This is a genomic window from Pandoraea vervacti (genome assembly GCF_000934605.2).
Lineage (GTDB): Bacteria > Pseudomonadota > Gammaproteobacteria > Burkholderiales > Burkholderiaceae > Pandoraea > Pandoraea vervacti.
Genome location: NZ_CP010897.2, coordinates 575,550 through 632,305, shown reverse-complemented (window position 1 = coordinate 632,305; position 56,756 = coordinate 575,550). Strand labels below are relative to the sequence as shown.

The window sequence follows — 56,756 nt, the reverse complement described above, 5'->3', positions numbered from 1 at the left end:
TTCACGGGCAACGTGACGATGACCAAGGGGACGATTCTCCTCAAGGCCGACCGCGTCGAAGTGACCCAGGACCCGGAGGGCTACCAGTACGCAACGGCGTATTACAAGCCGGGCGGCCCGCTCGCCTACATGCGTCAGAAGCGCGATGGCGTCGACGAGTACATCGATGGCTGGGGCCAGACCATCTACTACAACGGCAAGACCGAAGTGGCCACGCTCACGACGCAGGCCACGCTCAAGCGTCTGGCCGGTGGCACGAAGGTGCTCGACGAGATTCACGGCAGCGTGATCACGTACGACACCTACAATGAGGTCTACACGGCCAACAGCGGGGCCGATCAGGTCAACCCCAACAATCCGAACGGGCGCGTGCGCGCAACGCTCGCCCCGCGCAATGCCACCGGCGCGCAGGCAACGCCGCCCGGCGCGAGCAAGCCGGCCGCCCCCAAGGGTGATCTGCCGCCGCTGTCGCCTTCCAAGAACATCGGGAATCCGCGTGAGTAATTCTGCCAACAGCAATACCTCGACCCTCAACCCCGGCGCCATCCATTCGGGCAAGCCGAGTGCGCTCGTGGTTCGCTCGCTCAAGAAGCAGTACGGCGCACGCACCGTCGTCAAGGATGTCTCGCTCGATGTGAAAAGCGGCGAGGTCGTTGGGCTGCTCGGGCCGAACGGCGCCGGCAAGACAACGTCGTTCTACATGATCGTGGGGCTGGTGCCCGCCGATGACGGCGAAATCCAGCTCGACGGCAACCTGATCAGCGAATTGCCGATTCACGAGCGCGCCCGTATGGGGGTCTCGTATCTACCGCAGGAAGCGTCGGTGTTTCGCAAGCTCACGGTCGAGGACAACATTCGCGCCGTGCTCGAATTGCAGCTCGATGCGCAAGGCAAACCGCTCAAGCGCGAAGAAATCGAGCGCCGCATCGAGTCACTGCTCGACGAGCTCCAGGTCAGCCATCTGCGTGAGAATCCTGCGATGTCGCTCTCCGGGGGCGAGCGGCGCCGCGTGGAAATCGCCCGCGCGCTCGCCACGCAACCGCGTTTTATTTTGCTCGACGAACCGTTCGCGGGCGTGGACCCGATCGCCGTGCTGGAAATCCAGCGGATCGTGCGCTTCCTGAAGGACCGTGGCATCGGTGTCCTGATTACCGACCACAACGTGCGCGAGACGCTCGGTATCTGCGATCACGCCTACATCATCAGCGAAGGCTCGGTGCTCGCCGCCGGCACGCCTGACCAGATCGTCGCCGACGAAAGCGTCCGTCGCGTGTATCTGGGCGAAAATTTCCGGATGTAAAGCAAATTTTACGCATGTAAACCCTGCCACCGATAGGAGGCAGGGCCGGTTCCGTTGGCGTGACAAAGCCTCTACAATGAAGGCGAGACACGCTATGAAACCCACTCTTCAACTCCGCACCTCGCAGCACCTGACCCTCACGCCTCAGTTGCAGCAATCGATCCGGTTGCTGCAACTGTCTACGCTCGAACTCCAACAGGAAGTCGAACACGCGCTCACCCAGAACCCGATGCTCGAACGCGAGGACGATTGGCTCGCTGGCTCGGTTCGGGTCGGCACCGACGGGTCGCTGCGCAACGAACGGAGCACGTCGTCCAGCAGTTCGAACGATAGCGGCGAGTCGACCAACGGCCGCGACGAGGCCCGCGAACTCGATGGCGAAGCCCGCTTCGACGACAACGCCCAGGACACCGGCGGCGACTGGAGCCTGAACGACTTCGCCCGCTCGGGCAGTGCGTCGGATGACGACGACAACGCCCGCCCCCAGTTGCACGTCGATCACCCCAACCTGCGTGAACACCTGCTCGCGCAATTACGCCTGACCAAAGCCAGCCCGCGCGATCGTGCGCTGGTGGAATTCCTGATCGAATCGCTCGACGAAGACGGCTACCTCGGCTCCCTGCTCGACGAGATTCAGGCGGAGATGCCTGAGGAACTGGCGCTGGAGACCGAAGAGATCAACGCGGCGCTCGCGTTGCTGCAAAGCTTCGACCCCGCAGGCGTGGGTGCCCGCAGCCCGGCCGAATGCCTTCGTCTGCAACTGCAGCGTCTGCCGGCCAGCAATGTGCGCACGTTGTCGCTGCGTATCGTCACCGATCACCTGGAATTGCTCGCCGCACGCGATTACACGCGTCTGCGCCGCCTGCTGGGGGTGAGCGAAGACGCGCTGCGTGCCGCGCACCAGTTGATCCGCTCCCTTGACCCATTCCCGGGCGCCGCCTACGGCTCGCCGCAGGCCGACTACGTCGTGCCCGACGTGCTCGTACGCAAGCAGGGGACCGGCTGGACGGCCGAGCTCAATCCGGAGGTCATGCCGCGCCTGCGCATCAACGAAATGTATGCGCGAATCCTCCGAAACAACCGGAACGATCCGGGCACCGGCAACCTCCAACAGCAATTGCAGGAAGCCCGCTGGCTGATCAAGAACATTCAGCAGCGCTTCGACACGATCCTGCGGGTCGCGCAGGCGATTGTCGAGCGTCAAAAGAACTTCTTCACGCATGGTGAAATCGGCATGCGGCCCTTGGTTTTACGCGAGATTGCTGATACGCTGGGTTTACATGAATCCACGATTTCACGGGTGACGACGAGTAAGTACATGCTCACTCCATTTGGAACCTTCGAGCTCAAGTACTTCTTCGGATCGCACGTGGCAACGGAAGCCGGAGGCGCTGCGTCATCGACCGCTATCCGCGCACTCATCAAGCAACTCATAGGAGCAGAAGACCCGCAGAGCCCCCTTTCCGATAGCCGTATCGCGGAACTGCTGGCAGAGCAAGGTTTTGTGGTGGCGCGGCGAACGGTCGCGAAGTACCGCGAGGCCATGCGAATCCCCGCAGTGAACTTGCGCAAATCTTTGTAGGACAGTCCTGGTGCGCCATGTTGGCCGCTGGGGCATCACGCCGCAGTGCGACATTGCGTCACGTCAATGGCTCGCGCTCCTGCCAGCCAGCGTCAACGTCGACGCGGCCTGCACTTCGGCATTTCAGCAAGGAGAGCAGCTATGAATCTTCAGATCAGTGGACATCATCTCGAAGTCACCGCATCACTGAAAGAATATGTCGTCAACAAGCTCGAACGCGTGTTGCGCCATTTCGATCAGGTCATCAGCGTCGAGGTGATCCTTTCTGTCGACAAGTCCAAGGAGAAGGCGGGACGCCAGAACGCGAGCGTCACGGTCAATCTCAAGGGCAAGGAGATTTTCGTCGAGAAGTGTGACGAAAATATGTATGCCGCCATCGACAAGCTGATCGACATGCTCGACCGCAAGGTAATGCAATACAAGGATAAGGTTCAGGATCACGGTCGCGAGGCGATCAAGCACCACCAGCCTCCTCCTGAGGCGGAGCCGCTGCAATAAGGCTGTTCCGGCGTGGTAGTCGCATCGACTGACACTGACGAAAAGCCGTAAGGAACCACCCGAGCGTTTATCCGTCTTTCGTAAGTCTGGCATCACCCACCGCGGGGCCGTTGAACGGCCCCTTTTGTATGGTTCGGCCCAGTTCCGTGTCTCGCCGCGAGCACGGCGGCGGGTGGTCTATAATGCGAGGTCAATCGGGGGTTGGAGGGCGACTAAGCGTTCGCCCGCATTACAAGATGAATCGTTTATTCAAACTCTTACCTGAGTCCAACATCCTGCTTGGACTGTCCGTCACCAGCAAGAAGCGCGTCTTCGAGCAAGCCGGCCTTCTCTTCGAGAACAATGCCGCGCTCTCCCGCGCTACGGTCACCGACAACCTGTTCGCCCGCGAGCGTCTGGGTTCGACCGGACTCGGCGAAGGGGTGGCGATTCCGCACGGGCGTATCAAGGGCCTGAAACACCCGATGGCTGCGTTCATTCGCCTCGAAGACGCCATTCCCTTCGAGGCCCCTGACGGCCAGCCCGTCTCCCTGCTGTTTTTCCTACTGGTGCCCGAACAGGCGACCCAGCAACATCTCGAGATCCTGTCCGAAATTGCGCAGTTGCTCTCCGACCGTACGATGCGCGAGACATTGATCAATGCGCCGAGCGCCGCCGAGATCCATACCGCGCTCGCGAACTGGCAGCCCTGAGCGGCCCGGGCGGCCCGGGCGACCCCGATGGGACCGCCATCCGTCACGAACCACCGCGAACCCAGACGAATCCAGTAGCTCCCATACCCAACCGAACGAGGCGACGCGGTGGAACTGACCGGCATCAACGCGCAAAGCATTTTCGACGACAACGCCGCGACGCTGCGTCTGTCGTGGCTCACGGGCCATGAGGGTTGGGAGCGCGGCTTCACGCCCGAGAGCGTCGCCACCGCGACCTCCAGCGCCGACCTCGTAGGCCACCTGAACCTCATTCACCCGAACCGTATCCAGGTGCTCGGCGAGGCGGAACTGCGCTACTACCAGCGTCTGACGGACGAAAACCGCAAACGTCACATGGGCGAAGTCATCGCGCTGGAGCCGCCATTCCTCGTGGTGGCGGATGGCCTCGAAGCGCCGCCCGATCTCGTATTGCGCTGTACCCGCTCGTCCACCCCGCTGTTCACCACGCCAATGTCGACGGCATCGGTCATCGACAGTCTGCGTCTGTACATCTCGCGCGTGTTCGCACCGCGATGCACGATGCACGGCGTTTTCATCGACATTCTGGGCATGGGCGTGCTGCTGACCGGCGATTCGGGCCTCGGCAAGAGCGAACTCGGCCTCGAACTGATCAGCCGTGGCCACGGGCTGGTCGCCGACGACGCGGTCGATTTCGTGCGTCTCGGGCCGGATTTCGTGGAAGGCCGCTGCCCGCCGCTGCTGCAAAACCTGCTGGAAGTCCGCGGTCTGGGGTTGCTCGACATCAAGACGATCTTCGGCGAGACGGCCGTGCGCCGGAAGATGAAGCTCAAGCTCATCGTGCAACTGGTGCGTCGCCCCGATGGGGAATTCCAACGACTGCCGCTCGAAGCGCAGACGGTGGACGTGCTGGGCCTGCCCATCAACAAGGTGATTCTGCAAGTGGCGGCCGGGCGAAACCTCGCCGTGCTCGTCGAAGCCGCCGTTCGAAACACGATCCTGCAACTGCGCGGCATCGATACGCTCAAGGACTTCATGGAGCGCCAGCGTCAGGCCATGCAGGACCCGGATGGCATGCAGGGCAAATTGCTCTGAGCGCGCAGCGCCGCTTCCGGTCTCGCCGGGCCCGCCCTACGCGCCCTGAACCTCCGGGTATACCGCAGCTTTTGCGTTTTTCTGTCAACGCCGCGCGATTGCGGCGCGTTTTCTATCATGTTGTAATCGCAACGCGGTCCATCCCCGTGCCCGTGCGTGACGACCTTATGGAGAGACGATCATGAAAAAAGCACTCGCTGCATTGCTTCTGGTATCCCCGCTGCTCGCATCGCCCGTGTTCGCCCAGACGGCCGCCGCACCGGCATCCGCGCCCAAGGCGACCAACGCCCAGCAAGACAAGATGAAGGCGTGCAACGCGCAAGCCTCCGGCAAGACGGGCGACGATCGGAAGGCGTTCATGAAGCAATGTCTGTCGGCTGGCGGCGCCCCGGCCGCCAAGCAGACGCAGCAGGAAAAGATGAAGACCTGCAACACGCAAGCGTCCGGCAAGAAGGGCGACGACCGCAAGGCATTCATGAAGCAATGTCTGTCGAACCAGCCGGCTGCCTGAGGTAACCCTCCCGGCACCTGCCTGACGGCGCCCCTTGCGGGCGCCGTTTTCGTTTGACGTTTCGTCTGAGGCGCGTGAATTCTCGCAAATGCAGGGAAAACGCACGGAACATTCTCGTTTCTTCCCGTTCGACACCCGTACGACACAATCGCTTACCATGATGGCTGTATTCGGGATATGTCATGAAGATCGTACTGATTACCGGCGTCTCCGGATCGGGCAAGTCGCTCGCTCTGAACGTCCTCGAGGATGCGGGTTACTACTGCGTCGACAATCTGCCGTCACGCTTTTTGCCTGAACTCGCCGTCTACCTCGGCACACAGAACTACACCCGCCTCGCGGTCGCCATCGACGCGCGCAGCGGTGGTTCGCTCGCCGAATTGCCGCCCATCATCGGCGGTCTGCGCCGTTTCGGCCATGACGTTCGCGTGCTGTTCCTGAATGCCACCACGCAGACGCTGGTGCAACGATTCTCCGAGACACGCCGCCGCCATCCGCTGTCCGTGACGAGCGACGACATGGTCTCCCCGACCGGCTCGCTTGTCGAAGCCATCGAAAAAGAACGCGAGATGTTGAGCAGCGTGACCGAACTCGGCCACCAGATCGACACCAGCAATTTGCGCGCGAGTGCGCTGCGCCGATGGATTCGCGAGTTCGTTCAGCACGATCAGACAGGCCTCACGCTGATGTTCGAGTCGTTCGGCTTCAAGCACGGCGTGCCGCTCGATGCCGATCTGGTGTTCGACGTTCGTTCGCTGCCCAATCCGTATTACGACGTTCAGTTGCGTCCGCTAACGGGACGCGATCAGCCGGTGATCGATTTTCTCTCGGCGATTCCGGAAGTCGAGGAGATGATCAACGACATCGGCGCCTACTTGCAGAAGTGGCTGCCGAGCTACATGCGCGACAACCGCAGTTATCTGACGGTCGCCATCGGGTGCACAGGCGGCCAGCACCGCTCCGTCTTCATCTCCGAGACGCTGGGCGCCCGTTTTCGTCACGAGGCCGCCGTGCTGGTGCGCCACCGCGAGCTCGCCCCTGTCGAAGCGAAGTAGGCCGCGCGGCACAGGAGTGCGGGCGGGCGGCGCGTGACGGCATGCTCGCCTGATGGCAGCGTCAGTCGGGCAAGGTCAGTCGGGCAAGGTCAGCCCGGCAACCGCAGGTAGACAACGTCAGGTCGATAACATCAGGTCGACAACGACAGCTGTCCCTGATCCGACGCACGAAGCGACAGCGCGTCGGCGATCTTCCGGATCGGAGACGGCAAGCCCGCCGCCACGACCCCCGCCCCATCCAGCCACGCGCGGCTCGCGTCGCCCAACGCCGTCGATGCCGTCGATGCCGTCGACTCGCCATTGGCGGATAACGTCACCAGCCACGGCCGCAAGTGCAGCTTGAAGTGCGTAAAGACGTGCGTTAGCCCTTGCAATGGCACGAGCGATTGCACCGGGCCGAGTCGCGCGCCGAGCGCCGTTGCATGCCCCGTCAGACGCGCTCGCAGCGAGGCGTCGTCCGCCTCGCGCGTATCGGTTGGCGGCGTCAGTTCGGGCAGGCTCCACAACCCGCCCCAGATGCCGCTGTCCGGCCGACGCTCGAAGAGCACGCGATCCCCCGCGCGAATCACCAGTACATCGACATATCGTTCAGGCTGCGCCTTCTTCGGCTTCGACGTCGGCAATGTTCGCTCACGTCCCGTTGCATGGGCCACGCAATCGCTGTCGAACGGGCATTCGCCGCAACGCGGTTTGCCGCGCCCGCATAGCGTCGCGCCCAGGTCCATCATCCCTTGCGTGTACGCCGGCAAATCGCGCTGCGGCAGCAACGATTCGGCCAATGTCCACATTTCTCGCTCGATCTTCGGCGTGCCGGGAAACCCTTCGATGCCGAACACGCGCGCGAGCACCCGCTTGACGTTGCCGTCGAGAATGGCGGCATGGGCGTCGTAGGCGAAGGCAGCAATCGCCGCCGCCGTCGAACGGCCGATGCCGGGCAGCGTCGCCAGGGTCTCGGGGTCGGCGGGAAAGCGTCCGCCGTGCTCGGCGACGACGACCTGCGCGCACCGGTGCAAGTTGCGCGCGCGCGAGTAGTAGCCCAGGCCGCTCCACAGGGCCATGACGTCGTCCTGCGGTGCGCTCGCCAGCGCGGCGACATCGGGAAAGCGCTCGAGAAAGCGCCCGTAGTAGGGAATGACGGTGGCCACCTGTGTCTGCTGGAGCATGATCTCCGAGAGCCAGATGCGATAGGCGTCGCGCGTGTTTTGCCAGGGCAGATCGTGGCGGCCGTGTTCGGCCTGCCATGCGATCAGACGCTCGGCGAACGTATCAGCCAAGGTACCGGCCAATGTATCGGCGGACGTGCCGAGCGAGGTGTCGCTGGAGGAATCTTTCATTTGGGCTTCGGGGGGCAACATGTGCGGCGCTCGACCGGATGTGAGGGCGTATGACGTCGGCACAATGCCGGACGAACGCACGCGTTATTTCTGACAATGCGGGCAGAAGAAGGTGGATCGCTGCCCCTGCACGATCTGCCGGATCGGCGTGCCGCATACGCGACATGGCTGGCCGGTCCGATCGTAGACGAAATACTCCTGCTGGAAATAGCCGCTCTGACCGTCGCTGCCGACAAAATCGCGCAACGTGCTGCCACCTTTCTCGATGGCGGCGGCAAGCACGACCTTCACGGCCTGGGCCAGCTTCTCGGCCCGCGCTTTGGAGAGCTTGCCCGCCGGCATACGCGGGTGGATACCCGCGCGGAACAGACTCTCCGATGCGTAAATATTGCCGACTCCGACGACGATCGTGCCGGCCAGCAGTGCCTGCTTGATGGAAACGGTTCGCCCGCGCGTACCGGCATATAGCCACGCGCCGTCGAAATCGTCCGTGAGCGGCTCGACACCCAGGCTCGCGAGCAGCGGGTGAGCCAGCACGTCGCCGGCCGAGCGCGCGTGGAACAGCACGGCGCCGAAACGGCGCGGATCGCGATAACGCAGCGCGCACCGCTCGAACACCAGATCGATGTGATCGTGCACGCCGGCGGCCGGCAACGACTGCGGCTCCTGCATGACACGCAACGTCCCGGTCATGCCCAGATGCACGAGCAGCCAGCCCGGCGCGTATTCGAGCAGCAGATACTTGCCGCGACGGGTCACACCGATGAGCGTTTCGCCGCGCAGCAGCGTGTCGAGCCCGTCGGGCACAGGCCAGCGCAATGCGCCGTTGCGCACGTCGATACGCGCGATACGCGTGCCCGCCACGTGCGGCGCAATACCGCGGCGGGTCACTTCGACTTCCGGGAGTTCAGGCATGCCTGCGAACGTTTGCTGAGGATTTAGACTCTATTGTATCGGGCGCGCTACAATCGCTCGAAACCTGCCGTGGATCCCTATGCCGAACACCCGATTCCAGTCCATCCCCGCCGCCGACCCGAGTGCGGCAATCGTGGCACCTGTGGTTTTGCGCCTGCGCGGCGCACTGGCTCGCGGGGCGTGGGCCGGTGCGACGGTGCTTGGCGTGACCTGCGCGAGCGCCATCATGGCATTCATGCCGTCGTCGAGCGCTTTCGCCCAGACGGCGCAGAAGGCGCCCGCCCCGGCAAGTGCACCGGCAGCGGCGCCGGCGGCCCCGGGCGCGGCAAAGGCAGCAAGCGCGGATGTCGATAGCGAAGCCGTCGCACCGAATGCGAACGTCCCCGGCGAAAAGCTGCCGAATGTGGCGCTCTCGAGCGAGGTCGTCTTCGAGGTGCTGGCGGCCGAACTGAGTCTGCAACAAGGCAACCTCGCCCCCGCCTTCAACACCTACATTGCGCTGGCCAACCGAACGAAAGATCCGCGCATGGCCCGCCGCTCCGTCGAGATCGCGCTCGGCGCGCGGCAGCTCGGCGACGCACTCGTCGCGGCCAAGCTGTGGCATCAGCTCGATCCGTCGTGGCGCCCGGCCTCGCAGTTGCTCGCCAGCCTCGAAGTCGGCACCGGTCATCTGGCTGAAGCCGAACCTCTGCTCGTCGAGGAACTGAACAAGGTGCCGGAAGCGCGCCGTGGGCAGGCCATCCTCGAATTGCAGCAGATGATCGCGCGCAGTCCGGAACGCGCCACCGGCATCGATTCACTCAAGCGCATGCTGGCGAACGACATGCAGCGCCCCGAAGCGCAACTGGCCATCGCACGCTCGCAACTCGACGCCGGTGACACTGCCGGCGCACGCGCGTCGCTCGAGTCCGCACTCAAGCTCAAGCCCGATTACGAAGCTGCCGCGTTGCTTTACGGACAGATGGGGCCGGGCGAGCGCACCAGCGCCATTGCGAGCCTGAAGACGTTCCTCGACCGGAATCCGGACGCCAAGGAAGCCCGCTTCGCCTACGCCAAGCTGCTCCTTGCCGACAACCAGCTCGACGCCGCGCAAAAGCAGTTCGAAACGCTCGAGAAGCGCTACCCGCACGAACTGTCGACGCTCATGGCGCTCGCGCTGCTGAACCTGCACGCCAACCATCCGCAGCAAGCCGAACAGTACTTGCAGAAGTACGCATCCGAAGCCGAGCAGCAGAACGCCGACGGCGCTCAGGCTTACGTCTACCTCGCGCAGATCGCGCAGGATCGCAAGGACTATCCGGCCGCCGACAAGTGGCTCTCGAAGATCCGCGAAGACAGCAACGCCTATCTGCCGGCGCAGATCGGACGCGCGCAATTGCTCGCCGATCAGGGCAAACTCGACGAAGGCCGCGCGCTGCTTCACGGCATCAAGGCAAGTGAGCCGCGCGAGCAACTGGCGCTCAAGCGCGCCGAGTCGGATCTGCTGGTCAAATCCAAGCGTTACGACGAGGCCGAGAAACTGCTCGCCGTCGAGGTCAAGAATCATCCGGACGACATGGATCTGCTTTATCAGTACGGCATGGTGGCCGAACTGAACAAGCACTACGACGTCATGGAAAAGGCGATGCGTCGCATCATGACCTCGCAGCCGGAAAACGCCCAGGCCTACAACGCGCTCGGCTACTCGCTGACCGAGCGCAACACGCGTTTGCCCGAAGCGCTCAAGCTGTTGCAAAAGGCGTCGTCGCTCTCGCCGGAAGATCCGTACATCATGGACAGCCTCGCCTGGGTGAAATATCGCCTCGGCGACAAGCAGCAGGCGCTGGAACTGCTGCGTCGCGCGTACGGCATTCAGGCGCAGGCGGAAATCGGCGCGCATCTCGGTGAAGTGCTGTGGGAGTCGGGCCAGCAGGACGAAGCGCGCAAGACCTGGCGCGAAGCCCTCAAGCTCGACGGCGACGACGACACGCTGCGCTCGACCATGAAGCGTTACAACGTCGCTCCGTAATGCGCATGGCGGAACATTCGATGGTGAAGTTTTTCGGATCGGCGCGAGCCCCGCGACGCGCCGGTTTGCACCAGTCCGTTCGCGCGGCAGCGCTTGCGCTGGCGTGCGCCGCCGCTGTCGTCGTCACGGGTTGCGCAAGTCTCGCGCCGCCCGCACCCGTCGAGCCGACGGCCGGGGTGAGTGTCGAGCATTATCGCGGCCGCTTCTCCGTGCGCTACGAGCAAAACGGGGAGACGCGCAACACCTACGGCAACTTCGACTGGCAGCAAAACGGAGAGAACGCCACCGTTCAACTGCTCGATCCGCTGGGGCAGACGCAGGCCATCGTGCGCCAAAGCCCGCGCAGCGCGTCGCTCGAATTGCCCGGCAAGGCGCCGCTCACCGGCCCTCGGCTCGAAGATGTCATGCACGATGCGCTCGGCTTCGCATTGCCCGTGGGCGGCCTGCGGTACTGGCTGCACATGCAGGGGGCGCCAGGCTCGCAGGCGAGCATCGAGCGCGATGCGCAAACGCAACGTCCCACACGTCTGAAGCAGGACGGCTGGACCATCGACTATCAGGCGTACTTCGACGGCACGCCGACGCGCGTCAAGCGTATCGACCTGTCGCGCGATCTCGATGGCTCGCCGCTGGCCGTGCGGCTCGTGATCGACGAATAGCCGAAAGCCGCCTGAACACGTCTGCCCTGCGGCCGCGGGTAAAATGCCGCACCGGGCGCACGCGCGCCCATACCCTCTCACCGCCTTTGCATCGCCATGTACGAGATCCTGCGTGACTGCCCGGCCCCGGCCAAGCTGAATTTGTTCCTGCACATCGTAGGACGCCGGCCCAACGGCTATCACGAACTCCAAACCGTCTTCCAACTGATCGACTGGGCCGACACGCTGCATTTCGAGCGTCGCGACGATGGCCGGATCGTGCACACGAACCCGCTGCCGGGCGTGCCGCCGGAGACCGATCTGACCGTGCGCGCAGCCCATCTGCTGCAAGCGCACTGCGGCGTGCGCTTTGGCGTGGATATCGGGATCGAGAAGCGCCTGCCCGCGGGCGGCGGCATCGGCGGCGGCAGTTCGGACGCGGCCACCACGCTGCTCGCGCTCAACCGCATGTGGCAACTCGACCTGCCACGCGAAGTCCTCCAGACGCTGGCATTGAAGCTGGGGGCGGACGTGCCGTTTTTCGTGTTCGGCCGAAACGCCTTTGCACAGGGCCTGGGAGAGGAATTGCAGGCTGTGGATCTGCCCGAACGGCACTTCCTCGTGGTCAACCCGCGCACGCACGTCGCCACCAGCAAAATATTTAACGATCCCCTGTTGACAAGGGATTCGAAGATCGTCACAATGGCGTTCTTTCTTGAGCACGCCAACAAAAACGTGTTCGAAACGGATGAAATTTTCCGTAACGACATGCAGGCGGCAGTCACTCGAGAATACGCGGAAGTCGCTGCTGTGATTGACTGGTTCAGAACCTTCACCACTGCACGTATGACGGGATCCGGTGCCAGCGTGTTTGCAGCATTCGACACGAAGGCAGATGCGGAAGCGGCATACAAGCGATTGCCAGAGCGCTGGATCGGTCAAGTGACCACTAGCCTGGCCGAACATCCAATGTTCGCCTTCGCGTAAAAGGGTTTTACTTTGTTGCGTTTCCTACGACGCAGCGAAGGCATCGGTTAGTGTAGGGGAGTCGCCAAGTTGGTTAAGGCACCGGATTTTGATTCCGGCATACGAGGGTTCGAGTCCTTCCTCCCCTGCCAATTTCTCTGTCGTAAAGTCTCAGCATCCAAACGTCCCGCAGGTAGCCAGATGAGTAGTGATAACCTGATGGTATTCACCGGGAACGCCAATCCCGCCCTGGCCCAAGCGGTCGTCGACACTCTCGGTATCCCGCTTGGCAAAGCCATGGCCAGCCGGTTCTCGGATGGTGAGATTCAGGTCGAAATCCAGGAAAACGTGCGCGGCAAGGACGTCTTTGTCCTCCAGTCGACGTGCGCACCGACCAACGACAATCTGATGGAGCTGATGATCATGGTCGACGCGCTCAAGCGTGCGTCTGCCGGCCGGATCACCGCCGCCATCCCGTATTTCGGCTATGCCCGTCAGGATCGTCGCCCCCGCTCGGCGCGCGTGGCGATCTCGGCGAAGGTCGTGGCCAACATGCTGCAAATCGCGGGCGTCGAACGCATCATCACGATGGACCTGCACGCCGACCAGATTCAAGGCTTCTTCGATATCCCGGTCGACAACATTTACGCTTCGCCGTTGCTGCTCCAGGACGTGCGGGCCCAGAACCACGAAAACCTGCTGGTGGTTTCGCCGGACGTCGGCGGCGTGGTTCGTGCCCGCGCCCTCGCCAAGCAACTGCATTGCGATCTGGCCATCATCGACAAGCGTCGTCCGAAGGCTAACGTCGCAGAAGTGATGAACATCATCGGTGAAGTCGAAGGCCGTACCTGCGTCATCATGGACGATATGGTCGACACCGCCGGTACGCTGTGCAAGGCCGCACAAGTGCTGAAGGAACGTGGCGCGAAGAAGGTGTACGCGTACTGCACGCACCCGGTTCTCTCGGGCGGTGCCGCAGCGCGCATCAATGCGTCGGAGCTCGATGAAGTGGTCGTGACCGACACGATCCCGCTGCGCGACGACTCGAAGGGCGGCAAGATTCGCCAACTGAGCTGCGCGAACCTGCTGGCCGAGACGTTCTCGCGTATCCGTCGTGGCGACTCGGTGATGTCGCTGTTCGCGGAATAAGCGTTCGGTAAAGTTTTTGCGACGGCGCCTGGGTGGCGCCGTTGTTGTGTCGGCGGGGAGCCTTTCCCCGCCTTTGTCGTTCCTGAGACCTGCATTTTTTGGCGGGATATTCAGGAAGAAATCGCTGCCTGGTCGCGGGCAGCTCAAGGAGTTGTTATGAAAGTCGTCGCTTTTGAGCGTAATCTGCAAGGTACGGGTGCGAGCCGCCGCCTGCGCAATGCCGGTAAGACCACGGGCATCGTGTATGGTGGTAACGTCGATCCGAAGCTGATCGAACTCGATCACAACGCGCTGTGGCACGCCCTCCGCAAAGAAGCCTTCCACTCGTCGATTCTCGACCTGGAAGTCGCCGGCAAGACCGAACAAGTGCTGCTGCGCGATGTGCAGTACCACCCGTTCAAGCAACTGGTTCTGCACGTGGATTTCCAACGTGTCGACCCGAACAAGCCGATCCACGTCAAGGTGCCGCTGCACTTCCTGGGCGCCGATAACGCCCCGGCCGTGAAGCTGGCGTCGAACGTGATCAGCCACACGCTCAACGAACTGGACGTCAGCTGCCTGCCGGGCAAGCTGCCGGAATTCCTGGAAGTCGACCTGTCGACGCTGGAAGCCGGTAAGACCGTTCACGCGAAGGACGTCAAGCTGCCCGCCGGCGTGACCCTGACGCTGCACGTCGAGCAGGAAAACCCGGTGGTCGCACAAGCCGTGCAACCGGCTGGCGCTGCTGCTGACGAAGCTGCTGCTTCGGCCGAAGGCGAAACGCCGGCTGCCTAAGCCTCGTTCGCCAGCATTCAGCGGCGACGCTGGACGCAAGACCCGCCGCGACGTCAAGTCCGGCGGGTTTTTTTATGGCGGTGCGCGTGCCACCATGGCGCGTACCCAAATCCTGATACCGAAATGATCAAGCTGATCGTAGGGCTCGGCAATCCGGGCGCCGAATATACAGCGACGCGTCACAACGCGGGCTTCTGGTTCGTCGATGCGCTCGCGCAGCAATGCGGTGCGTCGCTCACCAACCAAAAGAACTTTCATGGCTTCGCCGCACGGGCGCGAGTGGCCGGTCAGGAAGTGTGGCTACTCGAACCGCAGACGTTCATGAATCGCTCCGGACAATCCGTCGTTGCACTGGCGCGTTTCTACAAGATTTTGCCGGACGAGATTCTGGTCGTGCACGACGAACTCGACCTGCTACCGGGCACCGTCAGGCTCAAGCGTGGCGGCGGCACAGGCGGGCACAACGGACTGAAGGACATTGCCGCGCATCTGACGACGCCCGAGTTCTGGCGTCTGCGTCTTGGCATCGGGCATCCGCGCACGCTGCAGCCGGCAGGTAGCCAGCAACAGGTCGCAGACTTCGTCCTGAAGCCCCCGCGCAAAGAGGAGCAGGCCGAGATCGACGACGCCATGTCGCGCTCGCTCGACATCGTCGATCTCGTGGTCAAGGGCGATATGGAAAAGGCGATGATGCGCTTGCACGCCGCGCCCGGGAAGTAAGCCGACCGGTCCCGGTGGGACGGACCAGCCAGATCAGCGGCTGCTCATGTCGCTCATGTCGCTCATATTGCGCACGTCGCGCATGTTGCTGACATGGCGCACGCCGCGCGATCACCCCCGGCGCATCACGCCGATTTGGCGGCTTGCAGATGGGTGTACTTCTGGAGCAGTTGCTCGGGCGTCTCGACGTGCTCGGGGTTGATGGGAATGCACTCCACCGGACAGACTTGCACGCATTGCGGCTCATCGAAGTGACCGACACACTCCGTGCATTTGTTGGGGTCGATCTCGTAGATCTCGACCCCCATCGAAATTGCGTCGTTCGGGCACTCGGGCTCGCATACGTCGCAATTGATGCATTCGTCGGTAATCATCAGTGCCACTGTCGACTCACTTTCCTCGGCCGTTCAAAAACTCGCGCGAACCTCGGCGAACGGCGGCCGTTACGGTTCGTGAAACAATGCCTCAATTATACGAGGGTTGTCGACTATCGACCGGAACGCGACGCGACACCGGTGCGCCCTGCGTCGTCGACCCGGCGTAGGTAATCGAACTTAAGTAAATGCGCTTAAACGCGCGCACAACGAAAACCCCGCAATGCGATGACACATTGCGGGGTTTTTGTTTCCTGGCGAACCGTTTACGGCTCGGCTCAAGGCTTGGGCGCCAACTCACCGACTTTCGTGACCAGCCACTTTTCGACCGACGGGAACACGAATTTGCTGACATCGCCGCCCAGTTGGGCGATTTCGCGCACGATCGTGCCCGAAATGAACTGGTATTGGTCGGAAGGCGTCATGAACATCGTCTCGACGTCGGGCAACAGATAACGGTTCATGCCCGCCATCTGAAACTCGTATTCGAAATCGGACACGGCGCGCAGTCCACGCACGATCACCCGAGCCTGATGCTTGCGCACGAAGTCCTTGAGCAGACCGGAAAACCCCTCCACGCTAACGTTGGGATAGTGGCCCAGCACTTCGCGAGCGATGTCGATCCGCTCTTCGAGCGAGAAGAACGGCTTCTTGTTTCGACTATCGGCCACCCCGACCACCAGCTTGTCGAAAATGCCCGCGGCGCGGCGGACCAGATCCTCATGCCCTCGGGTCAACGGGTCGAACGTCCCCGGATAGATCGCCACTACCATGCCAACGTCTCCTCGCGGCTGGGGACCGATACTGCGTACTTATTCATTGTGGTCTCTAGGTTTTCGGAATCGATTCAAGCAAATGATAATGCACCGCTCCAGCTTTCGCGCGGCGCAGGCACGACAGACCGAGCGCGCCGAGCGCCTCGTCTTCCAGTGCGACATCGGATTCTGCGTAAATCACGCCATTCGGTGCGAGCAGGCGCGCCGCCGGCGCCAATAAGTCATTGAGCCAGCCACTCGCAAACGGCGGGTCGAGAAATACCACGTCGAAAGCCCCGGCTGAAAGTGTGGTTATCAGACGCCGGGCATCGGCCTGCACGATCTCGATCTGGTCGGCATCGAGCTTGGCCTGATTTGCCCGCAGTTGGCGAACGGCGGGGGCCGCCGACTCGATCATCAACACCCGCTGCGCGCCGCGAGACGCGGCTTCGAAGCCGAGCGCCCCGCTGCCCGCAAAGGCGTCGAGGCACTGCATGCCGGTCAGATCCTGCCCGAGCCAGTTGAACAGCGTCTCACGGACACGGTCGGGCGTGGGACGCAAACCGTCGCCGGGCGGCACGGGCAGCGGCGTACGCTTCCACTGGCCACCGATGATGCGCACTTGCTGCGGCGCGCCGCGTGCCGCGTTGCCCGTACCGGACTTCATACTGTCCTCCGCGACATCGCCTGGCCGGGCACACCGTTGACGGTGGGAAAATGGGGTCGTGCGCGTCGTTGCGCACGCTTGAGATCCAAAATCATGACGATTCACGCTACATTGTTGAGGCGAAACATACCACATCGCCTGCTCCCCATGCCCCATCAGGATTTGCGACGCTCGCAAGCCCCGTCGGCCGGGGAACGTGAACGTCCGGGAGTGTGCGCATGTCCCACGGGAGCACCCCACGCGGGCGTTGCACGATCCGCACCGATCGTTACCGTGAGCTCCGAGACAGTCCCGCGCCAGTCCGGCCACCGGCCCACCACAGGAGACAGCCAAATCCGCCATGACCGATGCCGCCATCGAGGTAACCGAGTTATGCAAGGCCTATGACGGCCGTCCCGTCGTCGATCGTCTGTCGCTTCACGTGGCCCCGGGTGAGTGTTTCGGGTTATTGGGTCCGAACGGGGCGGGCAAGACGACCACATTGCGCATGTTGCTCGGGCTGGTCACGCCCGACGCGGGGGAAATTCGCCTCGGCAACATGCCTGTGCCGCGGCTGGCGCCTGAGGCACGGCGTCGCGTCGGTGTCGTGCCACAGTTCGACAACCTGGACCCCGATTTCACCGTGCGCGAGAACCTCGCCGTCTTCGGGCGTTATTTCGGACTCTCCCGCGCCGATATCAGGGAGCGCGTGCCCGCGCTATTGCATTTCGCACGATTGGAGTCGAAGGCCGACGCACGCGTGAGTCAACTCTCGGGCGGCATGAAGCGCCGCCTCACCCTCGCGCGTGCTCTCATCAACAATCCGGACCTGCTGGTGCTCGACGAGCCAACGACCGGGCTCGATCCGCAAGCGCGCCATCTGATCTGGGAACGCCTCAAATCGTTGATGAACGAGGGCAAGACGATTCTGCTGACGACGCACTTCATGGAGGAAGCCGAACGTCTGTGCCATCGCCTTTGTGTGATCGATGCCGGCCGAAAAATTGCGCAAGGCACCCCGCCCGAACTCGTCGCGCGGGAAATCGGCTGTGACGTCGTGGAAGTCTTCGGTGATGTTCCGCCAGCGCTGCTGAGGCGTCTCGCGCCGCTGGCCGAGCGTGTCGAGACGAGCGGCGAGACACACTTCTGCTACGTACGCGACGCCGCGCCCGTCGTCGATGCCCTGCGCGATCAGCCCGGCGTGCGCTATCTGCATCGCAGAGCCAATCTGGAAGATGTCTTCCTCAAGCTCACCGGACGGGAGATGCGCGATGACTGAGCATGATCGACGCGACACGCTGAACGACACGCTGCGTCACACACACGTCGAGTCCGCAGCGCCTACGCGCCCGGCGGCAGGACGCCCGCCGGACGCCCCACGCTACCTGCCCGGCGTTACGGCGTGGATGGGCGTGTGGCGACGCAACTTCCTTGTCTGGCGCAAGCTCGCCGTGGCCTCCCTGTTCGGCAATCTCGCCGATCCCATGATCTACCTGTTCGGCTTGGGGTTCGGCCTCGGCATGATGGTCGGCGATGTGGACGGCACGTCTTACATTGCCTTTCTGGCAGCAGGCACCGTGGGGTCGAGCGTGATGTTTTCGGCGAGCTTCGAGTCGATGTATTCCGGCTTTTCGCGCATGCACGTGCAGCGCACCTGGGAAGCGCTCATGCACACGCCTCTTACGCTAGGGGATGTGGTGCTCGGCGAGGTCGTCTGGGCAGCGAGCAAGGCGGTTCTGTCGGGCATTGCCATTCTGCTGGTGGCAAGCGTGCTCGGCTATGCGCGTATCGACAGTCTGGCGGTGGTGCTGCCTGCGGTACTGCTCGCAGGTCTGGCGTTCGCCAGTCTTGCCATGGTGATGACGGCGCTTGCGCCAAGCTACGACTTCTTCATGTTCTACCAGACGCTGGTGATGACGCCGATGCTCCTGCTCTCGGGCGTGTTCTTTCCGTTATCGCAACTGCCGGCTGCCGCACGCCACATCACCGAGTGGCTGCCGCTGGCCCATGCCGTGGCACTGATTCGCCCCGCAATGCTCGGGCGCCCGATCGATCAGCCGGGGCTGCATGCTGGCGCGCTCGCGATCTACGCCCTGGTCGGGTTCGCCGTCGCGCTGGTGTTGCTGCGGCGACGGATTCTTCGATAGCGAAGATGGGCGGTTCGGCGGTTCGGCGAGCAAGAAAAAAGGCACCGGAGGAGGATCTCCGGCGCCTTTTTCGTTCACTGCCTTATGTCGATCCTCCGCTGGACCGACCAGCGCATTGGCTAGCGACAGCCGACTGCGATCACTTCGTCTTCTTGCCCGCCGAGGGCGCAGCGCTTGGTGCCGCAGCGCCCGCGCTGGCCGCGCCAAAGACGTCGCTCGGCCCGACAACCACGGTCGCCAAGCGATCCGGCTGCACGTGGCGCGCAAAGGCATCCTTCACCTGTGCCGCGCTCACCGCTTCGACCTTGGACGTCCACGTGTCGAGATAGTCGAGCGGCAGATTGTAAAAACCGATGGCGGCAACGTTGGCCAACAGCTTGCGGTTACTGTCCAGACGCAGCGGGAAACCATTGGTCAGGTTGTCCTTCGCCGCCTTCATCTCGACGTCGGTTGGCCCTTCCTGCACGAATTTTGCAAGCGTCTCACGCACGACCTTGAGCGCTTCGGGCGCCTGCTCCCGACGTGTCTGCAAGTTGATCTCAAACGGCCCCTCCTGCAACTGCGGCGTGAACCCGCTCGTCACTCCATACGTCAGACCGCGCTTCTCGCGCACTTCCGCCGTCAGGCGCGACACGAAACCGCCACCGCCCAGCACATAGTTGCCCACGAGCAACGGGAAGTAGTCCGGATCGCTGCGTGCAAGCGATGCCTGTCCCGTCGCGATATGCGCCTGCTCCGCAGGGTGCGGCAGATCGATTTGCACGGCGCTGCGCAGCGCCGCCACGGGCGGCAGCGTGGGCGGCGTGATCCCGGCGGGCATCGCATCCGTCAGTTGCGCCACGAGCTTCTCCGCCTGAGCGCGGTCGATGTCCCCCACAATGGAGACGACCGCACGCCTGGGGCTGTACATGTCGCGATAGAAACGAACGAGATCGTCTCGCTTGATGGCGTTCACGCTGGCCACCGTCGGCGTCACGCCATACGGATGGCTGCCGTAGATCGCGCTGCGAAACGCCTTCTCCGCAATCGCCTCGGGCTTCGTGTCCGACTCTGCAATCGCCGACGACAGACGCGCCGCCTCGCGCTTGAGCACCGCCTCGGGGAACGTGGGATGTTGCAGGAACTGCGCGAGCGTGTTGACAGCCGCGTCACGCTCGGCCGCAGAGGACAACGTGCGCATGGTGACGGTCGCAGCGTCACGTTCGGCGCTCGTCGCTTCCATCGCGCCGACGTCTGCGAAGCGATCGGCAATCTGAGCTTCGGTCAGCGCCGGACGCCCCGCCACTGCGGACGCCCCCGCATCCAGCAAGCCGGCGGTCAGCAATGCCAGCCCCGACTTGCCGGGTGGATCGTAGCGACTGCCCGCATCGAAATCGATGTTCAGATCGATCATCGGAATCGAGCGGCTTTCCACGAGCATCACCTTGGCGCCGGATGGCGCGATCCAGCTCTGGATCGGCAATGCGGCGGTTGCGGTATGCGGGACACCCGCCATCAAGGCACCGGCAGCGACGGACGCCATCAGTCCCCCTCGCGCAGGCGAGAACGCACGCAACAGTGCGAAAATTTTCATCATCGTGTGGCCTCTCTCAGCGCATGGTCTTCAGGTCTTCCGCCCCTTGGGCGCGACGCTTGCGTGTCGCCTCGTCGATCGGTTGCGGCACCAGCGTCGCCACCGTCAGCGTCTCGTCGCCGAAGTATTTCCCGGCCACCGCCTGCACCTGTGTGGGCGTGACTGCCTTCACCTTCTCGAGCATGCGATCGATCTGACGCCACGAGATCCCCGACATTTCGTTCAGGCCGATTTCCATCGCCTGTCCGAACACCGAGTCGCGCTTGTAGATCTGCGATGCGACGACCTGCGCCTTCACACGCTTGAGTTCGTCCTGTGTCACGCCGTGCGCGGCGATGTCGGCCACTTGCGCACGCAGCGCCTTCTCGATCTGCTCAGGCGTTTTGCCCTGCGCGGGGGTCGCGTCCATGATGAAGAACTGGGGGCCACGCCCGACACCGTCATAGCTCGCGCCGACATCGTTCGCCATGCGCTGCTCGCGCACCAGACGGCTCGTCAGTCGCGCATTGCCATAGCCGTCGAGCACCGCCGACAGGACTTGCAGGGCATAGACGTCGTCGTCCTTTTCGACATCGGCAAGACGGGGTGCTCGCCACGCGAGCATCACGTTCGGATTCTCGGCCGGCGCCTTCACGAACACCCGGCGCACACCCAGCTGCGCCGGCTCGTTTTGCGGCCGACGCTCGGGCAGCGTATGCGGTTCGATAGCGCCATAGTATTTCTCGGCCAGTGTCTTCACCTGAGCGGGATCCACGTCTCCGCTGACGACGACGACGGCGTTGTTCGGCGCATACCAGCGCTTGTACCAGTCGCGGGCGTCCTCCACGGTCATATGCTGGAGATCGTCCATCCAGCCGACGATGGGGCGGCGGTACGGATTGGCGACGAGTGCGGCGGCCATCAACTGTTCGTAAAGCAGCGCACGCGGCTGGTCGTCCGTACGAAGACGGCGCTCTTCCATCACGACCTGGATTTCTTTGGCGAACTCGTCGGCGGAAAGCGTGAGGTTGGCCATGCGGTCAGCCTCGAGACGCATCATCTCGGCCAACCGCGACTTCTCGGTCTGCTCGAAGTAACCGGTGTAGTCCTTGCTCGTGAACGCGTTCTCCCGACCGCCGAGTGCGGCGACCTGACGCGAGAACTGACCCGGCCCGACCGTCTTGGTGCCCTTGAACATCATGTGCTCGAGGGCGTGAGCAACGCCAGTGGTCCCGTTGAATTCGTCGAGCGACCCGGCGCGATACCAGACCACGTGCGCCACCGTCGGCGCCCGGTGGTCTTCGCGCACGATCAGCCGCAGGCCGTTCTTTAGCGTAAATTCCGAAGTGTTATCCGTGGTCTTGCTGCTACCGGTGCCAACGGCATCGGCGGCGTAGCCCAGGCTCATCACACCCGCCAAAGCCAGTCCGGCAAAGGCATGTCGCCAGCGCATGGTTCCCGTCATGGATCCCCTTTCGCCCGTCATGGACGTCGATTCGCGTCTGATAAAATACGTCGCATTTCCCGCGTCGGAAACAACGACCTGCCCATTGTAGGGCGTTTTGTGCGGCGCGAATGGCACGACAAATCATAGCCGCACGCCGATAGCGCGTCCCCACGTTGAGTTCCTCACCCCATGTTTAGTTTCTTCAAGCGCTTCAAGTCGGGCGGCAACAAGGCCGCCGAGACGAGCTCCGCACCGACCGAATCGCAAGAATCGCCCGACAACGGCGCGTCAGTCCCGCCGACCCAGCAAGCGCCGGCGCAACCGTCACAGCCCTCGCATACGACGCACAGCGCGGCTGCCGAGGCGCCCCTTAGGCCTACCCTTACGCCGCCCGACGCGTCGCCGAGCCTCGCGAATTCGCCATCGCTGTCGGCGCCCTCGGGGGCGCCGTCGACCCCGGTCGCGTCGCCGGCCGCGCCGGTCGACACCCCGTCGCACCCCGTCGAAAATAAGGCGCATTCCGAAGCCGCTCAGGCCGAAATCCCAACGCCCGACGCGTTATCCGAAGCACAACCGGTTTCGGCGCCGCAAGTCACGTCGGCACCGCTCAGCGCCTTCGAGCCCGCCAAGTCCGCCGAGCCCGTGACACCCGTAGCGCCGGTAGCATCCGTCGACGCAACGCAACCGGCGCCCGTTGCACCGACGCCGGCTCCCATCGTGGTCAAGGACTCGCAAGGCGAAGCCATCGGTGAGATCGTGTCGGCACCTGCACCGGCGCCGGCCGCCAAGCGCTCGTGGCTCACCCGCCTGAAGGCCGGCCTGTCGAAGACGAGCGCGGGCCTGACCGGCATCTTCGTCGGCGTGAAGGTCGACGAGAATCTGTTCGAAGAACTCGAAAGCGCGCTGCTGATGAGCGACGCCGGGGTGGAAGCCACGACCTACCTGCTCGATGCCCTGCGCAAGAAGGTCAAGGCCGAACGCCTGACGGAAGGCGAACAGGTCAAGCGAGCGCTGCACGACCTGCTGGTCGAATTGCTGAGCCCGCTGGAGCAAAGCCTCGTGCTCGGTCGCGAAGCGCCGCTCGTCGTGATGATCGCCGGCGTGAACGGTGCGGGAAAGACGACCAGCATCGGCAAACTCGCCAAGCACTTCCAGCATTACGGCCAGTCGGTGCTGCTCGCCGCCGGGGACACCTTCCGTGCCGCCGCACGCGAACAGCTGGCGATCTGGGGCGAGCGTAACAACGTGGCGGTCGTCGCTCAGGAAAGCGGGGACCCGGCCGCCGTGGTATTTGACGCCGTGAGCGCCGCGCGCGCGCGCAAGATCGACATCGTGATGGCGGATACCGCGGGCCGCCTGCCCACGCAGTTGCATCTGATGGAAGAACTCAAGAAGATCAAGCGCGTGCTGGGCAAGGCCGCAGATGGCGCACCTCACGAAGTGCTGCTGGTGATCGACGCCAATACGGGCCAGAACGCCCTCGCGCAGGTCAAGGCTTTCGACGACGCGCTCACGCTCACCGGTCTGATCGTCACCAAGCTCGACGGCACCGCCAAGGGCGGCATTCTGGCGGCCATCGCCCGTCAGCGCCCGGTGCCGGTGTACTTCATCGGCGTGGGTGAGAAGGTTGAGGATTTGCAACCGTTCTCGGCGCGCGAATTCGCCGACGCGCTTTTGGGCTGATTTCCGGGCCGGTCCGAGCGTTGATTTTTCGGCGGCTGCTTCGACTGATGTTACGGCTGACGCTTGGGCCGCACTTTCGGCGGCGCTATCAGCGGCGCTTTCCAGCGCCGCCGTCCTCAAATCGCTCTTCGGCGCGGCAACACCCAAAAACAAACGGCCCGCGCACCTGCGTGGCGGGCCGTTCGGCTGTCGTGGACGGTCCTCGTTACATCTGCTGGGCGACGAGCCCCGCGCAAAGCCCCCACATCATCAGGCCGACGATACCGTCGAGAATCTGCCACGCCCGTGGGCGTGAAAACAACGGCGCCAGCAGTCGTGCGCCGTAGCCCAGCGCGGTAAACCACAGCACGGAAGCGATCATCGCGCCGCCCGCAAACCACACGTTCCCGGGCGCCGGTTCACGCGCGCCGATGCCGCCGAGCAGGATCACGGTGTCGAGGTAGACATGCGGGTTGAGCAGCGAGAGCATCGACACCAGCACCACCGCCCGCTGCCATGTCATCTCCTGCGTGGCCGCACGGCTGCCGTCCGCCTGCAAGGCGCCCGCGCCGCGAAACGCCGCACGCCATGCCCGCAGGCCATAGAGGAACAGGAACGAAGCACCGCCCCACGTCACGAGGGTGATGAACCCCGGGTAGGCCGCGATCAGTCCGCCCATGCCGGCTACGCCCGCCGCGATCAGCACCATGTCGCAGATCGCGCAAACCGCGACGACGATACCCACATGACGCTTCAGAATGCCCTGTCGCAACACGAACGCGTTTTGCGCACCGATTGCCATGATGAGGCTGGCGCCGAGCGCCATGCCCCGCCAGAAAGCCGGATCGATCATCGCGTGACTTACTCGGCGTCCGGTTGCGCTTCCGGTGCGGCGCGCTGGAAAGCTTCGAGCGTACGGCAATGCGCATCGATGGCGGCAATGCGCGGGAACGGCGTCATGTCCACCTTGAATCGGTTCGCGTTGTAGATCTGCGGAATCAGACAGCAATCCGCCACCGTCGGCGTATCCCCGAAGACGAATTTGCCGGGCGACGTCTGCGCCGCGAGGCGGGCTTCGAGCGCCTTGAAGCCTTCCACGATCCAGTGAACGTACCAGGCGTTCTTCTGCTCCTCCGTCACGCCCATGTCGTGCTTGAGGAAGCGCAGCACGCGCAGATTGTCGATCGGGTGAATGTCCGCCGCGATGTCCAGCGCCAGTGCGCGGACCTGCGCGCGCGCGACCGGATCGGCCGGCAGCAGGGCCGGTGTCGGATGGACGTCTTCCAGATACTCGATGATGGCCAGCGACTGGTGGATGTTCACGTCGCCGTCGATGAACGTCGGCACCAGGGCATTCACGTTGAGCGCCCGGTACGCCGGCTTGAGCTGTTCCCCGCCGTCGCGCACCAGATGCACCGGGACGATGTCGTAGTCGAGCCCTTTGAGATTCAGAGCGATACGTACCCGATAGGCGGCGGAACTGCGGAAATAGCTGTACAGCTTGGACATGGCTGACCTCGAAAGCGGAAATAGGGGGAGAGGCGAGACGAACGCGACTTGCTGGAGTAACGCGCGCACTGCGGGCACTACGGGCACTAGGGGACTGTGCCGAAGCGCTCGCCCCCGGTAACGCGTTGCGCCCGGCGAACGCTCGGGCAATGACGGTCGCGTTGGCTTCCAGCATTCATGCGGTCCGGCACCCCGGCATCGACCGGACTGTCGCCTCCGAACACGAGATGGTACTGCAAGCGCTGGCCGCGATGACACTTCATTGCGTATGATGAACGCATGCCCCGCCAGTACTGGCGCCCACGCGGGCATCCATTGTTCACGATAGACGCGTCATGACCTCTGCCGCCCCATTTGCCTGCGCCCCGCTGCTCAAGATCATCGCCCGAGGGGCCAAAGGCGCCCGTGCGCTGAGCGCCGACGAAACCCGCACCCTGTTCGACGCCATCCTGGCCGACCGGGTGCCGCCGGCCGAGTTGGGCGGCGTGCTGATCGCCTATCGCATCAAGGGCGAGACCCCCGTCGAGCTGCGCGCCATGCTCGACGCCGCGCATGCCACGTTTGCCCCGCTCACCGCGCCGGCAAACGCCCCGCCGCCCGTGCTGCTGCCCAGCTACAACGGTGCGCGCAAGCAACCGAACCTCACACCGCTTCTGGCACTGCTGCTCGCCCGCGACGGTATTCCGGTCTTGGTGCATGGTCAGCATCACAGCGGCGCGAATCGTGTGGGCACGCAGGCGATCTTCGCCGAACTGGGCCACTCTGCCTGCCATTCGGCAACGCAAGCCGAAGTGGCGCTGAGCACCCGCCGCGTCGCGTATTTGCCCATCGCCGCGCTGTCGCCAGCGTTGGAGCGCTTGCTTGAGATGCGCGCGTCGCTGGGCGTCCGGAACTCGGGCCATACCGTCGTCAAGCTGTTGCAGCCCTTCGCCGGGCCCGCGCTGCGCCTCGTGAACTTTACCCATCCCGAGTATCGGGAAACCCTGAGCGAGCTATTCGTCGACGCCGCCAGCAGTCCCGCGCCGGGCGTGCTGCTGGCGCGGGGCACAGAAGGCGAACCGGTCGCGGATGCCCGTCGTCAGAGCGCCATCGAAGGCTTCTCGGACGGCAACTACCGTTTGTGGCAAAGCGCCGAGGAGGGGGCGACCGGCATCCCCCCGGCCCTGCCCGGCGCCGACGCCACGGCCACGGCCCGATGGATCGAAGCGGTGCTCGCGGGAGAGATACCGGTGCCTGCGCCTATCGCCCGTCAGGTCGAGGTGATTCGTCAGGCGCTTGGCCTTCCCGGCTGCCCTGACGAATGATGACTACCGCGGACGTCCGTGCAGCATAGGAGCGAAATACGCCCGTAACGCGCCGACATTCGCTCGGAAATTGATGGAAAACCGAAAGCAACCGGATTTTTTTATTTTTCCGGAACATTTTGTCCCGAAAGACATCCAACATTTTGTGTTGGAGAGGACGCCCGAAGGGTGTCAGGCGCTGTGGACAGCCGCCGGGAACGCGGCTGAAGCAGCGCCGCCCGAGATGTCAGTCTGGCGACGCCATGCGGGTCGCCTGCCACGAGATCAGATGCCACGCTCCCGCTTCGCGCACGTGAACGGCGGTGTACATCATGAGGGAATTCAGCGAGCCTGTCGCCGTTTCGAGCTCCACGTCGAGCTTTCCCGTGACGACCACGGTATCGCCGAATTGACGGAGTTCCTGCCCGGTGACATCGATGGCCGCGTACTTGCGGCGACCGGAGCTAAGCGCATTGAGGAACTCGGTTTTCGATTCGCGTTTTCCGTTCGAGTGAACGTAGTGAAGGCCGTCCGCGAGCAGTGTGCTCAACTTGTCGACGTCGCACTCGATCATCGCTTCGAAGCGCTCGGATTCGCGCCGCCGCACTTCGTCGATGTACCCGAAGCGCTCGGACTCGCGTTGCCGCACCTCGTCAATGTGCTTCCCAGCCATGCTGACCTCCCGTCTTCGCCATCACTTTACGCTCGCGGCTTGGGTTGCAATTTACACCATCCGGGTCACGTTTGCGCCAGTGACTTCTCCCGTTTGAGGGAGGGTGCTGGAAAACCCCGAGATACCGGAAACTTCCCGTCCAGTAAGGGTTCTAACGTCTTTAGCACTCATCGAAAGAGAGTGCTAAAATGCTTTCCCAGAGGCTAACCAGGAGTCCACCACTTGAGTACTGCCGCCAACAAGCATCCGACGACGCCGGCCACCGGCACGGCGCCGAATTCGCGTGCCCTAGCTCTTGCCCCGTCGGCTTTGATGATGCCGGGCAGTCTGGGCAATATCGACAGCTACATTCAGGCTGTCCATCGCATTCCGCTGCTTTCTGCCGAGGAAGAGCAGTCGCTCGCCAAGCGTCTGCGTGAGAACGACGACCTCGAAGCCGCCCGTCAGCTCGTGCTCTCGCACTTGCGTCTGGTGGTATCGATCGCACGTAACTACCTCGGTTACGGACTGCCGCATGCCGACCTGATCCAGGAAGGCAATATCGGTCTGATGAAGGCCGTGAAGCGCTTCGACCCCTCGCAGGGAGTTCGACTCGTGTCGTACGCCATGCACTGGATCAAGGCCGAAATCCACGAGTACGTGCTGAAGAACTGGCGCACGGTCAAGGTCGCCACGACCAAGGCGCAGCGCAAGCTGTTCTTCAACCTGCGCAGCCAGAAGCAGGGCTTGCAGGCGTTCACGCCGGAAGAAATCGATCAGGTCGCGCGCGATCTGAACGTCAAGCGTGAAGACGTGATCGAGATGGAGACGCGCATGTCCGGGGGCGATATCGCCCTCGAAGGTCACAGCGACGACAGCGACAGCCCGAGCTTCGCCCCCATCGCCTACCTTGCCGACTCGCATCAGGAACCGACCGCTGTGATCGCCGCGCGTGAGCGCGACCATCTGCAAAGCGACGGTCTGCAAGCCGCGCTTGGCCGTCTCGACCCGCGCAGCCGCCGCATCATCGAAGCGCGCTGGCTCTCGGTCGCCGATGACGGCAGCGGCGGCGCCACGCTGCACGAACTGGCCGATGAATTCGGCGTGTCCGCCGAGCGCATTCGCCAGATCGAAGTTGCCGCGATGAAGAAGATGAAAGGCGCGCTGCAAGCGTACGCGTAATCCCCTGTCCGGGACGTCGACGGCAACGTGAGGGTCTCACGAACATCACGTGACAAGCGACACGCGACCAATTGCCACACGACACCCCGGTCAGCGTCAGTGAAATACCGCTGGCAACCAAGCCCCGTGAGTCTCACGGGGCTTTTTTATGGTTCATCGTGGAAAACCGTGGAGGTTTTCAAGGCAATTGATAATCTGACGCCAATAGAGACGGTGTTCGGAGGAGCAATTGCTAGATCGAAAAGCGCTGGAAGCCCTCGGTTGCTGGACGGGATACCGAGTTGAGCGAGTGGAGTGGCCTTCGCAGGACAGTCGGACACTGTCGTTGTATCTGAAGCCATTAAGCCGAGTGATGCTGTGCGAGCAATGCGGCAAGCGTTGCTCGCAGATCCACGAGACGACGGTGCGCCGGGTTCGGGATCTTCCCTTGTTTGAATATCGAGTGGTGCTGCATGTGCCGCGTCGTCGGCTTTGGTGCGAGCACTGTGGTGGCCCGAGGCTGGAGAAATTGGACTGGCTCGGGCGCTACCAACGGGTCACAGCGCGCTTTGCCAAGGCCTGTGAAATTCTGCTCAAGTCGACCAATGTCCAGGCCGTTGCAGCGTTCTACGGTTTGGATTGGCATACCGTTAAAGCGATCGACAAAGCGAGTTTGCGAGCAAGCATCGCCGAGCCGGATTGGACACAGGTTCGATATTTGGCGATGGACGAATTCGCTCTGCACAAGGGCCACCGTTACGCCACGGTGGTGGTCGAGCCGCTCAGTCGGCAGGTGCTATGGATTGGGAATGGCCGTTCGCGTGAAACTGCCCGAGCCTTCTTTGACCAGCTTCCCGAGGGCGTTGCAGAGCATATCGAGGCTGTTGCCATCGATATGACAACGGCCTACGAGTTGGAAATCAAGGCGAACTGCCCGCAAGCCGAAATCGTCTACGACTTGTTCCATGTCGTTGCCAAATACGGACGCGAAGTGATCGACCGGGTCCGAGTCGATCAGGCCAACCGACTCCGAGATGACCGGCCAGCACGCAAAGTCCTCAAATCAAGCCGCTGGCTGCTCTTACGCAATCAAAAGAATCTACGGCCGGAACAGTCCGTGCACCTGAGTGAGCTGCTGCAAGCCAACCAGCCTCTGTTGTGCGTCTATTTGCTACGAGACGAACTCAAGCGACTGTGGTTCTACCGAAAGCCAGCTTGGGCGCAAAAGGCATGGGAGCAGTGGATTACTCAAGCCAACGACAGCGGTATCGCTGCGCTGAAACTATTTGCGCAGCGCCTGCAAGGCTATTGGCACGGCATCCTGGCCCGCTGCCGACACCCACTTAACACCAGCGTCGTTGAAGGCATCAACAACACCATCAAGGTCATCAAGCGCCGGGCATACGGCTACCGTGACGAGGAATATTTCTTCCTCAAAATCCGCGCAGCTTTCCCCGGCAATCCACGATGAACCTTTTTTATTGCCGTGCGAAAGTTCACCCGTCATCTGCGCGAGACTTGATGCATCGCAAGGTGCTCAGCAAGGTCGGTCGATAGAATCGGCTCGTACGTGGCCATGCTACGTGCGAAGGACGGCCCGGGGGCCGTTCGCCGCGCCGGACCCTTGTCTCGACTCCGCTTCTCATCCGCCGACACACTAGCGGCGGATCCGCATCGAACCAGCGTCATCTGCGTGTCATCCGCCCCCGCGCGCTGCGGTTTGACATTTTCAAGCGATAAGGCAAAATGCGCCGAAAGTCGACGCTGTTTCCGACACCCGACTTTCGACGCCAGGAGCCGTCACGGATGGACACCCACTCTCCTAGCAGTCCTAAGCCACTCGCCGCAACCGCGCGTGTTGCCGCTGCGCCGGCAAACGTGCCTGCCGCTTCAGGCGTATTCGCCTGGATGGTTCGGCGCTGGCGCACCCGCCCTTCCCGTTTTGCCCTCGAAATCCTGATCGTTCTCGCGATCAAAGTCGTACTCCTGTTCATTCTGAAGCACGCCTTCTTCGACGCTCCGATGGCGAGGCACATGCAGTTGCCGCCGGACGTCGTGGCCCGCGCCCTGATCGGGCCGCAGGCCGTCGAAGCGCAGTCCCCCACCAAAAATCAAGGTGTCCGCCATGATCAGTAGCGAAGTCGTCGACCTCTCGCGCTTGCAGTTCGCCATAACGGCGCTGTATCACTTTCTGTTCGTCCCGCTCACATTGGGCTTGTCGTGGCTGCTCGTCATCATGGAATCGGTCTATGTGATGACCGGCAAGCAGATCTACAAAGACATGACCCAGTTCTGGGGCAAGCTCTTCCTGATCAACTTTGCGATGGGCGTGACCACGGGTCTCACGCTTGAATTCCAGTTCGGCACCAACTGGGCGTACTACTCGCACTACGTCGGCGACATCTTTGGCGTGCCGCTCGCCATCGAGGGGCTGATGGCCTTCTTCCTGGAGGCCACCTTCGTGGGCCTGTTCTTCTTCGGATGGAACAAGCTCTCGCGTATCGGCCACCTGGCGACGACCTTCGCCGTGGCGCTCGGCTCGAACCTTTCGGCGTTGTGGATTCTCGTGGCGAACGGCTGGATGAACAATCCGGTCGGGGCGCACTTCAACTACGAAACCATGCGCATGGAGCTCAACAGCATCTGGGAAGTGGTCTTCAACCCGGTCGCGCAGGTGAAGTTCGTCCACACGCTCTCGGCCGGATACGTGACGGCGGCCATGTTCGTGCTGGGCATCTCCGCCTGGTATCTGCTCAAGCGTCGCGACGTGCCCTTCGCACTGCGCTCCTTCGCGGTCGCCGCAGGTTTCGGTCTGGCCTCGACGCTGTCCGTCATCGTGCTCGGCGACGAATCGGGCTACACCACGGGCGAAGTGCAGAAGGTCAAACTTGCCGCCATCGAAGCCGAATGGGAGACGGCCAAGCCGCCCGCATCGTTCACGCTGTTCGGTTTCCCGAATCAGAAGGAAGAGCGCACCGATTACGCCGTGAAGATTCCCTGGGCGATGGGCCTGATTGCCACACGTTCGGTCGACACGCCGGTGATCGGTCTTACGCAATTGCGTGACGAGCACAAGGACAACATCAAGCGCGGCATGCTCGCCTTCGCCGCACTGGAGAAGCTGCGGGGCGGCGATACGTCGCCGGCCGTGCGCGCCGAGTTCGACAAGTACAAGGACGATCTCGGCTACGGCCTGCTGCTCAAGAAGTACACGGCGAACGTCGTCGATGCCACGCCCGAGCAGATTCACATGGCGGCCAACGACACCATCCCGCCGGTAGCCCCCGTCTTCTGGTCGTTCCGCATCATGGTCGGCCTGGGCTTCCTGTTCCTGTTCACGTTCCTGTGGGCTTTCTGGCTCTGCGCGCGCCGGCGTCTGCTCAAACCGCGCTCGGCCTGGTTCCTGCGCTGGTGCGTGTGGGCGATTCCGTTGCCGTGGCTGGCCGCCGAGTTCGGCTGGATCGTCGCTGAAATGGGACGTCAGCCGTGGACCATCGCAGGCATTCTGCCCACGCATCTGTCCACGTCGTCGCTCTCCGCCACCGACCTTTACCTGAGCCTCGCGGGCTTCATCATCTTCTACACCGCGCTGCTCATCATCGAAATGTTCCTGATGGTGAAGTACGTCAAGCTCGGCCCGTCGTCGCTGCACACCGGTCGCTACCACTTCGAGACGCAGGGTGCGCCCGGCGCTGCCATCGGCAGCGACCGCCCGGCCGCCTCAGTCTGATCGTCAGGGAGACACGACATCATGATGATCGATTACACCATCCTCAAGCTGATCTGGTGGGTGCTCATCGGCGTGCTGCTGATCGGCTTCGCCTTCTTCGACGGCTTCGACATGGGCACCGGCACGCTGCTGCCATTCCTGGGCAAGACGGACGCGGAGCGACGCGTCATCATCAACACCGTCGCACCGACGTGGGAAGGCAATCAGGTGTGGTTCGTCACGGCGGGCGGGGCGATGTTCGCCGCGTGGCCGCTCGTCTACGCCGCCGCCTTCTCGGGCCTTTACTGGGCGCTGTTGCTCGTGCTCTTCGCGCTGTTCCTGCGACCTGTCGGCTTCGACTACCGCAACAAGTTGCCGAGCGCTCGCTGGCGTAACGCGTGGGACTGGGCGCTGTTCGTGGGCAGCACGGTACCGTCGCTGGTGTTTGGCGTGGCGTTCGGCAACTTGCTGCTCGGCCTGCCGTTCTCGTTCGACAACACGCTGCGCTCCACCTACACGGGCTCGTTCTGGGCGCTGCTCAACCCGTTTGCGCTGCTCTGCGGACTGGTCAGTCTGCTCATGCTGCTCACGCACGGTGCGGCACACCTTCGCATGAAGGCCGATCCGATCGTGGCGGCGCGCGCCGGACGCATCATGCGCATGACCGCACTCGGCACGCTGCTCCTGTTCCTGGTGGCGGGCGTGATCGTGGCGACGCATGTCGACGGCTTCGCCATCACAAACATGGGCGCGACCAATGCACCGGCCAATCCACTCATGAAGCAGGTCACGACCGGTCCGGGCCTGTGGCTCACGAACTACCAGACGTATCCGTGGATGATCGCGGCGCCGGTCGTCGCCTGCCTGTGCGCGCTGCTCGCCGCCCTGCTCGCGACCAGCCGCGCCTATGCCTGGACGTTCGTCGTCACCGGGCTGATGATGGCCGGCATCATTCTGACTGCCGGCTTCTCGATGTTCCCGTTCGTGATGCCCTCGGCCACCGCGCCGGGCAGCAGCCTCACGGTCTGGGACGCGACGTCGAGTCAGCTCACGCTGCAAATCATGCTTATCGCCGTGGTCGTCTTCCTGCCCATCGTTCTGCTCTACACCGGCTGGGTGTATCGCGTGATTCGTGGCCGCGTGACGATCGAGACGGTCAACGACAACCCGCACACGATGTACTGATCAAGGAGTCGCGACATGTGGTACTTCTCTTGGATTCTCGGCCTTGGCCTCGCGCTCGCGTTCGGCATCATCAACGTGATGTGGTTCGAAGCGCATGACGATCTCGAACGTCGCAGTCAGGAAGGCAACTGAAGCCGACTTGCGCCATCTGACGCAGCAATGAAAATCGCGCCTCCAGAGGCGCGATTTTTTTGGATGGACGACCGCTGGCGACAACTTAGCTCAGCAGCGCCTTCAGGTCCTTGGCCATGGCGTCGACAGGCTCGTCGGGGCGCATGAACAGACGCAATTGCCCGCTCGGATCGAACACGTAAATGCCCGCGGTGTGATCGATGGTGTAGTTGTTCGGCGTGGATCCCTCGACCTTGTTGACGACCACGCGAAACGACTTGGTCAGAGTCTTGAGCGCTGCGTCGTCAGCCGGACGCAGACCCACGAACGCCGGATTGAATGCCGGCACGTACTGCCCCATCAGTTCCGCGGTGTCTCGCTGCGGGTCGACGGTCACAAACAGCACCTGCACACGCTTGGCGTCGTCCGGGCCGAGCTTTTGCATGACCTGGTTGAGTTCGGCCATCGTGGTCGGGCAAACGTCCGGGCAATGCGTGTAGCCGAAGAACATCACCACCGCCCGCCCCTTGTAATCGGCCAGCGTGCGGGTTTTGCCCTGCGGGTCCTGCAACGCGAAGTCCTGCGCGAATTCCTTGTTGCCGGTGATATCCAGACTCGTGAACGTCGGGCCTTGCTTGCCGCATGCGGCGAGAAGTACGGTGAGCCCCATAAGCCACATCGCGCGGCGCAACCAGATGACAGCAAGATTCATGAACGAATGACCCCAGAACGTATGGAAAAAACGCCTTCCGAAAATACAACAGGCGCGCCGGTCGGGAATACCGTAACGCGCCTGTCGTCGTGATGCAGTCTGCGGACTTGCGACGTGCTCAGCCCAGCAGATAGATCTGTACGTAATGATCGACGAGCAACGCCGCGAACAGCAGCGAAAGATAGACGATCGAGTAGCGGAACATCGAGCGCGAGAGCTCATCGGAATACTTGCGCCACAGCTTGACGGCGTATCCCAGGAAGATGCCCGAGAGCACCACGGCGCTCACCAGATACAGATACCCGCTCATGCGATGCGCGAACGGCAGCAACGACACGGCGAACAGCACCACGCTGTAGAGCAGGATTTGCAGACGCGTGTACTTCTCGCCGTGCGTGATCGGCAGCATGGGCAGACCGGAGTTCACGTAGTCCTGACGGCGATAGAGGGCGAGCGCCCAGAAGTGCGGCGGCGTCCACACGAAGATGATGAGCACGAGAATCCACGCGTCGGCCGGCACGGCGCCGGTGACCGCCGCCCAGCCCAGCGCGGGCGGCATCGCCCCGGCAGCGCCGCCGATCACGATGTTCTGCGGCGTGGAGGGCTTGAGGATGATGGTGTAGATCAACGCATAGCCGACGAACGTCCCCAGCGTGAGCCACATCGTCAGCGCATTGGTGAACGTGTAGAGCACCACCATGCCGGCGCCGCCCAGAATCGTCGAGAAGACGATGATTTGCCACGGGGCGATCTCGCCGCGTGCGGACGGACGCCACGCGGTGCGGCGCATGAGCGCATCCACGCGTTGCTCGATCAGGCAGTTCACGGCGAAGGCGGATCCGGCGAGCAGCCAGATGCCGATGGTGCCGCCGATCAGCACCTGCCACGGCACCATGCCGCGCGTGGACAGGAACATGCCGATCACGGCACAGAACACAGCGAGCTGCGTCACGCGGGGCTTGGTCAGCGCCCAGTACTGCGCGATACGGCTGGCTGGCGGATGGGGAAGGGTCGTGCTTTTCATATCTGAAGGCAATGCGCTACGCCGGGCCAGTGGGGGCGCCGAGCGGTGCGGCAGCCGGCTCCGCGGTGGAGAGAGGCGTCTGGCGGGCCGAAAGGTCTGCCTGATTCATCAGGCCGGACGCAAAAGGCGCCGCTTCAAACTCTTGGACGAGCCCGGCGGCGCGAATGCGGTAGTTTAACATGACGAGCAAAAGCAGCAGGACGGCCGCCCCGCCGTTGTGCGCGATGGCGTTGAGCAACGGCCATTGGAAAACGATGTTCGACAGCCCCGTGGCAAATTGCACGAGCACCAGTATCAATACCAGAATCGACAGCCTTCTGAGCGCGGCATGACGTCGCAGCCGGCTCGCCAGCCACGCCAGATACAGCACCACGACCACGGCGAAAGTGCGATGCGCCCAATGGATTGCCACGAGCGCGTCCATGGGAATCACCTCGCCGCCAGCCGTCTTGCCCAGTTCACGCCACAGCTTGAAGCCGTTGTGGAAGTCCATCGGCGGTATCCATTGACCCTGACACGTTGGGAAGTCGGTACATGCCAATACAGCGTAGTTGGTACTTACCCATCCGCCAAGGGCAATCTGGAAGACGAGCAACGCCAGGCCGATCAGCGCCGCAGTGCGCCACCGCAAGGCCCCGGGGTCGGCGGCGACGCTCGCGAGCGGCATCTGTCGCGAGGCCAGCCAGGCAAGCGAGCCCAATAGTGTGAGCGCCAGCATCAGGTGAATGGACACGATCACCGGCTGGAGCTTCATCGTGACCGTCCATGCGCCGAATGCGCCTTGCACGCAAACGAGGACCAGCAACCCTGTGGCGAGCCACGGCGACTGCTTCAGTTCGCGGCGCTTCACCCAGGCCATGACCATCAGCACGATGATGAGCACGCCCACCGCCATGGCGAAATAGCGGTGGATCATCTCGATCCACGCCTTCACGAAGGTGACCGGCCCGCTCGGCAACAGCAGTTGCGCGGCGTGGATGTCGGCGTGCGCCGCAAACGGCGACGACGTGCCGTAGCACCCCGGCCAGTCGGGACAGCCCAGCCCCGAATCCGTCAGCCGTGTGAAGCCGCCGAACATGATCAGGTCGAGCGTGAGATAGGTCGTCACCCAGGCCAGTTTGCGGTACTTGTTGGCGTCACGGCGCAACACCACCCAGCCGAGCGGCAGCACCGCGATGCACAGGCCGATGAAGCCCAGTTCCAGAAGGTAAAGCATTGGTTTTACGTCAGTTCTTCGTCATGTCTGGCGTGGCGCGACGCCACGCGCGGGGTTCATTCCGGCACCATCCTGCATCACAAGTTGGCGCCCACTCCGCTCTCCGCATCAACCCGTGCCGGACCATTTGAGCAGTCGCGACAGGTCGCTCTTGATCTTGCCCGGATCGGCGTTCTTCGGGAACGCCATCATCAGGTTGCCCAGCGGGTCGACCAGATAAATGTGGTCGCGCAAGCCGGTGCCCTCCTGTGTCGGCAGCCACGCGGCGAGGGCGACCGGATCGGCGCGCAAACGCCGCGTGTCGGGATACGCGTCGTCGATCTGCTTCGACACGGCCGAGGCGTCGGTGACGAGCCACAGTGTCTCCACGCGCGTGCGCTCATTGCCCTGCAACACACGGATCTGCCGCATGTAGAACAGCTTGCTGACGCAGTTCTCATCGCAGGTCGCGGTATCCGCACTGATCATCAGCCACTTGCCCTTGAGGGACGCCAGCGGCAGGTCCTCGCCGGACTCGTCATCATGGACGACCAATGTGGGTAGCGGTCGCTGCGGTTCGATCAACTTGCCGTAGGCCGAGGTGCCGCCCTGCGGTTTGAAGACGAAATACATGAGATACGCCGCGACTGCGGGCGCCGCACACACGGCGAACAGCAGGACGAGCATACGTCGCGCCCGACGTCGCTGCCCCGGGTCGATGGCGGGATTGCCGGGGTTCCCCGCGTTTGCGGCGGTCCTCACGTCTGCACTCATATTCACCTTTTGCACTTATGCCTTATGCCCACGCCATGCCGATGGCAGCCACCATGCCGACATGCCGTCATACCGTTACGCGTGATTTAGCCCATCGCGCCCATCGGTGGTCGACGTCAGCCGACGGCCGCGTCGATACGCCAGTCGCAGACCGAGCAACGCCAGTATCAACGACAGGCCGAACCACTGCACCATATAACCATAGTTGCGATCCGCGCCGCTCGCCGGCGCGGGCCAGTCGCGCAGCAAGTGGTCGCCCGTGTCGTTCGTCTGCATGATGACGAACGGTTGCAACGGCAGCGACGTTTCACGCGCGTAATCCGCCACGTCCAGATTCTGGCGAATCGCCAGCCCCGCAGCCGAGCCACCGTGCCCCAGTTCGAAGGCACGTGACGGATCCTGTGCGGCAATGCCTTCTATCGTAACGTCGCCCGCCGGGGTGGCGTACGGCATGATCGCTTCGCGATCGCGCAAATCCCGCGGCAACCAGCCACGATTGACGAGTACGACGTGCTCGGGCGACACCTGCAACGCCATCACCACATAGAAGCCGGGCAATTCGTTGCGCGGCCGGTTGTCCAGATACACCACACGGTTCGTCAAAAAACGCCCGGTCACGCGGACCCGTCGGTGTGTAACGTCTGCGAGCGAATAGGCCCTGTCGCCAAGTGCGATCACCGGCGCACGCTCTGCGTGTTCGATCTGTGCCTGGCGCGCCAGGCGCATCTGCGCGCGCTGATACTGCCACACGCCAAGCGACGCGCTCAGCATCACGCCCAGCAGAATCAGCACCGTCGGCACCGGCCGCATGCCACGCAAAAGGGTTTTCAACACGTACGTTCCTTGTCCACCAGTCGCTGCTGCCGTCCGATGGCGCACGACACGGGCGGGATACACTGCATTGCAGCGTGCCAGCACAAGGGCATTGCCCGATAATGAAACATTCCCGTGCCCGGATACATCATGCGCATCATCGTTGCCATCGCCTTCGTCCTGATTCTCGGCAGTCTGGCGTCCGCATTGTTTTTCATGATGCGGGACAAGGGCCGATCGAACCGCACCGTGCAATCGCTCGCCGTGCGCGTCGGCCTGTCGGTGACGCTGTTCCTGCTCATCCTGTTCGCCAACTGGATGGGCTGGATTCACAGCACGGGCATACGATACTGAGTCCCGCACCGCCCCCCTGCGGCAAAAGGCCGCACCCCTTCCCTGTCGCTTCGCCTTGCGCCAAAGAACGTCTTTCTGCGCCGGGCGCCGATGCATCGCGGCGCGTCAAGCGATGACATTGCGACGCTGCGACATAAGGCCGCCCCCGTTACTATGTTCGCACCTCGATAATCGAGGTTTTGGCCAGCCAGGCCCGGCATGATTCCCGCCCCCAGTCGTAACCATGATCCGGGGGGTGTTGTCACCGGGTCTGGTGGGTGGCTGGTGATCGCTGATAGGGGTTTGGCACGGATATTCCGACGCCGTCCGTAACGTGGATGCCGAGACTTGCCACCAGGGTTCTTGCAGGCCAATTCACTTTTTGTGCCAACTGCAATGCATAACTTTCCACTTCATGACGCCGTCGATGTCTTCATCGGCGTCGACGTCGGCAAAGGCCACCACCATGCCGTCGCTCTCGATCGCAACGGCCGTCGCCTCTACAACAAGGCCCTGCCTAACGATGAGACCCAACTGCGCGCCCTCATCGATGAGTTGAAAGCCCACGGCCAGCTCCTGTTCGTCGTCGATCAGCCGGCTACCATCGGCGCACTGCCGCTGGCCGTAGCCCGCGACGCCGGTACGCTAGTCGCCTACTTGCCAGGTCTGGCTATGCGTCGCATCGCCGACCTGCACGCAGGCGAAGCCAAGACCGACGCGCGCGACGCCGCCGTCATCGCAGATGCCGCACGCACCATGCCGCATACGCTGCGCTCATTGCGTCTGGCCGATGAGCCGCTCGCCGAGCTCACTATGCTGTGTGGCTTCGACGACGACCTGGCCGCCCAAGCCAACCAAACCAGCAACCGCATTCGCGGCCTGCTCACGCAGATTCATCCCGCGCTTGAGCGCGTGCTCGGACCTCGCCTGGATCATCCCGCCGTGCTCGATCTGCTTGAGCGCTACCCCTCACCCGCAGCACTGGCGGCCGCGGGCCAAAAAACGCTGGCGAATCGCCTGATCAAGCTCGCACCACGCATTGGCAAGAGCTTGGCCGCCGACATCGCGCAGGCGCTTACCGAACAAACCGTAGTCGTGCCGGGTACTCATGCCGCCACGCTGGTGATGCCGCGTCTGGCCCAGCAACTGGCCGCCCTACGCAAGCAACGCGACGAGATCGCCGCCGAGGTCGAGCGCCTGGTGCAAAGCAACCCTCTTTGGCCGGTCCTGAGCAGCATGCCCGGAGTCGGGCTCAGGACCGCAGCGCGACTCCTGACCGAGGTGGCGCACAAGGCCTTTGCCTCGGCCGCCCACCTGGCGGCCTATGCTGGCCTAGCGCCGGTGACCCGGCGCTCTGGCGCCTCGATTCGCGGCGAACACCCCTCTCGACGTGGCAATAAGGTACTCAAACGCGCCCTGTTTCTCTCGGCCTTTGCGGCTTTGCGAGACCCGATCTCAAGGGCTTACTACAGTCGAAAAATCCAGCAGGGCAAGCGCCACAACCAGGCACTTATCGCGCTGGCTCGCCGGCGCTGCGACGTCCTTTTTGCCATGCTACGCGACGGCACTTTTTATCAACCCAAAACGGACCCCAGTGCTTGACGAACTACATAGGGGCACCCCCCCACGCCTTCGGCGATTGGCCTGAAAGCCCCTACTGGCCTATCCGGCAAGCGCCCGTCACGTCCGCAGTCACGTCCGCAGTCACGTCCGCAAATGGAAACGCCGCCGGAATCCGGCGGCGCCCTGAGCGTTGACGGTATCGACGACGGGGGCCGGCGTCAGAGCCAGTACACGACGACGTACAGCCCGAGCCAGACCACGTCCACAAAGTGCCAGTACCAGGCTGCGCCTTCGAAACCGAAGTGATGATCCGGCGTGAAGTGCCCCTTCATCAGACGCACCAGCATGACGGAGAGCATGATTGCGCCCATCATCACGTGAAAACCGTGAAAGCCGGTGAGCAGGAAGAACGTCGAGCCATAGACGCCCGAGGTCAGCTTCAGGTTCAGTTCGGTGTAAGCGTGGTGATATTCATACGCCTGGAAGCCCAGGAATACGAAGCCGAGCACGACGGTAGCGAACAGCCAGAAGATCGCGCTGCCACGATGGTTCGCACGCAGAGCGTGGTGCGAAATCGTCAGCGTGACGCCCGAGGTGAGCAGCAGTGCCGTGTTGAGCGTCGGGATCGGCCACGGGCCCATCGTCTCGAACGCATCGACCACACCCGCCGGGCCGGTGTTCGGCCACACAGCGGTAAAGTCGGGCCACAGCAGCTTGTTATCGAGGTCGCCCAACCATGGCATGGCCAGCGTACGTGCGTAGAACAACGCCCCGAAGAATGCGCCGAAGAACATCACCTCCGAGAAGATGAACCAGCTCATGCCCCAGCGGTAGGACACATCGATGCGCTTGCTGTACAGGCCGCCTTCGGACTCTGCGATGGAGTCGCCGAACCAGCTGCGCAGCACCCAAAGCACCCATAGCAGGCCGACCAGCGCCGTCCACGGCGCCCACGATAGTCCGTTGACCCACGCGGCGGCCGATGCGAGCACCACCAGCAAGCCGACGCTGCAGCTCACCGGGTGACGCGAGGGGGCCGGCACGAAGTAGTAAGGCGCCGTTTGGTGTTGACCACTCATTCTTATCTCTCCAGGCTTGGTTCTCTTTGTCTATGCCAATCACGTCGCGAGCCGAATGGCGAGCTTCGCCAGAAATACCAGCGCCACGACGAACAGGATGCCCCCGATCAGTCCCGCAACGATCAGATGCACAGGGTTGAGCTGCGCCATGTCGCGGTCGTGATCACGTCCCTTGCGCACACCGAAAAACGACCAGAACACCGCACCGATGGTCTGGAAGAACGACAGTTTGCGCTGGGTCGCCTCCTTCAGGTCATCCATTGCCGCCCTTGCCTCCTCCTGTCGCTCCTGCGCTCGCCTCGCCAACCTGGGAACCCGTCGGGGCGTCCGCGCGTTGACTGGCGTCGTTCTTGCCGAGATCGAAAAAAGTATAGGACAGCGTGATCGTATTCACATCCTTGGGCAGCTTCGTGTCGACCACGAACACCACCGGAAACTCCTTGGCCTCACCGGCCTTGAGGGTTTGCTGCGTGAAGCAGAAACACTCGATCTTCTTGAAGTAGCTCGCCGCCTGCGCCGGCGCATAGCTCGGAATCGCCTGCGCGCGCACTTCATGCGGTTGTTGATTCGCCACTTCGTATTCGATGGTCGCCATCTGGCCCGGATGCACCGTCAGGCTGCGCTTCGCCGGCTTGAAGCGCAGCGGTCCCTGCGCGTTGGCGTCGAACTCGACCGTGATCGTGCGACTCTCGTCGATCTGCGAATTACGCGCACTGATCTGCGTGGTGCGATCGCCCAGCTGGTTAATGCCCACGAGGTCGCAAAACGCGCGGTAGAACGGCACCATCGCGTAGCCGAAACCGAACATCACCGCGACGAGCAGCAACAGCTTGCTGAAGGTGCGTGCGTTGATGCGTCGCAGGCCGGCCATTCAGATACCGCCCAACAGCTTGGTCTTGATCATCACGCCGACGAAGAAGGCCAGCACGACCGAGCCGAGAATCAGCCCGGTGCGCAGGTTCTTCGCCCGCTGTTCGCGACTGAGCGCCATGCTCAATGCACCTTCGGCGGCGTCTCGAAGGTATGGAACGGCGCCGGGCTCGGCACGGTCCACTCCAGCCCTTCCGCACCGTCCCACGGTTTGGCGTCGGCGGCCTTGCCACCGCGCCATGCCGGCAGCGCCACCCAGAACAGGAAGTACACCTGCATCAGGCCGAAACCGAAGGCGCCGATGGTCGCCAACTGGTTGAAGTCGGTGAATTGCGCCGGGTAGTCGGCATAGCGACGCGGCATGCCGGCCAGCCCCAGGAAGTGCATCGGGAAGAACGTCACGTTGAACGTGATGAGCGAGCCCCAGAAGTGGAACTTGCCGCGCCACTCGTTGTACATGTGGCCTGTCCACTTCGGTACCCAGTAATAGAACCCTGAGAACAGCGCGAAGAGTGAACCGGCCACCAGCACATAGTGGAAGTGCGCCACCACGTAGTAAGTCCCGTGCATCTGGATATCGAGCGGCGCGAGCGAGAGCATCAGGCCGGTGAAGCCGCCCATCGTGAACACGAAGAGGAAGCCGACGGCGAAGAGCATCGGCGTCTCGAACGTCAGCGCGCCCTTCCACATCGTGGCGACCCAGTTGAAGACCTTCACGCCCGTGGGCACGGAGATCAGCATGGTCGCGTACATGAAGAACAGCTGCCCCGTGACCGGCATGCCCGTGACGAACATGTGGTGCGCCCACACCATGAACGACAGAATCGCGATCGATGCCGTGGCGTACACCATCGAGCTATAGCCGAAGAGCGGCTTGCGCGAGAACGCCGGAATGACCTGCGAGACGATCCCGAAGGCCGGCAAAATCATGATGTACACCTCCGGGTGTCCGAAGAACCAGAAGATGTGCTGATACATGACCGGGTCGCCGCCACCCGCCGCGTTGAAGAACGACGTCCCGAAGTGACGGTCCGTAAGCAGCATCGTGATCGCGCCGGCGAGCACCGGCATCACGGCGATGAGCAGATAAGCGGTAATCAGCCACGTCCACACGAACATCGGCATCTTCATGAGCGTCATGCCCGGCGCGCGCATGTTCAGAATCGTGACGATGATGTTGATCGCGCCCATGATCGACGACGCGCCCAGAATGTGGGCCCCGAAGATCGCCAGATCCTGGCCCGGTCCCATCTGTACCGACAGGGGGGCGTACATCGTCCAGCCGGCAGCAGTGGCGCCGCCCGGCACGAGGAACGACGAAATCAGCAGCAGACCGCCGACCGGCAGCAGCCAGAAGCTGAAGTTGTTCATGCGCGCGAACGCCATGTCCGAAGCGCCGATCTGCAACGGAATCATCCAGTTCGCGAAACCTACGAACGCCGGCATGATCGCGCCGAAAATCATCACCAGTCCGTGCATGGTGGTGAGCTGATTGAAGAACTCCGGGCGGATGAACTGCAAGCCCGGCTCGAACAATTCGGCACGGATCATCAAGGCCATCACGCCGCCCGAGAGCAGCATGACGAACGAGAAGATCATGTACATCGTGCCGATGTCCTTGTGATTCGTCGCGAACAGCCACCGACGCCATCCGTGCGGATGGTCGTGCGCGTGATCGTCGTGACCCGCCACGTGATCGTGAGCGATGGAACTCATACCCAATCTCCTTGCTTCGAACTGGTCGAACGACTTAACTGTTCTTCGCTGCGTCTGCCGCGGCGCCGACCGCGTTGGCCGACTTGTTGCCGCGTGCCTCACGCACCTGCGCCGGCTGAACGACGTCGCCGGTCTTGTTGCTCCACGAATTGCGCTCGTACGTGATGACGGCCGCAAGCTCCACATCGTTCAGATGCGACCAGTTCGGCATCGCATTCTTGCCATGCAGCACGATGCTGACGTGATCCGCCACCGGACCGGTCACGATCTTGCCGCCGTCGAGCGCCGGGAACGCACCGCCGCCCTTGCCGTTGGGCTGGTGACACACCGCGCAATTCGATGCGTAGACCTTCTGGCCGCGCTCCATCAATTCCTGCACGGTGTAGGTCTTGTTCGGATCGTCTGCCGACGCCGCCATCTGCTTCTTCTGCGCGTCGACCCACTTGTTGTAGTCGTCTTCCGATACCACCTTCACGACCACCGGCATGAACGCGTGCTCCTTGCCGCACAGTTCGGTGCAGAAGCCGCGATACTCGCCGACCTTCTCGGCCTTGAACCAGGTGTCGCGCACGAAGCCGGGAATGGCGTCCTGCTTGATGCCGAAGGCGGGCACGTAGAACGAGTGGATGACGTCGTTGGCCGTGGTGATCAGGCGCACCTTCTTGTTGACCGGCACGACCATCGGGTTGTCGACTTCCTGCAAGTACGTATTGCTCTTCGGCTCGGCGCCGTCGATCTGGCTGCGCGGTGTCGTGAGCGTGGAGAGGAACTTGATGCCCTCGCCGTCACCCTTCAGGTAGTCGTAGCCCCACTTCCACTGATATCCGGTCACCTTGATGGTGAGATCGGCGTTGGTGGTGTCCTTCATGGCGACCACCGTCTTCGTGGCGGGCAACGCCATGAGAATCACGATGATGAACGGCACGACCGTCCAGATCACCTCGACCGTGGTGCTTTCGTGGAAGTTCGCGGGCTGATGGCCCTTGGATTTACGGTGCTTGATGATCGAGTAGAACATCACGCCGAACACCGCGAGGAAGATCACCAGACAGATGATCAACATCATGGTGTGAAGGCTGTGAAGCTCTTGCGCGAGCTTCGTCACCGGCGGCTGGAAGTTGAGTTCGTTGACGGCCGGCCCCCCCGGCATATCCGTGACCGCCGCCAGTGCCGGAGCGCCGACGAGCAGTGAGGCGCCCGCAAGGAAAGCCGCCAAGGCGTGTTTCGTTTTTTTCATAGCTTCCTTACCCAAAATTACCATCCAAATCCTCCCTGGCGGTCGCCCGAGATCGTCTCCATCTCTCAGGCCTGTTGGGCAAGACAACGGCGCAGCTCGCGCGCAAACGTTTCGCGGCGATGCGGCGCAAGATAGGCACCGACGGTGATCGAGCGGCTACCCGAGCGCAAGACGATGCGCGTACGCGGCGGCTTCTCGATGTCGATGCGCACCCAGCGGGGATTGAACTCGAACTGCGTCAACCTCTGTGCTGAACGTTGCTCGACCACAAGGCTCACGGGCGACAACCGAATGACCTCGTAATCTGTGGCATGCCGGGCATGAATGACGAACGCAACGCCCACCACGAGCAAGTCCAGGCCTGTGAACGGCAAGACCAACCACCCACCGCGCCACGCCGCAATCAAGGCAACACCCAGTGACACGGCGGCCAACGACAGGTAGAACAGGACAAACTGGCGCGGCGATATCGCGCAGTTGCGCTTGTGCTTCCATTCCTTCGTCACCGATCCGGCTTCGGAAGAAGAGGCTGCGAGCATCGCCATCACCCGTGGGGCATTTTGGGTCTTTCATGTCCGACGGCCGGGAACGAGTTGCGTCCGGGCCGCGACAAACTGCCGCATTATAGAACGCGCATTCTCCAAGCGACAACATTGATACCGAGTATTTGGCGCGCCATAGCATCCTCCTGAACTCATTGATGCAAAAGGGAAATCCGGTAATTCCCCTAGCGAAAAAATCTCAGCGACCGGACGACTACGGGATACTCCCTATGCGCCGACGGTTTGACACATTGCAACACGATGCGACTCGTTGCGGTGTCCTGAATACCCTGATCGACAAGACGCACGATCGATGCTCTGCGTGGTTGCGCATGGCGTCGCGACACGCAGCCACCCCCATCGTGGGTGCGCAGCGTGCTCCGCTGCGATGCGGGATTCGTCCGATATCCATCAACAGTAGACGGCGTCGCGGATTTCGCATGCGACGTTATGTCGCGCCCCGTCGTTCGGCTTCGCGACCGTGACCGACGGCATCGACATGACATTGCCACCTTTGGGCAATGGCAACCTTGCGAAGCTTCGGCGACGACCGGGCGACACACAACGCGCACTGCCATGAGACGCATGCTACAAGCGAAACATGTTCCCTACATCGTCATGTCATGTGCGCCACGCGACACTTCACCCAACATGCGTTTTCCGACGGTCTCGGCGCCCTGCGGGCCGCCAGTGATTTCGACGGCCTGCGCGCCGTGTTGCCATCGCTGTGCGCATCGCTCGGTCATCGGTTCTTTCGCTACTGCGGCCGTTTCCCGCTGCCCGACGGCACCGTTGCGACGCCACGATTCGACAATCTCCTGCGCGACTGGCGGCAACGTTACGAGCAGCACTATGAGGCGATCGATCCGGCGCTCGCGCTTGCGGCGCGTCAGCTCACGCCCATCGAATGGACCACCGGGTTGTACACGTCCCCCGAAGCCTTGTGCCTGCTCGATGAGCAGCGCGCCGCGGGGTTGCGCTTTGGTGTGACGTACCCCGTCTTCACGCCCTGCGGTGCGTCGGGCACACTGAGCTTGTCGTCGCCGCGTCGTGCGACATTGCGCCGTCACGCGCCACGCCTGTGCGACACGGCGACGAACGGCGCGCACGTGTGGCGAGAGCATGCGGGAGTGGTGCTGGCCACGCATCTGCACGAGGCGGTCTGGCGCTTCGTGCAACGCGACATGGCCGCTCGTGCGAAGCACCGCGCAGCACCGGCATTGACACCTCGCGAGCGAGAGTGTCTGAGGTGGGTTGCGCGCGGCAAGACGTCGTGGGAGATCGGCCGCATTCTCACGATTTCCGAGCACGGCGTGGTGTTCCATTTGCGCTCCGTCATGCGCAAGTTCGGCGTGTCGAGTCGTCATCGCGCCGCGAAGCTGGCCAGCGACTATGGACTGCTCGAGGACACCGAAACCCGCCGAGTGCCCGAGCTCACTTGCGTGTCGCCAGATCGGCAAGCGTCCTGTAGCGCGTCAACGTGAAGGTATCGGCCGCCGCGTTCGTGAACGATCCCCCGCCGAGACGCCCCACCGGCCTCAGCCCGTGCAAGTCCACATGGCAGGTGTCTGGATCGAGCAACGCGTCGTCGACGTGCGCCATGAGCACCGTCCCCAGCACGATCCATCCGCCGCCCGGCGCTGCACTGATTTCGATGACGTCGCGCACGCGGCACTCGTACGCTACGGCGGCTTCCTTGACGCGTGGTGGACGCACCCGCGACGACGCCACCGGGGTCGTCCCGGTGAGATCGAATTCCGACTCCCCTGCGGGCAGCGGAGCGGCAGACAGATTGACCGCGTCGATGCACGATGCGCTCGCGACATTGACCACAAACTCCGGTACCGCTTCGATGTTGCACAAGGTGTCTTTCTTGCGCTTGGGCCGTGGCGGCACGACCGGGCAGAACAACACGGTCATCGGCACACAACATACCCCCATGAAGTAGGCATATGGCGCCAGGTTCGGCCTGCCCTGCGCGTCGATCGTACTGATCCACGCGATCGGGCGGGGCAGGATCGTACTCATCATGAAGTTGTAAATCTTCCCCTCGTCGAGCGTCGACGGGTCCAGTTCCATCGTGCCTCCTCAATCGTCGTTGATTCGCCCTCGGCCGCCACTCATCGCCTTGGGCCGGTCGACAGGGCAATCGCACGCGCACGGCAATGACCGTCACAAGGGCGTGTCGTGCACACGTCAACACCCGTCATTCCAATCCAGTCCCGGCAGATTCGATGCCCGTCAGGCGAAGCACATCGTGTGCGCACCCCCATGACAAGGTGAACCCGCCACCGCCGTGACCGTAGTTATGAAACAGTCGGGCATGCTTGTCGTCCCGCGCGACGCGCGGCTTGTCCCGTATCGGCCGGAATCCGATACGGGCGTCGATCACACGCAACGCGCAAGCCCCCTCGCACAAACCGTTGCAGCGATGCAAGATGTCCCGAATCTGCGGCTCGGCGATCACGGTCGACGTCAAATCCGGATCCGCCGTCCCGCCCAGCACAATGTCGTCCACGCGTTCGACGATGTAGGTGGGCAGCGCCGGATCGGAGTCGTCGATATGGCACCCGCTCACCGTATCGTCACGCGCGGCGCGCAGCACGATTGCGCGCGAGAGCGACAGCGCATCATCGCCAAACCGTCGGCTACCGTAGCCGCAGCAATTCACCACGACGTCGGCTTCGTCGAGCAACGGTGCCGGGTCATCGACGCACCGGTGCACGTAAGTTCCTCCGAGTTCGAGGAACATGTTCATCAGATATCGGAGGTATGTCCCGGTATCGGCGACCGGCACATCCATACGGTACGCGCAGGCGAAACGCGGCGACATCCCCGGGTCCTGCACACGCTCCAGATTGGCGGCGCACTCCGCCCACCACGGTTCGCCCGCGTCGCGTCGGAAGTACTCGGTCAGTGGTTTCATGATCACGCCTGACGCGGCATCGGAGGCCAGTCGGCACATCGTGGCGTAGGTGTGACGCGCGCGCGCCAGATAGACGAGATCGGGAGCCTGATAGAACGGATGCCAGATCGCGGCGGCCAGCGATGACGTCGTCTGCGCTGGCCCCTCCGCCGCATAGATGGCAACGCGGCATCCCGCGAGCGCCATGGCGACAGCCGTCGTCAGGCCGCTAACGCCGGCGCCGAGAACGATGGCACGGTCACGGGTCACAACAGCTTCTCCCCGGCGGTCGGCGAGTGCCCGCCATTTGAAACCGCCTGCGATACAGACGGCGATACAGACCGCGATATCGGCTGCGATATGGACTGCGATATGGACTGCGCTATGGACTGCGCTATCGGCTGCGGAGCCGAATGCGGAGATGACTGCGATACCGATACCGACGGCGATACCGACGGCGATAGCGATGGCGACGTGGGCGGCGACATGTCGACACGCGACGGTTCAGTCACCTGCGCCATGCGATCGAAGCCCTGTGGCGACTTCATGCCGCTGCCGGTACCGAGCAACACTACCTGTTCGCCCGCCCGAATTCGTCCCGAGGCACGGCTCGCGTGGAGTGCCGCATAACCGGCCGCCGTCGACGGTTCGAACCACAAGCCGAAGCGCTGCGCGAGCGCGCGCGATGCCTGCCCAATCTGCGAATCGCTCAGCGCGACGCATGCGCCGCGTGTCGCGCGCAGCGCGTGTAACGCGGCGAAGTGATCGCGGGGACGTCCGACCGCAAGGCTATCCGCCACCGTATCCGGCACGACCACCGTAGGCGCTTCGGGTAACGCCGTCGTCTCATCCCCCCGTTGCCAATCACGCGAGATGCTGTTCGAGCCGACGGCTTGCGCTGCAAGCAATCGCGGCACCGCAGACGTGATGCCCAGCGCGAACAGGTCGAGAAAGCCCGCGGCAACGCCGGACAGAATGTTCCCGTCGCCCGTCGGCACGATCACCCAGTCCGGCACCTGCCAGTCAAACGCCTCGGCGATCTCGAACGCGCATGTCTTTTTCCCTTCCCGGGTGAAGGGGTTGATGCCTGTGTTTCTGCAACACACCAGCGGGTCGTCCGCCATGCGTTCCGCCATGTCGAACGCCTCGTCATAGGTGCCGTCCACCTCCCGGAGATTCGCGCCGTACGCCCGAATCTGCGCAAGCTTGACGAAGGGCGTGCGCGCAGGCACCACCACGGTCGCTGCAATGCCCTGCGAGGCCGCAATGCACGCTAGCGAGGCACCGGCATTGCCGGTCGATGCGGTCACCGCATGGGTGCACCCGGCGCGCCTTGCAACCGCCAGCACCAGCTCGGTGGCGCGATCCTTCAGCGATCCGCTGGGATTGCGCGCGTCGTCCTTGACCCACAGGCGTACGCCACCCTCGTCGCCGCAATCGACCATCGGCGTACCCCCCACACGCAATCGACTGCCCCACCGCGCCTCCACGGGCAAGAGCGCCGCATATCGCCACATGCCGTGCATGGCGCTGCCGCGGAATTCGCTCAAGACCTCGGCTGCCGAAGGCGAATCGGCATTGGCCCTGCGCTGGACGCGCAAATTCTGTCCGCAAATATGGCAGCGATAGCGGATGCCGCCCCATGCCTGCGGCGTCGCACATCGCACGCACGCGTAACGATAGGAAAACGATGTCATCACGACAACGCCCCCGGATTCAACAGATGCGCCATCACGGCGTTTTGTGCGTGCAGGCGGTTCGCCGCCTGATGGAAGACCCATGACGAAACGCCTTCCACCACATCGTCGGTGACCTCTTGCCCGCGATCCACCGGTAGGCAATGCAGGTATCCGGCGTCGGGCGCCGCAAGGGCCATGATGTCCGCGTCGACGCACCAGTCTCGGTGCTGCGCGAAGGTATCGCGCATGGCGATCTCGTCGATGGGATCGCCGTGACGCTGCGGCAAGTGTCCCAAGCTGCACCAGGACTTCGCGTACACCGCATGCGCGCGCGTCACGCCATCGCGCAGATCGTGCGTTACCCGAATGCGCGCCCCCGTCTCGTCGGCAAACGCGGCTGCCGCCTGCATCACTTGCGGATCGAGTGCAAACGGTTCGGGATGGGCCAGCGTGACATCCATCCCCGATTTGACGGCAGCCAGCAGCAGACTTTGCGGCACCGCGACCGGCTTGTGCCAACTTCCCGAGTACGTCCAGGCAATGCACAGGCGTCGACCTGCGAGTTCCCCCAGTTGCTCGCGCAACGTCATCGCGTCGGCGAGCGCCTGACACGGATGAAACCGGTCACACTCCATGTTGATGACGGGCACCCGACTCGCTTGCGCAAACGCTTCCAAATGGCGATGCGCAGCGCCGTAGACCCAACCGGCGGGTGCGCCGTACATGCGAATTGCAATCGCATCACCGTATGACGACAACACCCGGGCCACGTCGGCGATACGCTCCGTCGAATAAGGAATCTCGGCGTCTGCCAGCGCAGGCGTGTAAATGCCGTTCTGCGGATCCAGTACGATTGCGCTTCCGCCTAACCGCATGAGGCCCGTTTGAAAACTGCTTCGCGTGCGCAGCGAAGCGTTGTAGAACAGGAAATAAATCGTTCGGTTCCGAAGCGTGTCTTCGGTGCGAAGCGGATAGCGGGACTTGAACGCCAGCGCCGCGTCGAGCAGCGTTCTATAGTCCTTCGCACTCATCGTCAAATCGGGGGCAAGCCAATGGCAAGTCACACGTCCCTCCTCTGGTCGCGCCTGAATGGCGCCTGCGTGCATGTTTCGCTTTGAGGTCACCGACACGGGTACGCTATCGCGGGGGGCGCCAGCGGCGCGCATGCTGCGCGAACCGCTCGGAACATGACAACCCCAACCGCGCGAAGAGACGCCGGGGCACCAACGCCGCCTCCATCATCTGTACGCCGACTTCCAGCGGATCGATGCTCTCGCCAAGCACCCGGTCCGCCTGCATCGCATCGAGCCCGACGCTGCACAAATGGTCATGCCACGCGGGTATTTCCGGTGCGAGAAAAGCCGTCATCAGCTCAGGCAGCAGCGCATCGAGGTACTCCCCTTCATCCTTCGAGACGGACGGCAGCCACTCTCCCGAAAAACGAACGAAGGCCGCCTGATGACGCATCTCGTCTGCACCATGTTCGGCCAGCAGCGCTCGCACGGGCGGATAGATGTCGTCTCCCGCGCCCGCTTGACGCAACGTGGTGGTAATCAGGGTCTCGGTCACACAAGCCGCGGCAATGATCGCCAGATTCCGGTAGTGCGCCGGCGCGACATCGCAAAGCGACTGCACACGCGTGACGCTCAACGACGGTCTGCGCGCCAGCACGTACCCGGTCGTGCGCTGGCAATGCTGCCGGAAGCGCTCAATCATCCACGTATGAAATCCTTCGTCGGTGTAGATGGCGAGCAAGTCATCACGCGTCACCGACGTGATTCGCGGAATTTCCAGCATCTTCTCAATGGCACGATTGACGATGCCTAACTCGACACGCTCCGTCTTGTTGAGGTAGTCCTCAAACCGCAGTACGCTCAACCGTTGTCGCGCCGATTGCCCGAGGTCGCAAACCAGCGGATGCATGGCATAGGGCATGAGCGAAACGTTGAAGAACAAATGGCCCGGCGTCAGACTCGGGAACGGCGCTTCGGTCGCGCAACGGGTGACCGCAGCAACCTCACGCCACAGCCTTTGCGGCGAGGGGTTCATCTCGAGCACACCGCTGGCGCTATCCGCCTCACCGTCGTCGATTGGCATATCAGACATGAGATCCAGCATGGGAAGCGACATGGGAATCGGATTGCGCGACAAGCGCGGGCGGACGAGGATCGAGCAACACGAGACTTGCACGCTCGGGGCCAAGGCCAAGCCCGGCCAGTGGCGCACCGATGTGGCGCTCCACGAAATCGATGAAGCCGCTCATCGCGGCATCGAGGGTCCCGTCGCGCGCTAACGTGACCGACCGTGCCGTCAGGCCCGGATAAATCTGCACCTCGGGCAACGCGTCTCCCGGTGCGGCGTCGCGATGCACATGCACCGGCACCCCCTGATAGGGCGAATGCGCATAGTGCGTCAGACAATCCACCTTGTTGAGGTACACACAATCCACGCCGTGTGCCTTGATAATGTCTCTCAATCCGCCGAGGTCCAGCATGCCGATACGACGCGGCCGGCCGGTTCCCGTACCGTACTCGTCGGTCAGCATGCGAAGCGCTGTTCCGACATCCAACGGATCAGTGGAGCGCAGCAACGATTGTGCGGAGAATCGCATTTGTTCCTCCGCCTTTCCGATGTGCGACATCGACGCGGCATGGCAGTACCGTGCGGAACGCTCGCCACCCAACTCCGAGGGAAACGGCCCTCGCCCGACACGCGACACGATGGCCTTGGCCACGCCAATGATCCGCCGATGGTATTTGGGCGAAAGATCGCCCCCCACGTACGCATGAGCCGGCACCGTGTGGCTGGACGTCACGTAAGGCTGGCTTCCGTCCACCACGTCGAGCAAGACAGACTGCGCGCCTTCGAATAGCACTTTGGCCCCGGATCTCACGCGATTCGCAAGCCACGCGCGATCGGGCTGGACGTAGCGTCGCAACGTCGTTGCAACCTTGGGCAGGCTCAACAGCAAATCCGACATTTCGGCCACCCACGGCGAGGCTCCGCCATCTGCATTGATCATGCGAGTAAAAATGTCCCGCATCGCAACCACGGTGTCCGTCTCGTTGCCGAGCAGATCGCCGAGCATCAGATTCACACGGGTATCGTTGCGCATTCGCAGCGCCCGATCTGCGTAGCAGGGGCCAATGCCATTGCCCGTGGTACCGATCGCATCGCCGCCTTGCCGGTCCATCGCGATGTGGTGGGGTTGTACCAGTGCCACGCGCGCACTGATATGCAGACGCCCGTCGAGCGACACGCCCATCTCTCGCACTCGCTCGATTTCCTCGGCCAGTTTCCACGGATTGATGGCGCATCCCGAGCCGATGTAAAGCGTCGCATGCGGATGAAAAACCCCGGAAGGCAACTGCTTTAGCGCGATCCTGCCGTGCGGCGTGTCGATGGTATGGCCCGCGTTCGCACCACCATTGAAGCGCGCGATGACGTCGTACCCCGGCGCGAGGGCGTCAATGATCTTCGCCTTTCCTTCGTCGCCGTATTGCAGTCCGACGAGTACGTCGGCAAATCCTTCGGCGGTGTGCGAAACACGATCGGTTGAGGTGGATGAGGGGCAGAAGGCAGCAGTGGTCATGCGCGTTGCATATCAAGGAAAAAACGGGGAACAGGCGTTTGGCGGGCAGCCAGACGTTCGTAAATCCAGTGCCCGACGGCGATGTCGAGAATGCCGAGGCCAAAGGGGGAAAAGATGATCGGACGGTCTCGTTCGGGAGGATCTCCGCCGCAAAGCAGATGCGGCAGCGAGGTCGTGACGAAGTGTCGATGCCCCGTGGCCGCCTCAGTGAGGTGCAGCGAAGTCATGGCGCGCAAACAATGGTCGATGTCGTCCACGACGTTATGGGACGCCAGTACGATGGCCGGCGCCAGATCGCGTAACGACAGATGCAGCACGACGGGGCAATGTGAGAACCAGGCCGGATCGTTCAGGTGAGGCGAAGACGCCGTAGTGGCGAACACAATAACGTCCGACGACCGGATGACGGCCTCGAGCGAAGGTTCCGCGCGGGCTTGCAGGCCGACGTGCGTCCTGACTCGTGTAGCAAGCGACTCTGCATAGTCGATGTTCAGATCGTGAATCGCCACCTCACCGATGGCGAGCGCGGCGAGCGGCAAACTTTCGACCACATGTCGAGCGATGACGCCTGCGCCGACGAACGCCACACGACGCGGCACTGACGCCTCACCGCGAGTCAGGCACCGCAGCGCGCTGATGGCGCTGGCAGCCGTGCGTGCCGCGCTGATGATGCTCGCCTCCATGCAGGCCATCGGATAGCCGCTGACCGCATCGTTCAGGATTAGCACGGCGGAAGCGCGCGGCATGCCCCGCTCGATGTTCTCGGGGAAACTCGAAATCCATTTGATTCCCGTCACGCTGTCGCCCGCGTCGTCGCGATTGCGCCGGATATGGGCAGGCAAGGCGATGATGCGATTTCGATGGGCGTCGGGAAAGCGAAGAAACTGGCTTTCCGGATTGACGGTGTGTCCGGCATGATGCGCGCGATAAGCCGCTTCGACGATGTCGAGAATGTCACGCTTACCCGCTTTCACGGCCGCGTCGATTTGCTCACCGGTGAACACGCGAAATTGCGGCGTCGGAAGTGCGTTCATGACAGAGAGGGAGAGACGACTTCGATGGAAGACGATGTGACGGCCGTTGACGCCGGCTTGCTGCACGCACCGCTGGCACCGTCACGCCTGTCCGGGAAGGCATTCGCCGTCCATTGGGCGTCGTAAATCGTGTCGAGATATTTATCACCCATATCCGGCGCAATCGCGACGACCGTATCGCTCGCGGCAATGTCGAGCGCCGATCGCTGGACCGCGCTCAGCACACTTCCGGTCGAACCGCCCACCACGAGTCCTCGCTTCGCCAACGTGTGGCACATGCGCAGCGTGTCGTCCTCAGGCACATGGACGATGGCATCCGGCAGTTCAACGTCCGGTAAATCGCATAACGGCGGCCGACAGCTTGTGCCAAGTCCGGGAATGCGACGCGGCCCCGGTGGACCGCCGAAAGTGACGGAACCGACGGCGTCCACAGCCACGACGCGTGTCGGTAACCGGTGCGCTCGCACGTAATGCAGACACCCCAGCAAGGTGCCGGTCGTACCTGCGCCAACGAAGAGATGATCGACATCGGGATACGCGGAAAAAATCTCCGGCGCCGTCCATCGGAAATGGGCGCGCCAATTTTCTTGATTCGCGTATTGATTGATCCAGAGCCAACGTGGATCACGGGCCACCTGCTCGCGAATCCACGCAATCCGCGTCCCGAGATATCCGCCTTGAGCGTCGCGACGTTCCACCCTGACCACACGTGCGCCCACGGCCTGCATGGCCTTCACCGCCTGTCGCGACGTATTGGGGTCGGTGACGCAGACGAAGCGATAGCCGCGGTTGGCGCACACCATCGCCAGCGCGACACCGAGATTTCCCGATGACGACTCCACGATCTGCGTATCCGCATGAACCCGACGCGTCGCCTCGAGATCGTCGATGAGTTGCAGCGCTGTCTTGAGCTTGATCGATCCCGCCGCGTTCAGTCCCTCCAGCTTGAGGTGAACCGTTGCGGGGCACAGGTTGTCGATGGCGGCGAACACCGGGACCGTCGGACGCAGGAATTCGCCGTCGACGCGAAGCGTCGGCGTCCCGCGCAGTCGATCGCCTCGTGCAGATTCCGTCTGCTGCCGCACCGCCGACGTTTCGTGCTGATTGCCCGCCACTGCTCACCTCCCGAAGACTCGCCAACAGGCGACGCGAAGGTATGAAACTGCGCGGGAATCGTGAGCCGAAGCCTCGAAGCGATGTCGATGACATTCCGCGCCTTTGCACACCGTGAGGCATCATTTAAGCGAAGCGAGCGAACGCGGAATACCTGCATGGTCGTGTAGGACGCAGGGTGCGGTGAGTCAGCCGCAGGCATCGACGCGATGGCGTCGTGACAGCGCGCGGCGGCGCGATGGGAGAATCGAAAAGAGATCAGCGGAGATCGGCGGAGATTTCCGCCGATGGCCGCTAACGTCGACGTGCGACGAAAGCGTTGAAAGACAGAGACTTACCTCGATCTAGCGGGGTCGGCCACCGCGTCCGATGTCCTGGATGCGCACGACGGCATTGCCCGCGGCATCGGTCTTTTCCGGAATCTTCCAGGCGTGTCCGTAGACGAGTTCGAACGTCAGGGCGAGGGTGCCGTCACGATCGCGCTGACGATCCAGCGCCGCCCGTAGCGCCGCAAGCCGCGTACGCCCCGTCAGCCCCTGACGGCGTTCCGGCAACGGATTCACGCCAAGCAGGCGCACGTCGCGCAGCAAGGTGTCCGGCGATTCAAAGGTGAGCGTGAGCCGTTCCATATCGGTCACCGGTGTGTCGAAACCGCTCGCCACCATCATGTCGCCGAGGTCGTGCATATCGGTCGGCTCGAGCGCATGCGGGAGGTCGTCGACTTCTGCCCATGCGGCCCGCAACTCGCGCAATGTGTCGGGACCATACGCCGAAAACATCAGCAAGCCATCGGTGCTCAGCACGCGGTGCCATTCCGGAATCACGCGATGCGGTTCGCGATACCAGTGAAGCGCAAGGTTCGACCACACGAGGTCGAATGAGCGCGGTGCAAACGGCAGTGCCGCAAAGTCGGCCTGCACCACGCCATACGGCGGCGCGGCGCGCAGCAAACGTCGCCAGCCCGTCGTCGCGCCGGCGGCTGCGGCGGACTTGGCCATGGCATATGACGCATCGAGCCCTACCCGGTAGGCGTCGGGATACCGTTCGCCAAACCCGAGCAAATCGCCGCCCGTGCCGCAACCGGCGTCGAGCAGCCGTTTCGGCTTGAGCTTGATGTAATCGAGTCGGCTCGCCAGCCGCGACGCGACCTCCCGCATCAGGAAATC

General features: G+C 63.0%; 56 protein-coding genes, 1 tRNA gene and 2 pseudogenes (2 of these 59 cut by a window edge). 28 read left to right on the top strand and 31 right to left on the bottom strand.

Annotation, left to right across the window (positions count from 1 at the left end):
* The 8 genes from lptA to rapZ all read left to right on the top strand — a co-directional run.
* Positions 1-504, top strand: the 3' portion of a protein-coding gene (lptA, locus tag UC34_RS02875) for a lipopolysaccharide transport periplasmic protein LptA (RefSeq protein WP_044453813.1). It extends 189 nt beyond the left edge of the window; the window shows 504 of its 693 coding nt (coding positions 190-693); its start codon lies beyond the left edge, outside the window; its stop codon occupies positions 502-504.
* A 40-nt stretch (positions 505-544) separates the two neighbouring features.
* Positions 545-1,300, top strand: a complete 756-nt coding sequence (gene lptB, locus UC34_RS02870) for an LPS export ABC transporter ATP-binding protein (RefSeq protein WP_157123303.1) — start codon at positions 545-547, stop codon at positions 1,298-1,300.
* 94 nt (positions 1,301-1,394) lie between these two features.
* Positions 1,395-2,882, top strand: coding sequence for an RNA polymerase factor sigma-54 (locus UC34_RS02865; protein WP_044453809.1), 1,488 nt, complete (start codon positions 1,395-1,397; stop codon positions 2,880-2,882).
* Positions 2,883-3,023: 141 nt separating this feature from the next.
* Positions 3,024-3,380 (top strand): ribosome hibernation-promoting factor, HPF/YfiA family, encoded by a 357-nt coding sequence (gene hpf / locus UC34_RS02860; protein ID WP_044453807.1) that lies wholly within the window; start codon positions 3,024-3,026, stop codon positions 3,378-3,380.
* Between the two features lie 182 nt (positions 3,381-3,562).
* Positions 3,563-4,072 carry a PTS IIA-like nitrogen regulatory protein PtsN gene (gene ptsN, locus UC34_RS02855; RefSeq protein ID WP_044453804.1) on the top strand — a complete coding sequence of 170 codons (510 nt, stop codon included), beginning with the start codon at positions 3,563-3,565 and terminating at the stop codon, positions 4,070-4,072.
* A gap of 108 nt (positions 4,073-4,180) precedes the next feature.
* Positions 4,181-5,146, top strand: a complete 966-nt coding sequence (gene hprK / locus UC34_RS02850) for an HPr(Ser) kinase/phosphatase (RefSeq protein ID WP_044453802.1) — start codon at positions 4,181-4,183, stop codon at positions 5,144-5,146.
* Positions 5,147-5,327: 181 nt separating this feature from the next.
* On the top strand, positions 5,328-5,657 hold the full coding sequence (locus UC34_RS02845; protein WP_044453800.1) for a PsiF family protein: 330 nt from the start codon (positions 5,328-5,330) through the stop codon (positions 5,655-5,657).
* 182 nt (positions 5,658-5,839) lie between these two features.
* Positions 5,840-6,712 carry an RNase adapter RapZ gene (gene rapZ, locus UC34_RS02840; protein WP_044453798.1) on the top strand — a complete coding sequence of 291 codons (873 nt, stop codon included), beginning with the start codon at positions 5,840-5,842 and terminating at the stop codon, positions 6,710-6,712.
* Positions 6,713-6,843: 131 nt separating this feature from the next.
* Here the strand turns inward: rapZ and mutY are convergent, their stop codons facing one another.
* Together mutY and mutM are read right to left on the bottom strand one after the other, a co-directional pair.
* Positions 6,844-8,046: an A/G-specific adenine glycosylase gene (mutY, locus tag UC34_RS02835; protein WP_084070953.1), complete on the bottom strand. Its 1,203-nt coding sequence runs from the start codon at positions 8,044-8,046 to the stop codon at positions 6,844-6,846.
* Positions 8,047-8,130: 84 nt separating this feature from the next.
* On the bottom strand, positions 8,131-8,961 hold the full coding sequence (gene mutM, locus UC34_RS02830; protein WP_044453795.1) for a bifunctional DNA-formamidopyrimidine glycosylase/DNA-(apurinic or apyrimidinic site) lyase: 831 nt from the start codon (positions 8,959-8,961) through the stop codon (positions 8,131-8,133).
* Positions 8,962-9,040: 79 nt separating this feature from the next.
* On the opposite strand from mutM, the gene UC34_RS02825 reads away from it, so the two are divergent.
* From UC34_RS02825 to pth, 7 genes are all read left to right on the top strand, one after another.
* On the top strand, positions 9,041-10,969 hold the full coding sequence (locus tag UC34_RS02825) for a tetratricopeptide repeat protein (RefSeq protein ID WP_052810876.1): 1,929 nt from the start codon (positions 9,041-9,043) through the stop codon (positions 10,967-10,969).
* A gap of 20 nt (positions 10,970-10,989) precedes the next feature.
* Positions 10,990-11,628 carry an outer membrane lipoprotein LolB gene (locus UC34_RS02820; RefSeq protein ID WP_237165219.1) on the top strand — a complete coding sequence of 213 codons (639 nt, stop codon included), beginning with the start codon at positions 10,990-10,992 and terminating at the stop codon, positions 11,626-11,628.
* Between the two features lie 96 nt (positions 11,629-11,724).
* Positions 11,725-12,594 carry a 4-(cytidine 5'-diphospho)-2-C-methyl-D-erythritol kinase gene (gene ispE / locus UC34_RS02815; RefSeq protein WP_044453794.1) on the top strand — a complete coding sequence of 290 codons (870 nt, stop codon included), beginning with the start codon at positions 11,725-11,727 and terminating at the stop codon, positions 12,592-12,594.
* Positions 12,595-12,648: 54 nt separating this feature from the next.
* Positions 12,649-12,725: transfer RNA gene (locus tag UC34_RS02810), tRNA-Gln, on the top strand.
* Between the two features lie 49 nt (positions 12,726-12,774).
* Positions 12,775-13,722: a ribose-phosphate pyrophosphokinase gene (locus UC34_RS02805; RefSeq protein WP_039395490.1), complete on the top strand. Its 948-nt coding sequence runs from the start codon at positions 12,775-12,777 to the stop codon at positions 13,720-13,722.
* Positions 13,723-13,878: 156 nt separating this feature from the next.
* Entirely contained in the window at positions 13,879-14,496 is a 618-nt protein-coding gene (locus tag UC34_RS02800; RefSeq protein ID WP_044453789.1) for a 50S ribosomal protein L25/general stress protein Ctc, read from the top strand.
* A gap of 123 nt (positions 14,497-14,619) precedes the next feature.
* Positions 14,620-15,216 (top strand): aminoacyl-tRNA hydrolase, encoded by a 597-nt coding sequence (gene pth / locus UC34_RS02795; RefSeq protein ID WP_044453787.1) that lies wholly within the window; start codon positions 14,620-14,622, stop codon positions 15,214-15,216.
* A gap of 125 nt (positions 15,217-15,341) precedes the next feature.
* Here the strand turns inward: pth and UC34_RS02790 are convergent, their stop codons facing one another.
* From UC34_RS02790 to rsmD, 3 genes are all read right to left on the bottom strand, one after another.
* Positions 15,342-15,599, bottom strand: a complete 258-nt coding sequence (locus tag UC34_RS02790; protein ID WP_044453785.1) for a YfhL family 4Fe-4S dicluster ferredoxin — start codon at positions 15,597-15,599, stop codon at positions 15,342-15,344.
* A gap of 269 nt (positions 15,600-15,868) precedes the next feature.
* Entirely contained in the window at positions 15,869-16,363 is a 495-nt protein-coding gene (coaD, locus tag UC34_RS02785) for a pantetheine-phosphate adenylyltransferase (protein WP_044453784.1), read from the bottom strand.
* Between the two features lie 55 nt (positions 16,364-16,418).
* Positions 16,419-17,012 carry a 16S rRNA (guanine(966)-N(2))-methyltransferase RsmD gene (gene rsmD / locus UC34_RS02780; RefSeq protein ID WP_044453783.1) on the bottom strand — a complete coding sequence of 198 codons (594 nt, stop codon included), beginning with the start codon at positions 17,010-17,012 and terminating at the stop codon, positions 16,419-16,421.
* Positions 17,013-17,352: 340 nt separating this feature from the next.
* Here rsmD and nodI point away from each other — a divergent pair, with 340 nt between their 5' ends.
* Together nodI and UC34_RS02770 are read left to right on the top strand one after the other, a co-directional pair.
* On the top strand, positions 17,353-18,270 hold the full coding sequence (nodI, locus tag UC34_RS02775) for a nodulation factor ABC transporter ATP-binding protein NodI (protein ID WP_044453781.1): 918 nt from the start codon (positions 17,353-17,355) through the stop codon (positions 18,268-18,270).
* Positions 18,263-19,138, top strand: a complete 876-nt coding sequence (locus UC34_RS02770; protein WP_418303920.1) for an ABC transporter permease — start codon at positions 18,263-18,265, stop codon at positions 19,136-19,138. The genes nodI and UC34_RS02770 overlap by 8 nt, the downstream gene beginning before the upstream one ends.
* Positions 19,139-19,277: 139 nt before the next feature.
* Here UC34_RS02770 and UC34_RS02765 read toward each other — a convergent pair whose 3' ends face one another.
* Together UC34_RS02765 and UC34_RS02760 are read right to left on the bottom strand one after the other, a co-directional pair.
* The gene (locus tag UC34_RS02765; protein ID WP_052810875.1) at positions 19,278-20,714 is read right to left on the bottom strand and encodes a M16 family metallopeptidase; all 1,437 of its coding nucleotides are present in this window, start codon (positions 20,712-20,714) and stop codon (positions 19,278-19,280) included.
* A gap of 13 nt (positions 20,715-20,727) precedes the next feature.
* A complete protein-coding gene (locus UC34_RS02760) occupies positions 20,728-22,155 on the bottom strand; it encodes a M16 family metallopeptidase (protein ID WP_052810874.1) in 1,428 nt (475 codons plus the stop codon).
* Positions 22,156-22,326: 171 nt separating this feature from the next.
* On the opposite strand from UC34_RS02760, the gene ftsY reads away from it, so the two are divergent.
* A complete protein-coding gene (ftsY, locus tag UC34_RS02755; RefSeq protein WP_044453779.1) occupies positions 22,327-23,820 on the top strand; it encodes a signal recognition particle-docking protein FtsY in 1,494 nt (497 codons plus the stop codon).
* 205 nt (positions 23,821-24,025) lie between these two features.
* On the opposite strand, the gene UC34_RS02750 is transcribed toward ftsY, so the two are convergent.
* Both UC34_RS02750 and maiA read right to left on the bottom strand, forming a co-directional pair.
* A complete protein-coding gene (locus tag UC34_RS02750; RefSeq protein ID WP_044453776.1) occupies positions 24,026-24,652 on the bottom strand; it encodes a LysE/ArgO family amino acid transporter in 627 nt (208 codons plus the stop codon).
* A gap of 8 nt (positions 24,653-24,660) precedes the next feature.
* Positions 24,661-25,308 (bottom strand): maleylacetoacetate isomerase, encoded by a 648-nt coding sequence (maiA, locus tag UC34_RS02745; protein ID WP_044453774.1) that lies wholly within the window; start codon positions 25,306-25,308, stop codon positions 24,661-24,663.
* Positions 25,309-25,643: 335 nt separating this feature from the next.
* On the opposite strand from maiA, the gene ybiB reads away from it, so the two are divergent.
* Positions 25,644-26,612, top strand: coding sequence for a DNA-binding protein YbiB (gene ybiB / locus UC34_RS02740; RefSeq protein WP_044453772.1), 969 nt, complete (start codon positions 25,644-25,646; stop codon positions 26,610-26,612).
* Between the two features lie 226 nt (positions 26,613-26,838).
* Here the strand turns inward: ybiB and UC34_RS02735 are convergent, their stop codons facing one another.
* Positions 26,839-27,264 (bottom strand): nuclear transport factor 2 family protein, encoded by a 426-nt coding sequence (locus UC34_RS02735; protein WP_044453770.1) that lies wholly within the window; start codon positions 27,262-27,264, stop codon positions 26,839-26,841.
* A gap of 312 nt (positions 27,265-27,576) precedes the next feature.
* Between UC34_RS02735 and rpoH the strand changes: the two genes are divergently transcribed.
* The 6 genes from rpoH (at position 27,577) to cydX (ending at position 33,430) form a co-directional block, all read left to right on the top strand.
* Complete coding sequence (gene rpoH / locus UC34_RS02730) at positions 27,577-28,425, top strand: RNA polymerase sigma factor RpoH (protein ID WP_237165303.1); 849 nt, start codon at positions 27,577-27,579, stop codon at positions 28,423-28,425.
* A gap of 229 nt (positions 28,426-28,654) precedes the next feature.
* Positions 28,655-29,875, top strand: coding sequence for an ISL3 family transposase (locus UC34_RS02725; RefSeq protein ID WP_044453341.1), 1,221 nt, complete (start codon positions 28,655-28,657; stop codon positions 29,873-29,875).
* 275 nt (positions 29,876-30,150) lie between these two features.
* Positions 30,151-30,540 carry a cytochrome oxidase putative small subunit CydP gene (cydP, locus tag UC34_RS26100; protein WP_335645756.1) on the top strand — a complete coding sequence of 130 codons (390 nt, stop codon included), beginning with the start codon at positions 30,151-30,153 and terminating at the stop codon, positions 30,538-30,540.
* Positions 30,530-32,134 carry a cytochrome ubiquinol oxidase subunit I gene (locus UC34_RS02715; RefSeq protein ID WP_044453764.1) on the top strand — a complete coding sequence of 535 codons (1,605 nt, stop codon included), beginning with the start codon at positions 30,530-30,532 and terminating at the stop codon, positions 32,132-32,134. Before cydP ends, UC34_RS02715 begins: the two co-directional genes overlap by 11 nt.
* Before the next feature lie 27 nt (positions 32,135-32,161).
* Positions 32,162-33,298: a cytochrome d ubiquinol oxidase subunit II gene (gene cydB / locus UC34_RS02710; protein WP_044457662.1), complete on the top strand. Its 1,137-nt coding sequence runs from the start codon at positions 32,162-32,164 to the stop codon at positions 33,296-33,298.
* Positions 33,299-33,313: 15 nt separating this feature from the next.
* Positions 33,314-33,430 (top strand): cytochrome bd-I oxidase subunit CydX, encoded by a 117-nt coding sequence (gene cydX / locus UC34_RS02705; protein WP_023597792.1) that lies wholly within the window; start codon positions 33,314-33,316, stop codon positions 33,428-33,430.
* Between the two features lie 85 nt (positions 33,431-33,515).
* Here cydX and UC34_RS02700 read toward each other — a convergent pair whose 3' ends face one another.
* The 5 genes from UC34_RS02700 to UC34_RS02680 form a co-directional block, all read right to left on the bottom strand.
* Positions 33,516-34,121: an SCO family protein gene (locus tag UC34_RS02700; RefSeq protein ID WP_044453758.1), complete on the bottom strand. Its 606-nt coding sequence runs from the start codon at positions 34,119-34,121 to the stop codon at positions 33,516-33,518.
* A 118-nt stretch (positions 34,122-34,239) separates the two neighbouring features.
* A complete protein-coding gene (cyoE, locus tag UC34_RS02695) occupies positions 34,240-35,145 on the bottom strand; it encodes a heme o synthase (protein ID WP_044453757.1) in 906 nt (301 codons plus the stop codon).
* Positions 35,146-35,161: 16 nt separating this feature from the next.
* Positions 35,162-36,361: a COX15/CtaA family protein gene (locus UC34_RS02690; RefSeq protein ID WP_044453754.1), complete on the bottom strand. Its 1,200-nt coding sequence runs from the start codon at positions 36,359-36,361 to the stop codon at positions 35,162-35,164.
* Between the two features lie 108 nt (positions 36,362-36,469).
* Positions 36,470-37,114: an SCO family protein gene (locus UC34_RS02685; protein ID WP_063389811.1), complete on the bottom strand. Its 645-nt coding sequence runs from the start codon at positions 37,112-37,114 to the stop codon at positions 36,470-36,472.
* A gap of 75 nt (positions 37,115-37,189) precedes the next feature.
* Positions 37,190-37,924, bottom strand: coding sequence for an SURF1 family protein (locus UC34_RS02680; protein WP_044453750.1), 735 nt, complete (start codon positions 37,922-37,924; stop codon positions 37,190-37,192).
* Positions 37,925-38,077: 153 nt separating this feature from the next.
* Between UC34_RS02680 and UC34_RS02675 the strand changes: the two genes are divergently transcribed.
* Together UC34_RS02675 and UC34_RS02670 are read left to right on the top strand one after the other, a co-directional pair.
* The gene (locus UC34_RS02675) at positions 38,078-38,281 is read left to right on the top strand and encodes a twin transmembrane helix small protein (protein ID WP_044453748.1); all 204 of its coding nucleotides are present in this window, start codon (positions 38,078-38,080) and stop codon (positions 38,279-38,281) included.
* Between the two features lie 317 nt (positions 38,282-38,598).
* Positions 38,599-39,862, top strand: a pseudogene (locus UC34_RS02670) (IS110 family RNA-guided transposase).
* Between the two features lie 179 nt (positions 39,863-40,041).
* Here the strand turns inward: UC34_RS02670 and UC34_RS02665 are convergent.
* The 7 genes and pseudogenes from UC34_RS02665 to UC34_RS02640 form a co-directional block, all read right to left on the bottom strand.
* Entirely contained in the window at positions 40,042-40,902 is an 861-nt protein-coding gene (locus UC34_RS02665; RefSeq protein WP_044453746.1) for a cytochrome c oxidase subunit 3, read from the bottom strand.
* 39 nt (positions 40,903-40,941) lie between these two features.
* Complete coding sequence (locus UC34_RS02660; protein WP_044453744.1) at positions 40,942-41,163, bottom strand: DUF2970 domain-containing protein; 222 nt, start codon at positions 41,161-41,163, stop codon at positions 40,942-40,944.
* Positions 41,156-41,773 carry a cytochrome c oxidase assembly protein gene (locus UC34_RS02655; protein ID WP_044453742.1) on the bottom strand — a complete coding sequence of 206 codons (618 nt, stop codon included), beginning with the start codon at positions 41,771-41,773 and terminating at the stop codon, positions 41,156-41,158. The genes UC34_RS02660 and UC34_RS02655 overlap by 8 nt, the downstream gene beginning before the upstream one ends.
* Positions 41,774-41,893 carry a cytochrome oxidase small assembly protein gene (locus tag UC34_RS25710; RefSeq protein ID WP_217431254.1) on the bottom strand — a complete coding sequence of 40 codons (120 nt, stop codon included), beginning with the start codon at positions 41,891-41,893 and terminating at the stop codon, positions 41,774-41,776. It abuts the gene before it with no gap.
* Positions 41,894-41,895: 2 nt separating this feature from the next.
* Positions 41,896-43,488: a cytochrome c oxidase subunit I gene (gene ctaD / locus UC34_RS02650; protein WP_044453740.1), complete on the bottom strand. Its 1,593-nt coding sequence runs from the start codon at positions 43,486-43,488 to the stop codon at positions 41,896-41,898.
* Between the two features lie 43 nt (positions 43,489-43,531).
* A pseudogene (coxB, locus tag UC34_RS02645) lies at positions 43,532-44,749 on the bottom strand (cytochrome c oxidase subunit II); the annotation flags it as partial.
* Positions 44,750-44,790: 41 nt separating this feature from the next.
* Complete coding sequence (locus tag UC34_RS02640) at positions 44,791-45,264, bottom strand: DUF2244 domain-containing protein (protein ID WP_044457661.1); 474 nt, start codon at positions 45,262-45,264, stop codon at positions 44,791-44,793.
* Between the two features lie 626 nt (positions 45,265-45,890).
* On the opposite strand from UC34_RS02640, the gene UC34_RS02635 reads away from it, so the two are divergent.
* A complete protein-coding gene (locus tag UC34_RS02635) occupies positions 45,891-46,751 on the top strand; it encodes an autoinducer binding domain-containing protein (RefSeq protein ID WP_044453736.1) in 861 nt (286 codons plus the stop codon).
* Here the strand turns inward: UC34_RS02635 and UC34_RS02630 are convergent.
* The 9 genes from UC34_RS02630 to UC34_RS02590 all read right to left on the bottom strand — a co-directional run.
* The gene (locus UC34_RS02630) at positions 46,702-47,346 is read right to left on the bottom strand and encodes a flavin reductase family protein (protein ID WP_044453734.1); all 645 of its coding nucleotides are present in this window, start codon (positions 47,344-47,346) and stop codon (positions 46,702-46,704) included. The two genes, UC34_RS02635 and UC34_RS02630, sit on opposite strands and share 50 nt — an antisense overlap.
* Before the next feature lie 127 nt (positions 47,347-47,473).
* Positions 47,474-48,442: an FAD-dependent oxidoreductase gene (locus UC34_RS02625; RefSeq protein ID WP_044453732.1), complete on the bottom strand. Its 969-nt coding sequence runs from the start codon at positions 48,440-48,442 to the stop codon at positions 47,474-47,476.
* Entirely contained in the window at positions 48,439-49,869 is a 1,431-nt protein-coding gene (locus UC34_RS02620) for a threonine synthase (protein ID WP_052810873.1), read from the bottom strand. The genes UC34_RS02625 and UC34_RS02620 overlap by 4 nt, the downstream gene beginning before the upstream one ends.
* A complete protein-coding gene (locus UC34_RS02615; RefSeq protein ID WP_052810872.1) occupies positions 49,869-50,882 on the bottom strand; it encodes an ornithine carbamoyltransferase in 1,014 nt (337 codons plus the stop codon). Before UC34_RS02615 ends, UC34_RS02620 begins: the two co-directional genes overlap by 1 nt.
* 106 nt (positions 50,883-50,988) lie before the next feature.
* Positions 50,989-51,957: a diiron oxygenase gene (locus tag UC34_RS02610; RefSeq protein WP_167370630.1), complete on the bottom strand. Its 969-nt coding sequence runs from the start codon at positions 51,955-51,957 to the stop codon at positions 50,989-50,991.
* Positions 51,950-53,443 (bottom strand): adenylosuccinate synthetase, encoded by a 1,494-nt coding sequence (locus UC34_RS02605; RefSeq protein WP_044453727.1) that lies wholly within the window; start codon positions 53,441-53,443, stop codon positions 51,950-51,952. The genes UC34_RS02610 and UC34_RS02605 overlap by 8 nt, the downstream gene beginning before the upstream one ends.
* Positions 53,440-54,477 carry a 2,3-diaminopropionate biosynthesis protein SbnB gene (gene sbnB / locus UC34_RS02600; RefSeq protein WP_044453725.1) on the bottom strand — a complete coding sequence of 346 codons (1,038 nt, stop codon included), beginning with the start codon at positions 54,475-54,477 and terminating at the stop codon, positions 53,440-53,442. The genes UC34_RS02605 and sbnB overlap by 4 nt, the downstream gene beginning before the upstream one ends.
* Entirely contained in the window at positions 54,474-55,592 is a 1,119-nt protein-coding gene (gene sbnA / locus UC34_RS02595; RefSeq protein WP_237165217.1) for a 2,3-diaminopropionate biosynthesis protein SbnA, read from the bottom strand. Before sbnA ends, sbnB begins: the two co-directional genes overlap by 4 nt.
* 342 nt (positions 55,593-55,934) lie before the next feature.
* A protein-coding gene (locus UC34_RS02590) for a methyltransferase domain-containing protein (RefSeq protein ID WP_044453723.1) crosses the window boundary here: on the bottom strand, positions 55,935-56,756 show its 3' portion. The gene runs 99 nt beyond the window's last position; 822 of the gene's 921 nt are visible here — the last part of the coding sequence; its start codon lies beyond the right edge, outside the window; the stop codon is at positions 55,935-55,937.

Coding starts and splice junctions, on each gene's coding strand:
- UC34_RS02865 (WP_044453809.1), top strand. CDS start 1,395: ATGAAACCCACTCTTCAACTCCGCACCTCGCAGCACCTGACCCTCACG.
- hpf (WP_044453807.1), top strand. CDS start 3,024: ATGAATCTTCAGATCAGTGGACATCATCTCGAAGTCACCGCATCACTG.
- ptsN (WP_044453804.1), top strand. CDS start 3,563: ATGCGAGGTCAATCGGGGGTTGGAGGGCGACTAAGCGTTCGCCCGCAT.
- UC34_RS02845 (WP_044453800.1), top strand. CDS start 5,328: ATGAAAAAAGCACTCGCTGCATTGCTTCTGGTATCCCCGCTGCTCGCA.
- rapZ (WP_044453798.1), top strand. CDS start 5,840: ATGAAGATCGTACTGATTACCGGCGTCTCCGGATCGGGCAAGTCGCTC.
- mutY (WP_084070953.1), bottom strand. CDS start 8,046: ATGAAAGATTCCTCCAGCGACACCTCGCTCGGCACGTCCGCCGATACA.
- mutM (WP_044453795.1), bottom strand. CDS start 8,961: ATGCCTGAACTCCCGGAAGTCGAAGTGACCCGCCGCGGTATTGCGCCG.
- UC34_RS02825 (WP_052810876.1), top strand. CDS start 9,041: ATGCCGAACACCCGATTCCAGTCCATCCCCGCCGCCGACCCGAGTGCG.
- UC34_RS02820 (WP_237165219.1), top strand. CDS start 10,990: ATGGTGAAGTTTTTCGGATCGGCGCGAGCCCCGCGACGCGCCGGTTTG.
- ispE (WP_044453794.1), top strand. CDS start 11,725: ATGTACGAGATCCTGCGTGACTGCCCGGCCCCGGCCAAGCTGAATTTG.
- UC34_RS02805 (WP_039395490.1), top strand. CDS start 12,775: ATGAGTAGTGATAACCTGATGGTATTCACCGGGAACGCCAATCCCGCC.
- UC34_RS02800 (WP_044453789.1), top strand. CDS start 13,879: ATGAAAGTCGTCGCTTTTGAGCGTAATCTGCAAGGTACGGGTGCGAGC.
- pth (WP_044453787.1), top strand. CDS start 14,620: ATGATCAAGCTGATCGTAGGGCTCGGCAATCCGGGCGCCGAATATACA.
- coaD (WP_044453784.1), bottom strand. CDS start 16,363: ATGGTAGTGGCGATCTATCCGGGGACGTTCGACCCGTTGACCCGAGGG.
- rsmD (WP_044453783.1), bottom strand. CDS start 17,012: ATGAAGTCCGGTACGGGCAACGCGGCACGCGGCGCGCCGCAGCAAGTG.
- nodI (WP_044453781.1), top strand. CDS start 17,353: ATGACCGATGCCGCCATCGAGGTAACCGAGTTATGCAAGGCCTATGAC.
- UC34_RS02770 (WP_418303920.1), top strand. CDS start 18,263: ATGACTGAGCATGATCGACGCGACACGCTGAACGACACGCTGCGTCAC.
- UC34_RS02765 (WP_052810875.1), bottom strand. CDS start 20,714: ATGATGAAAATTTTCGCACTGTTGCGTGCGTTCTCGCCTGCGCGAGGG.
- UC34_RS02760 (WP_052810874.1), bottom strand. CDS start 22,155: ATGACGGGAACCATGCGCTGGCGACATGCCTTTGCCGGACTGGCTTTG.
- ftsY (WP_044453779.1), top strand. CDS start 22,327: ATGTTTAGTTTCTTCAAGCGCTTCAAGTCGGGCGGCAACAAGGCCGCC.
- UC34_RS02750 (WP_044453776.1), bottom strand. CDS start 24,652: ATGATCGATCCGGCTTTCTGGCGGGGCATGGCGCTCGGCGCCAGCCTC.
- maiA (WP_044453774.1), bottom strand. CDS start 25,308: ATGTCCAAGCTGTACAGCTATTTCCGCAGTTCCGCCGCCTATCGGGTA.
- ybiB (WP_044453772.1), top strand. CDS start 25,644: ATGACCTCTGCCGCCCCATTTGCCTGCGCCCCGCTGCTCAAGATCATC.
- UC34_RS02735 (WP_044453770.1), bottom strand. CDS start 27,264: ATGGCTGGGAAGCACATTGACGAGGTGCGGCAACGCGAGTCCGAGCGC.
- rpoH (WP_237165303.1), top strand. CDS start 27,577: ATGATGCCGGGCAGTCTGGGCAATATCGACAGCTACATTCAGGCTGTC.
- cydP (WP_335645756.1), top strand. CDS start 30,151: ATGCGCCGAAAGTCGACGCTGTTTCCGACACCCGACTTTCGACGCCAG.
- UC34_RS02715 (WP_044453764.1), top strand. CDS start 30,530: ATGATCAGTAGCGAAGTCGTCGACCTCTCGCGCTTGCAGTTCGCCATA.
- cydX (WP_023597792.1), top strand. CDS start 33,314: ATGTGGTACTTCTCTTGGATTCTCGGCCTTGGCCTCGCGCTCGCGTTC.
- UC34_RS02700 (WP_044453758.1), bottom strand. CDS start 34,121: ATGAATCTTGCTGTCATCTGGTTGCGCCGCGCGATGTGGCTTATGGGG.
- cyoE (WP_044453757.1), bottom strand. CDS start 35,145: ATGAAAAGCACGACCCTTCCCCATCCGCCAGCCAGCCGTATCGCGCAG.
- UC34_RS02690 (WP_044453754.1), bottom strand. CDS start 36,361: ATGCTTTACCTTCTGGAACTGGGCTTCATCGGCCTGTGCATCGCGGTG.
- UC34_RS02685 (WP_063389811.1), bottom strand. CDS start 37,114: ATGAGTGCAGACGTGAGGACCGCCGCAAACGCGGGGAACCCCGGCAAT.
- UC34_RS02680 (WP_044453750.1), bottom strand. CDS start 37,924: ATGCGGCCGGTGCCGACGGTGCTGATTCTGCTGGGCGTGATGCTGAGC.
- UC34_RS02675 (WP_044453748.1), top strand. CDS start 38,078: ATGCGCATCATCGTTGCCATCGCCTTCGTCCTGATTCTCGGCAGTCTG.
- UC34_RS02665 (WP_044453746.1), bottom strand. CDS start 40,902: ATGAGTGGTCAACACCAAACGGCGCCTTACTACTTCGTGCCGGCCCCC.
- UC34_RS02660 (WP_044453744.1), bottom strand. CDS start 41,163: ATGGATGACCTGAAGGAGGCGACCCAGCGCAAACTGTCGTTCTTCCAG.
- UC34_RS02655 (WP_044453742.1), bottom strand. CDS start 41,773: ATGGCCGGCCTGCGACGCATCAACGCACGCACCTTCAGCAAGCTGTTG.
- UC34_RS25710 (WP_217431254.1), bottom strand. CDS start 41,893: ATGGCGCTCAGTCGCGAACAGCGGGCGAAGAACCTGCGCACCGGGCTG.
- ctaD (WP_044453740.1), bottom strand. CDS start 43,488: ATGAGTTCCATCGCTCACGATCACGTGGCGGGTCACGACGATCACGCG.
- UC34_RS02640 (WP_044457661.1), bottom strand. CDS start 45,264: ATGCTCGCAGCCTCTTCTTCCGAAGCCGGATCGGTGACGAAGGAATGG.
- UC34_RS02635 (WP_044453736.1), top strand. CDS start 45,891: ATGTGCGCCACGCGACACTTCACCCAACATGCGTTTTCCGACGGTCTC.
- UC34_RS02630 (WP_044453734.1), bottom strand. CDS start 47,346: ATGGAACTGGACCCGTCGACGCTCGACGAGGGGAAGATTTACAACTTC.
- UC34_RS02620 (WP_052810873.1), bottom strand. CDS start 49,869: ATGACATCGTTTTCCTATCGTTACGCGTGCGTGCGATGTGCGACGCCG.
- UC34_RS02615 (WP_052810872.1), bottom strand. CDS start 50,882: ATGAGTGCGAAGGACTATAGAACGCTGCTCGACGCGGCGCTGGCGTTC.
- UC34_RS02610 (WP_167370630.1), bottom strand. CDS start 51,957: ATGTCTGATATGCCAATCGACGACGGTGAGGCGGATAGCGCCAGCGGT.
- UC34_RS02605 (WP_044453727.1), bottom strand. CDS start 53,443: ATGACCACTGCTGCCTTCTGCCCCTCATCCACCTCAACCGATCGTGTT.
- sbnB (WP_044453725.1), bottom strand. CDS start 54,477: ATGAACGCACTTCCGACGCCGCAATTTCGCGTGTTCACCGGTGAGCAA.